Raw genomic sequence first — 57,671 nt, 5'->3', positions numbered from 1 at the left:
AAGCCATGGGATCGGGCGTCTATCACCGTGCGGCTGTTGAGTCTAAAGTATTTAAAGGCGATGTAGTGGCGAGCCAATCACAGGCTTACGAATCTGGAAAAAAAATCTGGATGGATATAAACAGTAAGCGCTCATATGAATTGAGCAAAATCTTACCGCAAGCCTCTGAAAAAGTAGATGTACGCTCGTTTGAAATCAAAAACGGTACCATCAAAGTAAAAGAAATAATGGATTCCTCTGGAGAAATTAACTTCATTCCGATGGTTAAAGTGGATTACAAATACTATTACCGTCCATCTTTTTGAACTCAGTGGTTCAGCTATACATAAGACTAGTTTTGTCGACATAAAAAAAGCCGCAGTAAATGCGGCTTAGTTATGTATATAGATTGCACTGACAATGTTAATTGACGCGATTGATAAGCTCTTCGCGACGCTGCTGCGGTATAACAGACCAATGTGTACCATTAATCGCGCCTTCTAGCGCCCAAAGTAGTTCAATACTGACAGAAGACGCATGCGATTCTTTGATGGCGTTAAATGCGTTTACAGAGCCAGATTCATATAAACGTTCTACAGAATCGATCCCTGCCTTTTTCAACATACGCTCGGTAGCGAGTCGAAGATTAGGCAGATCTTTGAGTCGGGTCGGCTTAGCAGAAGACTGCTCAGCTTTTTCTTCTTTAGCAAAACCTAGAGACGTGGTTGCAAGCTGCAAGATTTTCTCTTGGTCTTGCCAGAGGCCTTCAGGTAAAGCGAAATATTTAGTAACGACAGGGAAACCACGTTTTTTGTAGACGTACGGTTGAAACCCTTGTTGTTCGAATTGTTTCGTTGTGCCTTTGTCTGCGCGTATGTGCAACTGGTCATTTACAACCAGAGCAAACATAGTGTCATCAGCAAAAAGACCGAAGCCACCAAACATTGAGCGTGATTTTATTTTTCCTAGGGACTCAAATAACTTCATCGAGTCCTTTAGTATCGGTTTATCCATGTTATTTATCTCGGTGTATTTGAACTACGCCACCAAATAAGCAGGTCCGAGAGATTAGCAAAATGTTGCAATTAAATTGTCAATAAGCCGTAAATTACTAAATTATTAGTAGTTACTGCATTTTGCCATCGGTAACCCCGCTACCATACCAACGAGTGGTTTAGGCCGGAAGCTTTGCGTCTCACTCTTTCGAGTGGTTTGCCCTGTGCGTGACTGATTGAATAGAATAAAGTTTTTGTTGAATGAAGCTCACACTTGATATTTCAAAATGTGATACTGCTTCAATTAATGATCTTTCCGTTGTGCATCTGGGTTCATTATAGTTGCTGATAAAAAAAGCGCACCTAAAGGTGCGCTTGATGAAATTAAACTCGAATTATCAATTAATTTAACGTCTTAACTGTACTTCGTTCAACAATTTCAGGGTGCATTTCGAAGACGCGTTTTTCGTGGTCTTTGTCTTTGATGCGCTCCAATAGAATTTCGAATGCATTCTTACCAACACGACGTTTTGGTTGGTGAACTGTCGTTAACGGCGGAGAGAAGTATTCAGCGAGTTCGATGTTGTCGTAACCGATCACTGAGATATCTTCAGGAATGCGGATGCCTTTTTCTTGCAGTCGGCTCATTAAGCCGAGTGCCATTGTGTCGTTAAAGCAGAATACCGCCGTTGGACGATCTTCCATCTCAACGATTTGTTCTGCAGCAAGAACAGCCGTATCACACTCGAAGTTGCCTTCGATGATCATATTGTCATCGGCAGAAATTTTAGCTTCGTTAAGTGCGCGCTTGTAACCGGCAATACGTTCAACACATGCTGCTTTGTCTAAGTGGCCACTTAAACATGCAATCTTAGAGTGACCGCGTTCAATAAGGTATTTGGTCGCTAGGTAGCCACCTTCTTCAGAGTTATCGATGATCTTATCAGCTTGAGAACTCTCTGGGCCCCAGTCCATAATAACTTTAGGGATGTCAGCGTGACGGTCTAACATCTCTCTTAGTTCTTCAGTTAGGTCAGAACACATAACTAAGATGCCATCTACACGTTTCTCTGCAAGCATTCGAATGTAGTCACGTTGCTTCTCATAGATACCGCCCGTATTACACAGGATCAAAGTGTAACCTTGACGGTAGCAGTAGCTCTCAACACCATCGATAACTTCAGAGAAGAATAGATTAGTTGATTGAGTCACTAGCATGCCGATGGTGCGTGTTGTATTACACTTCAAGCTACGAGCAACAGCACTTGGTGCATAGTTCAGTTCATCTACGGCTTTGTTTACTTTTTCTTGCGTTGCTTCTGCAACAAAGCGAGTTTTATTGATTACGTGAGAAACGGTTGTTGTTGATACGCCGGCTAAGCGAGCGACATCTTTTATAGTGGCCATGGTTTTATCCTATTAGAAGCTACTTTCCCAAAGTACGGAATAAAGTAGCCGTTAAGCTACCTAACTAAGAGCTTAAATTTGTAGGGCTCTTTGGGTACTAAAAGTGCTAAAAAACAAAAAACCGCTATTGAGCGGCTTGTCTTAACACCGAAATGCTCAAAACTATAATAAGCATAGCATTTCGTGAATGTTTCATATTTTATCGTTTGCGGTCACAATATTAGACTGACTAGAAATTACTCGCAATAAAATTCACCCGGAAATCCGGGTGAATTGTCACATTCTTCTGAATTTATTTAACGAGTCATCCAATAAGCTATTCACCAGCTAAATATTGAGTGTCTAATTGACAGAATGCGAGTAGCAACGATGAGACGGAGGCGTAGAAACCGAATTCATCAACGTCATGACATTTCACGTTGAACTTTGGTAACCAAGTCAGCAGTTGTTGTTCGATAAACTGCTGTTGAGCGGCAAATGAATTCTCTAGTTCTTCTTCAATATTCGTTTCGTTTGAACGAATGATCAAGTTACCAAGGAAATCGAGTTCGATAGCAATGTGGTCTGCTGGCTCTTTTAGATCTTGGTTCACAACTAAGTTGTGCTTAGCCATGCTCTCTTCCATATCTTTTGCTGGCTTATCATTCAAAAGGCCAGTTTCGCCGATATACATTGAAGCGTAAGGAAGAGCGCCGTGCTTATCTGTCTTTAAGAAAAGATCGCAAAAGTCTGCAGACAGTTCTAGCTGAGCATCTTCACGAGTTTGTAGGCGGTTCAGCGCATCCACTAACTTATCAATCGCTGGCTTTAGTGTCTCATTTTCGCCTAAACCAGTTAGGAAAGAACGAATTTCAACAGAGTGGTAGTGATCGAGTTCTTCTTGAGTGAGCTCTTTGGCAAATAAGCTTGATAGCCACCAGTATATTTCTGCTCTTTGCTCGTTGAACGCTTTCGTATCTTTCATTTGTTAGATCCTGACTTAGTCTTGTGATGTTGCTTATATGCATCTTGAAGTCACTTGGGCATAAGCACACCAAGGCTGAATAACAAGGTTATTTGCGAAACGCAAAGTTACTCGTTAGTAGTAATGCCTATATTGAATTGCGATGGACGATAAATAGCAAGGTTTAAGATTGTCTTGTATCAAAAAAAATCCATGTTTCTGGCTTTTATCTTCTGTACCACTAGAATTGTTACTAGTTATGAATAGAATAGTCATTGAAACTATTAAATAAGAAAAGTGGTGTAGATGAGCTATCACGTATTAGTCGTAGAAGATGATGTGGTAACCCGCAGTAAACTGGTTGGATACTTCCAGAACGAGGGTTACACAGTGAGCGAAGCAGAAAGCGGCGCTCAAATGAGAAACGTGTTAGAAGAAAACAACGTTGACCTCATTATGCTGGACATCAACTTACCAGGCGAAGATGGATTGATGCTAACTCGCGAATTACGCAGTCAATCAGACATTGGAATTATTTTAGTTACTGGACGCACGGATAGCATCGACAAGATCGTAGGCCTTGAAATGGGCGCTGACGATTACGTTACTAAACCCTTCGAACTTCGCGAGTTATTAGTTCGAGTTAAAAACCTACTTTGGCGTATCTCTGCTGCTCGTAAAACAGCAGCGGGCGCTGTAGAAGAAACATCAGATGAGTCTGTGGTTCGTTTTGGTGAGTGGACATTTGATATCCCTCGTCGTGCGTTAAGCAAGAACGGCGAACCAGTGAAACTGACCAAAGCAGAATACGAACTGCTAGTGGCTTTGTCTTCTTACCCTAATCAAGTATTAAGCCGCGAACGTATTTTGAATATGATTAGCCACCGAGTGGACGCGCCTAATGACCGTACTATCGACGTGCTGATTCGTCGTATGCGTGCAAAAATGGAGTTCGATCCTAAGAACCCACAAATCTTTGTGACGGTTCACGGTGAAGGTTACATGTTCGCTGGTGATTGATTTCCTTCGGGAGTGATTAATCAACAACGACATTTAAACGTAAAAAGCCGAGACATCATTGATGTCTCGGCTTTTTTATTACTCAGCTTTTACTGTTAACGACCAGAGAATCTACAAATACTTGGCGACTCTGTATGCTTAAGATGAGTTTAAAGATTCAATAGGGTTACTGAGGCTGGGCCGCAGAAACGTCACCGTCATCTTCAACTAAGCTGGAAGCTTCTGGAATAACAGGCTCTTCAACAATGTCATTGCTTGTATCAAGCCAATCACGTAAATCTTGCCAAACTAATCCCATGGTTTCGTGCCAGTAACGCTCAGTCTGCTCAAGGTAGAGAGCTTTTGGCATGTACTTATTCCAAGGCTCAACAACGCCTTCTTGTGCAAGGTAGTTGGTTGGTGCAGGCAGTGGTTTCATACCAGCTGCATGGAATTCATTGAGTGCACGAGTCATATGGCTCGCTGAAGTCACCAGAACCATTTTTTTATTCTTAACGAACGCAGCGGCTTGGCGAGCTTCTTCCCAGGTGTCTTTTGCGGTTTCAAGCAGAATGATGTCGGGCTTTGCTACGCCAAGTGCTAATGCAACTTTAGCCATCATTCTTGCGTTACTGACTTCAGTGCCTGCGCCATAGCCAGACAAAATGAGTTTTGCACCAGGGTAAAGGCGTAGAATACGAATCCCTTCACTTAAACGCATCAGGCCGGTGCGGCTAAGTTCTGATGTCGGTGGAATTTGGTCGTCTACGACGTGACCACTTCCAAGAACCATCACGTAATCGACGGTTTCATCGACAGGTAAAAATGCGGTGTGTTGCCTTTCCATTGGCATTAAAAGTTGACTAGAAACTGGCTGGAAAGCGATTAGGAAAATACCACATAGGGCTGAGAGGGTGATTAGGCAACCAGTCTTCCTTTTGGTAGTAAACATCACTAGGGCTAAACCCAGAAAAGCGAGAATTAACATTGCTGGCAGTGGCATCAATAGCGAAGACACTACTTTTTTCAGCTCAAACATATCCGAATAGTCCGAAAAAACATCACTTAGTAGTAAAAAGAGACATCGCCTCTTTATTCCTGAAATTCCTGTGACAGAATAGCAGGCACGATAGGACATAATAACTCAAGTAGCCGTGACTGAAGACCGTAATTTCGACGATATTGCCCACAAATTTGCAAAAAATATTTACGGCTCTGACAAAGGAGAGATCCGTCAGATCATCGTATGGGAAGATTTAGAACAAGCTTTGAGCAAGTTTGAGCAATCAGCTTCTCCGCTGCATGTGCTTGATGCTGGAGGCGGCCTTGCACAGATGTCGCAAAAAATTGCGTCGCTTGGGCATAACGTTTCTCTGTGTGATCTCTCTTCTGAAATGCTGAAGCTCGCAGAAGAAAGTATCAGCGAAGCGGGTTTGCTAGAGCAATATCGATTTATTCATTCACCAGTACAAAAAGTCGCAGAACATCTAGATGAGAAAGTCGATTTTGTGATGTTTCATGCCGTAATGGAATGGTTAGCCGATCCTAAAGAGGCGCTTGATTTATTGCTTGAACAAGTTAAACCGGGTGGCGTTGCCTCGATAATGTTTTACAACCACCACGGATTAGTCCTGAAAAATGTGATTTGTGGCAACATTCCTCATGTATTGAATGGGATGCCACATCGAAAACGGTTTAAGCTGCAACCACAAAAAGGCTTGAAGCCGGAAGAGGTTTATCAATGGATAGAAGACGCTGGTCTAGAAATCTGTGGTAAATCAGGCATTCGCTCTTTCAGTGACTACATAGGTAATATGGAGTACATGGGCGATTACCAATTTGAAGATGTATTGGAACTGGAAAAACAGCTATGTCGCCAAGAGCCATATCTGTCACTAGGCCGTTATATTCACGTTTGGGCTCAAAAACCTGCGCAATAACAGCGGTGAATGTGGTAAAAGAAGCCACAACATGCGCTATGCAATCGTAAGAAGCCCGCGTCATAAAGAAATAGGCGTCATATCTAATACATTCGATATGACGAAGAACAGTAACAGGAACCACAATGAGTGAAATGACTCAAACTGCCGAAGAGCAGCCAATTGATGAGTTGGTGGGCTGGGTCAAGCAGCATGATTTTTCATTAAACTTGCCACCAGAGCGCTTAGCATTTTTGATTGCTATCGCAGTACTAAGCAATGAAAGGTTCGATGAAGAGTTGGGCGAGGGTGAACTGCACGATGCATTTACCATCGTCACTCGACTGTTTGAAGATACTGGCGAAGCGTCCGCGTTTCGTGCCAACAATGCCATCAACGAGTTAGTTAAACAGAAGTTGATTAGCCGCTTTACCAGCGAAATCACCGATGGTGCGAGTATTTATCGCTTATCACCATTGGCGATTGGTATTTCAGATTATTACTTACGCCACCGTCAGTTCTCTAAGTTAAAACTGTCTATCCAGCTTTCTATGGTTGCGGACGAGATGGCAAAAGCCATTGAAGCAGCACAAAAAGGCGGAACTCCAGGACATTGGAGAAAGAATGTTTACGGCGTGCTCAAGTATTCTGTTGGTGAAATTTTCGATCAGATTGATCTTAACCAACGTGTTATGGATGAGCAGCAGCAAACCGTTAAACAGCAAATTGCCGACCTTTTAAACAAGGATTGGCGAGAGGCGATTAACAACTGTGAAACCTTGCTTTCAGAAACCTCGTCCACACTAAAAGAATTGCAAGACACCTTGCAAGCGGCGGGGGATGAACTGCAAACACAGATCCTCGATATTCAAGAAATTGTTTACGGTGACGATGAACTCGAGTTCGTTGGCGAAACCCTGTTCGGCTTGCAGATGAAGCTAGACCGAATCACCAGTTGGGGCCAACAAGCCATCGATTTATGGATCGGCTACGACCGCCATGTTCACAAGTTCATCCGTACCGCGATTGATATGGATAAAAACCGCGCCTTTAGCCAGCGCTTGCGTCAGTCAGTCACTGACTACTTTGATGCGCCTTGGTTATTGACCTACGCCGATGCTGAGAAGCTGACGGATCTTCGTGATGAAGCGCTCGTGCTTCGTGATGACGAAGTGATGGGACAAGCACCAATCGACGTAGAGTACGAAGAATTTGAGCAAGTAAATGACCTGCTTTCAGATCGAATTGCAGAGATGTTAAAAGCTCACAAACAGCAAGGCGCGCCAATTGATCTTGGCCTTGTGTTACGCGATTACCTCGCTGCACACCCTCGCACACACCATTTTGATTTAGCCAGAATTGTTGTCGACCAAGCCGTACGCTTAGGTTACTCAGAGTCTGACTATCAGGCTATTCAGCCAGATTGGCAGGCAATCAACGATTTCGGTGCAAAGGTACAAGCAAATGTCATTAACAAGTACTGATGATTACATGCCAGAGAAACTGGTAAAAGCGATAGCGAACCCACTGTTCCCTGCGCTAGACAGCATGCTGCGTTCAGGTAAGCATGTTTCAACAGAAGACCTAGATAACCACGCGTTACTGTCTGATTTTGAAGTTGAGCTTCAGCATTTCTATCAACGCTACAATACGGAATTGGTAAAAGCGCCGGAAGGTTTCTATTACCTGCGTCCGCGTTCTACGTCTCTGATTGGTCGTAGTGTGTTGTCTGAGCTCGACATGTTGGTTGGCAAGGTGTTGTGTTTCTTATACCTAAGCCCAGAACGTCTTGCTCATGAAGGTATCTTCACCAACCAAGAACTGTTTGATGAGTTGATGTCGTTAGCGGATGAGAAAAAACTCATGAAGCTAGCAACCAACCGTGCGTCTGGTTCTGACCTAGATAAAGAAAAGCTGTTCGAAAAAGTACGTACTTCTCTACGTCGCTTACGCCGTATCGGTATGTTGATTGCGATTGGTGAAACCGGCAAGTTCCGTATCAGCGAAGCGGTATTCCGTTTTGGCGCTGACGTTCGTGTTGGCGATGATATGAAAGAAGCGCAGTTACGTCTTATCCGTGATGGTGAAGCTGTGGTGCATACCCAAGAGCCTAACCAAGGTAGCTTGTTGAATGAAGAACAAGCGGAAGCCACATCAGAAGTAGATGCAGACGTAGACGAAAACGGTCAACAAGACATTTTTAACGATCAAGCTGACTTTGACCTTGAGTCAAATGCTGGCGAACAAACAAAAGTAGAAGGTGAAGCATGATTGAAAGAGGTAAGTATCAATCATTAACCATGGTCAACTGGAACGGCTTCTTTGCGCGTACTTTTGATATTGATGGATTGGTTACAACGCTTTCTGGCGGTAACGGTGCGGGTAAGTCGACCACAATGGCGGCATTCATCACAGCACTGATCCCTGACCAAAGCCTTCTGCATTTCCGTAACACAACGGAAGCGGGTAGCTCACAGTCATCTCGTGATAAAGGCCTTTACGGTAAGCTTCAGCCAGGCGCATGTTATGCCGCACTAGATGTTGTGAACTCTCGTAATCAGCGTCTATTGTTTGCAGTAAAACTGCAGCAAGTCGCGGGTCGTGATAAGAAAGTCGACATTAAACCGTTCGTTATCCAAGGCCTTCCAAGCCATGTGAAACCAACGGATGTGTTGATTCAGAACGTTTCAGACAGCCACGCTCGCGTATGTCAGTTGAACGACGTGAAAGCGGCGGTTGCACAATACGAAGGCACGCATTTTAAGGCCTTCTCTTCGATTGTTGATTACCACTCGCAAATGTTTGAATACGGTGTGGTACCGAAGAAACTACGTAACAGCAGCGACCGTTCTAAGTTCTACCGCCTAATTGAAGCATCACTTTACGGTGGTATCTCAAGTGCGATTACGCGTTCTCTGCGTGATTACCTGTTACCGCAAAATGGTGGTGTGAAGAAAGCGTTCCAAGACATGGAATCAGCACTACGCGAAAACCGTATGACGCTAGAAGCGATCAAAACGACTCAGTCGGATCGTGATTTGTTTAAGCACTTGATCACTGAATCTACGAACTACGTGGCAGCAGATTACATGCGCCATGCTAACGATCGTCGCAACAAGCTTGATCAAACCATGAAGTTCCGTGGTGAGCTGTTTGGTTCTCGTGAAACCTTGCTTGATCAAAACAACTTGTTGAACCGCGTTCAAGAAGAACTAGAGTTACTTGTCGATCAAGAGTCGGCACTAGAGCAAGATTATCAAGCGGCTTCGGATCATCTTCAATTGGTTCAAACTGCACTTCGCCAGCAAGAGAAGATTGCTCGCTATAGCGAAGATCTAGAAGAGCTTAATGAGCGTCTAGAAGAGCAGATGATGGTAGTGGAAGAAGCTCAAGAGCGAGTACTTCTTGCTGAAGAGCAGGCAACCATCACTGAAGAAGAAGTGGATAGCCTGAAAACTCAGCTTGCTGATTACCAACAAGCGTTGGATGTTCAGCAGACTCGTGCACTTCAATACCAGCAAGCGGTTCAAGCATTAGAGAAAACTAAGCAGTTGCTTGGTGATGAATCTATTACGGCAGAAAGCGCACTAACTCTGGTTTCAGAGCTAAAAGCACAAGAAGAATCAAGCACTCAAACGCTACTGTCGACGAAGCATAAACTAGACATGTCTTCTGCTGCTTCTGCACAGTTCGACAAAGCGCTCGCTCTTGTTAAAAGTATTATCGGTGACGTTGAGCGCAAAGAAGCGTCTAGCAGCGCTAAGCAAGCTTTAGAAAAAGGTCGTAACGCAAAACACGTTGTTGAGAACGAACAGCAGTGGCGCGCTCAGCACCGCGACATGGCTCGTGATGTGGCTCAGCAGCGTCAAGCAAAAGAGCTTGCGACTGAATACCAAAAGCAACACAACATCTCACTGACTGACGAAGCGGTTTTCGATGAAGAACGTGAACGTCACGCTATGCAGATCGAAACGCTTGAGTACGCTCAAGAAGAACTGCGTGAAGCGAAGAGTGAGCAACGTCGTGTGCAACAAAACCACGACCAAGAGATTCAAAAGCTTGAGTCCATTGCTCCAGCGTGGATCACGGCAAACGATGCGCTTGAAGCATTAAGAGATCAAACCGACGCTGAGCTAGAAGATAGCCAAACGGTGATGACTCAAATGCAGCAAGTGCTTGAAGATGAGAAATCTCAAGCGGTAGCAAAAGATCAGTTGGCTACGCGCCGAGCTGAACTTGAGCAAGAGATTGAGCGTTTAGCTTCGCCAGGTGGCTCTAACGATCCTCGTTTGAAAGGTCTGGCGGATACGCTTGGTGGCGTGTTGCTTTCTGAGATCTACGATGACATCACGATTGGTGATGCGCCGTACTTCAGTGCGATGTACGGCCCAGCTCGTCACGCAATTGTGGTTTCTGATCTTGATGGTATTAAAGAGAAGCTGGTGGATCTTGATGATTGTCCAGAAGACCTTTACATCCTAGAAGGCGATGTCGACGCGTTTGATGACAGTTCATTTAATGCCGATGAGCTTGAAGGCGCAGTATGTGTTCAGCTGAACGATCGCCAAATGCGTTACTCACGTTTCCCTGAGATCCCACTGTTTGGCCGTGCGGCTCGTGAACAACGTCTAGAGAAATTGCGCGAAGAGCGTGACGTTGTTGTTGAGAACCACGCGAAAGCCGCGTTTGACTCTCAAAAGCTGAATCGTCTATATCAAGCATTCAACAGCTTTGTTGCGAAGCACCTGCACGTTGCGTTTAACGCAGACCCAGAACAAGCACTTGCTGCGATTCGTGATAAGCGTAATCAAATTGTTCGTTCTCTGGCTGAGCTTAACTCTAAAGAGCAGCAGCAACGTAGCCAGCTTCTACAAAGCAAGCAGGCACTCGGTGCGCTAGATAAATTAGCTCCAATGGTTCGTATTTTAGAAGACGAAACATTGGCTGAGCGCTTAGCTGAATTAGAAGCACAACTAGAACGTCTGAGTGAAGCTAAGTCTTACTTGAATACGCACGGCAAGGCGCTTGCTTCTCTAGAACAGATCGTATCTGCACTAGACGCTGACCCAGAGCAGTTCGAAGCTTTGGAAGCCGAATATCGTCAATCTGATAACGCGCTACAAACGCTAAAAGGCAAAGTGTTCGCACTGTCTGATCTGATTGAGCGTCGTCACTACTTTGCTTACGCAGATTCTGTTGATTTGCTTAACAAGAGCAGTGAACTGAGCGAGCAATTAAAAGCGAAACTGGTTCAAGCTGAACAAGCAAGAACCAAAGGCCGCGATGGTTTGAAGCAAGCTCGCGAACAGATGAACCAATACAACCAAGTATTGGCGGCACTGAAGAGCTCACATCAAGCGAAGCAAGAAACGGTTCAAGAGTTCAAACAAGAGCTACAAGAGTTTGGCGTAAACGCTGATGAAGGCGCTGAAGAGCGTGCTGTACGTCGTCGTGACGAGCTTCAAGAGCGTCTGCACACATCTCGCAGCCGTAAGAGCGAATACGAGCGTACGATTACGTCAACAGAACTTGAGATGAAAGCCCTAGCTAAGCGTCTTAAGAAAGTTCAGAAAGAGTACACAGAACTTCGTACTTTCGTTGTTGCAGCAAAAGCAGGCTGGTGTTCAGTACTTCGCTTAGCTCGTGAAAATGATGTTGAACGTCGTTTGCACAAGCGTGAACTGGCTTACCTAACGGCGGGCGAGCTTCGTTCTATGTCGGATAAATCACTGGGTGCTTTACGTCTAGCTGTAGCTGACAATGACGACCTACGTGATTCGCTGCGTCTATCTGAAGACAACGCACATCCAGAGCGTAAGGTTCTGTTCTACATTGCGGTTTATCAACACCTTCGCGAGCGTATTCGCCAAGACATCATTCATACGGATGATCCGGTTGAAGCAATCGAAGAGATGGAAGTTGAGCTCGCTCGATTAACAGAAGAACTGACGCAGCGTGAAAACCGCTTGGCGATCAGCTCTGAGTCGGTAGCAAGCATCATCAAGAAAACGATTCAGCGCGAGCAGAACCGTATTCGAATGCTGAACCAAGGGCTGTCGAACATCTACTTTGGTCAGGTTAAGGGCGTACGTCTGAACGTTAAGATTCGTGAAAGCCACGAGATCTTGCTATCAGGGCTAGCGACTCAGCAAGAGCAACACAAAGACTTGTTTGAATCAACACGCTTTACCTTCTCAGAAGCGATGGCGAAGTTGTTCCAACGTGTTAACCCACATATCGATATGGGTCAACGTTCTCCACAAGTTCTAGGTGAAGAGCTACTGGATTACCGCAACTACCTAGAATTAAGTGTTGAAGTTAACCGTGGTTCAGACGGTTGGTTACAAGCTGAATCGGGCGCACTGTCTACGGGTGAAGCGATCGGTACTGGTCAGTCTATCCTATTGATGGTTGTTCAGAGCTGGGAAGAAGAGTCTCGTCGACTTCGTAGCAAAGACATCGTTCCATGTCGTTTGTTGTTCCTTGATGAAGCAGCTCGTCTGGATGCGAAATCTATCTCTACCTTGTTCGAACTGTGTGACCGTTTAGGTATGCAACTTTTGATTGCAGCACCAGAGAACATTAGCCCTGAGAAAGGCACAACCTACAAACTGGTTCGTAAGGTCTTTAAAGATCACGAGCACGTACATGTTGTTGGCCTGCGCGGTTTTGCTCAAAACAAACCGGCATCCCCAGTTCAAGAGCTTATTGAAGAAGCTGAGCAATAACCTTGATAGCCGAGCAATAAGCTTGATAACTGAGTTATAAGCTCGAAAGCGACTCAATGATATTTATACAAAGCCCCTAATCAATAGGGGCTTTTTTGTATCTTGAATCTAATTTCCTCAACTGAACTCCTCTCGCCTAATTCTTTTATCGATACTGATAAGACCACTCATACCTTGTGGTTATTATCAATGGAACTTGTTTGAGGTCACACGCACAAAACCACAAATAATGTATGGTAATGACATAGATTTAATAATATTAATAATATTGTATTACTTAAATTTTAATTATTGATAACTCGCGTGTGCGAAAGGTAAAGGTAGGACTTAGGTATGATTCAAATCGTGATTGATGGGAAATATCGAATCGTCGAGCAAGGACAAACCGTTCTTGAAGCGGCAAAAACATGTGGTTTGGAAATCCCATCTTTATGTGGTTTGAACAAAACAGCGGATAAAGTGCCGTGTGATTTGTGTGTCGTTGAAGTTGATGGCGTTGGTGTTACTCGCTCTTGTGAGCTTGAAGTGTCTAATGGGTTGAATATTACCACTCAGTCAAAACAGTTAACGAATCATCGACAAGAAGCGTTGAATCGCATTATGACCGATCACTACGCTGACTGTGAGGCGCCATGCCAAACAGCCTGTCCTGCTGGGGTCGACATCCAATCTTACCTGCACCATATTGCTCAAAATGATCACATCAAAGCGATTGAAGTGATCAAAAAGACATTACCAATGCCGCTTTCAATTGGTCGTGTGTGTCCTGCTTTCTGTGAAACCGAATGTCGTCGTAACTTGGTTGATGAATCCATTGCGATTCGCCAACTCAAACGACACGCTGCCGATGCGGATCTAGCGGCTCAAGAGAGCTACATGCCAGCGAAGAAACCAAATAAAGGCAAGAGCATTGCTATTGTTGGTAGTGGCCCCGGTGGGCTTACGGCGGGTTATTACCTATCTAACGAAGGCTATGAAGTCAGTGTCTATGAGTCGATGCCCAAAGCGGGTGGTTGGCTGCGTTACGGTATCCCTGAATATCGCTTACCTAAGTCGATTCTAGATAAAGAAATCGAGTTGATGTGTCGCAACGGAATGGTGGTTGAGTGCGGTAAAAAACTCGGTGTTGATTTTACACTGTCTGATTTAAGTAACGATTTTGATGCGGTTTGTTTAGCCGTTGGTGCATCACAAGCGGTTGAAATGAATTACCCGGGTAGTGAACTCGGCGGTTGTTATTTGGGGGTCGATTATCTGAAAGATTACGTGACCGATCAGCAGTATGTCACAGGTAAAAAGGTCGCAGTAATTGGTGGCGGTAATACCGCGATTGACTGCGCTCGAACAGCGGTGCGTGATGGCGCGGATACTACGCTGATTTATCGTCGTACTCGAGATGAGATGCCTGCAGAAGATTACGAAATCGAAGAAGCTGAGCATGAAGGTGTGAAGTTCCATTTCTTAACCAACCCGGCAGCAAACATAGCCGATGAAAATGGTCATGTATCAGAAATACGATTAGAGCGTATGGCTTTGGGTCCGGCTGATGCTTCAGGTCGTCGCAGCCCTAAACCAACGGGCGAGTTCTTTGTTGAAGCGTTTGATACGGTTATTGCTGCCGTGTCACAAAAGCCTGATCTGAGTTTTATGGACAATGAAGCAATTGATATTCCTCTTACTCGTTGGAATACCGCAGATGCTGATCCACAAACCATGCATACCGGAACCGGAAATATTTTCAGTATTGGTGATTTCCGACGCGGCCCTGCAACTGCAGTCGAAGCGGTTGGGGATGGGCGTATTGCTGCACAAGCGATCGATCGCTTCTTCCATGGTGATATGGAAAATATTCCGGCTAAACCGTTTAACTCAAGAAAGCACAAACAGCTCAAAGCGGTGGATCCTGAGCAATACAAATCTATACAACGCATGGCGCGCAAGATCATGCCTGAGCTAACGCCCGAACAGCGTGAACAAAGCTTCGATGAAGTAGAAACAGGGTTTGATAATGCCGATGCAATCGCTGAAGCTGCAAGATGTCTAGAGTGTGGCTGCCAAGCTAATACAGATTGCGACCTACGAGACTACTCGACTGAATACAAAGCAACGCAAACCCATCCTGAATACAAAATCGATGTGGCTTCGAATGAGAGTTGGCAGGCGATTCGTGCTGAAGAAGCGAAGGTCGGGTTAACAAGACAAAAATTTTCGGTCGATGACAGTTCTGAGTTCATTATCTTTGACGCTAACCGCTGTATTAGTTGTGGCCAGTGTATCCAAGCGTGTCGAGAACAGAATGTTCATGGCGTTCTAAGCTTCATGAACCAATCGGATGGCAAACCTGCATCAAGACCAGAATGTCGTCCTAACTTTGGGGCGGACAAGACCTTAATGGGCGACTCAAACTGCGTTCAATGCGGATCGTGTATTCAGGCGTGTCCAACCGGTGCAATGGTCGATGCTCGCGACAGAAAGCAGGGAGACACAGACGTACTCAAGAAAGTCGATACCATCTGCACTTATTGCGGTGTGGGTTGTAAGTTAACCATGCATATCGATGAGCAGAAAAACAAAATTCGCTATATCGAAGGCGGAGACTCTCCGGTTAATGAAGGCATGTTGTGTGTTAAGGGACGATTTGGCTTCGATTTTGTGGGCAGCGATGCGCGTTTAACCACACCATTAATTCGTAAAGATGGCTGGTTGCAACCTGCAAGTTGGGATGAGGCAGTTAAGCTTATTGCCGAGAAGTTTACTGCGATTAAGCAAGGCTTTGGCAGTAACGCTTTAGCGGGGTTCTCGTCGGCGAAAACCACCAATGAAGATAACTATGCCTTCCAAAAATTCATACGTCGTGAACTCGGTACCAATAACGTCGATCACTGTGCGCGCCTTTGTCACGCATCTACTGTTACTGGTTTAGAGGCTTCGCTAGGTAGCGGGGCGATGACCAATGATATTCCAAGCATCAAGCACTCAGATGTGATCTTTATTATTGGCTCCGACACCACGTCAGCACACCCAATTATTGGCTCGCATATCAAGCAAGCTGTGAGACATGGTGGAGCGAGATTGATCGTTGCCGATCCAAAACGAATCGATATTGCTGACCATGCTGAACTTTATTTAGCGCACCGACCGGGTACTGATGTAATGTTGATCAATGGTGTGATGCAGCAAATCATCAAACACGGTTGGTACGACCAAGAGTATATCGAAGACCGTGTGGATGGCTTTGATACCTTGCTTCAAGAGGTAATGTCACCAAGTTATTCACTAGACAAAGTGGAGCTGGTAACTGGCGTTAAAGCGGAAGACATCTTCGCAATGGCGCGATTGATTGGTACTGCAGAGCGTACAGCGGTGTACTACTCGATGGGCATTACGCAACATACCACTGGTCACGATAACGTTCGATCAATCGCTAACCTACAGCTCTTGTGTGGCAATATTGGAATTGAAGGCGGCGGTATCAACCCATTACGTGGTCAATCCAATGTTCAGGGTGCGTGTGACATGGGCGCATTGCCAAATAACCTTCCGGGTTATCAGAAAGTGTACAACCCAATGGTTCGTCAAAAATTCGCGATGGAGTGGGGTGTTTCTGACCTACCGGCTGAAACAGGCTTAACGTTGACCGAAATTATTGATGGAGCGTGTCATCGAGATGTTCGTGGTCTGTACGTAATGGGCGAGAACCCAGTGCTGAGTGACCCGAACCAAGCGCATGTGATTGAAGGTCTTGAAGCGTTAGATTTCCTCGTGGTTCAAGATATTTTCTTAACCGAAACCGCTCAATATGCCGATGTGGTGCTACCGTCTTGCTCGTTTGCTGAGAAGTCTGGTCATTTTACTAATACCGAGCGTCGTGTTCAGCGTATTAACCCGGCGGTATTGCCTCCAGGTGAAGCGAAAGAAGATTGGGTGATTATCCAAATGTTGGCTAATGCGATGGGCGGCAATTGGGAATATGACTCGGTTGCTGATATCACCAATGAGATAGCGCGTGTCACGCCACAGTATGGTGGTTTACGTTGGGAGAACATTACGGTGAACGGCGTGCAATGGCCAAGTAATAAGAACAACCCTGATGGCACACGTATCATGCACCAGACCCAATTTACGCGTGGGCGTGGTCAAATGGAGGCGATTCCGTTTAGATACGCTGCTGAGCTACCGGATGCGGAATACCCGTTAGTATTAACGACAGGCCGTATTCTAGAACAGTTCCACACCGGAACCATGACACGTAAAACAAAAGGGTTGGATAACTTAGCAGGGCCGCGTGCCATGGTGAGTGTTCATGATGCTGAAGCGCTAGGTATCTCGAATGGTCAGATGCTTAAGGTCTCAACACGTCGTGGTGAAATCGAAATCGCGGCCTTTGTGACTAAACGAATGCAAAAGGGTGTGGTATTTATTCCATTCCATTTTGTTGAATCGCCGGTTAACCGTTTGACGACCACAGCGACCGATCCACACGCTAAGATCCCTGAGTTTAAGGTGGCGGCGGTGCGGATTGATCCAATTCGAGAGCCTGTAATTGAATCTACAGAGACTTAACCTAATCCGCTAATTTAACCGCAGATACTAAAAAGCCGCGTAACTCTCAGAGTTATGCGGCCTTTTTTATAAGCTCTATTAGGTATCAAGTGACCTAGTCAGCAAATCGCTTAGTTTGGAACAATCTCGCTACCGTGAACACCGAATTGCTTGGCAGCGTATGCAACGCGCTCTGCTGGTTTCGGGTATTCAGCCGGTGTACCAAGGTTCTCAATATGGTGCAATCGAGGCAATAAACCTGCGCCGTTCGCGATTTGGATAGCCAAACCTGGACGTGCGTTAAGCTCAAGTACCATTGGGCCTTCTTCTTGGTCTAGAACCATGTCAGTACCCATGTAACCAAGACCTGTCATTTCCCAAGCGCTTGAAGCTAGTGTTAGCAGTTTTTCCCAGTGTGGTACCTGAAGTAGCGCCAACTCTTTACCCGTATCTGGGTGGTGAGTTACTGGGTGGTCAAATTGAACCGCACGAACGGCTTTACCCGTCGCAATACAAATACCTACACCTACAGCGCCTTGGTGTAAGTTAGCCTTACCGTCGGAAGCCGAAGTAGATAAACGCATCATCGCCATCACAGGGTAGCCCTTGAATACGATGATTCGTACATCTGGCACACCTTCGTAACTGAAGCCATCAAAACACTCATCAAACTTGATGAGGTTTTCAACTACCGCAACATCGTTCTTACCACCAAGTGAGAAAAGACCGGCAAGAGCGTTACTTATGTGACGCTCTACGTCTTCTTCATTGATAGTAGAACCCGATGGCTTAGTGTAAACGCCGTCCTTGTGAGAAGTCACAACAAGGATTCCTTTACCGCCGCTGCCTTGAGCTGGCTTGATTACGAAACCCGGCCACTCTTTTACCATCTTGTGGATTGTTTTTACTTCAGCTTGATGACCAATAACGCCAATCAGTTTTGGCACAGTAGCGCCAGCCTGTTCAGCAATGATTTTAGTCTTAAGCTTGTCATCAACGAGTGGATACTTGGAACGATCATTGTAGCGACCAATATAACTATGGTTACGCTTGTTCATTCCCATTATGCCTTTGTCTTTCAACCTAAACGGTGAAGTAAACTGATCAAACATAACTTAGTCCTCCGCTAGCGGTTTAAAGCGACGAAGCTCGGTTAGACGGTATCCTGTGTAGTTACCTAGTAGCAAGATGGTCGCTAGAATAACAAGTTGTAAACCAATAAAGTTAAACGTTAAGTGCTGAATGAACGGGTTAGTCATGCCTAAGTAAACAAGAACCGCAGTAAATAGAGAACCACCACCTTGCAGCATTACTTCTTTCGCGCCTTCTTCTTCCCATAGGATAGACATACGTTCGATAGTCCAAGATAGGATAATCATTGGGAAGAACGTAATGGATAGACCTTCAGTCAGACCCACTTTAAACGCGACCACAGTGAATACAGAAATAATCATGATTACCGTGATGATTACGGCGGATATCCTGGCGACCAGTAGTAAGTTGAGTTTGGACAAGTAACTTCGAATAATCAGACCCGTACCTACGATAAGTAGGAAACCGACAATACCCGTTACCAATTGTGTTTGCACAAAGGCTACCGCAATCAGTACTGGCATGAAGGTACCGGACGTTTTCAGACCTATAATGACACGAAGGAACACAACAATCAGAGCACCGATAGGAATCAGCATGATGGTTTTAAACATCGCTTGCTCTTCTAGCGGTAGGCTGTGAATCGATAGGTTCAATAGCTGGTCTGCAGAGACCTTACTGTTGGTTGCTTCCGTTGGTGAAACCTCTTGAGCAATCATAGAGAAGTGAACTTTACTGTTCTGACCGCCAACAACATCCAGTAGAGAAACGTTAGATTCGTCCCAGATGAGTAGGTTTGGTTGAACTTGTTGTTCGCTTGATTCCGGAGAGAACAGAATCCACTGGTCGTTATCCCAGATCTGAATCATGTTTTGAATCGACTGACGACGACGGCCGTCTTCTAGCTCGATAACACCAACGACTTTGTTGTGTATTTTCGCTGCTGAAAGTAGCTTGTGTGTCGCTTCCACTTTAGTCATGTTATTCAGAATAAGCGCTGAGTTTTGGCTGTCTGGATCGTTAAGTGTTTTGATGAGCTCACGGGTAAAAGTGAGGTTGTCTGCAGAACGCTTTGTCGCTCTATCAATCAATGCAAAAGAAGCGGCTTCTTCAGGGCCGTCGAAGCTTGGCTGTGCGACTTCGCCTTCTGGCGGTATAGCATCAACTTTTGCTTGGTTGTCGACTAGGAATTGTGTTTTGTAGTAGATAGTTTGAGGGCCATCTGCGTATCGAATAGACCACTCTGCGCGGCGACCTGATTCGGTATTCAAGTAAGAGATACCATAACCTGGCGATGAAGCCGATTCGCCGATAAGTGTGTAGTTAGACTGAGTATGAGGAGCCGCTAAGGAAACTTTTGCTTCTTTGCCTACTGCGTTGAACTCGATGCGAGCTTCAACGTCCCAAACCTGTCTGGTTTCCCCTGGAGTCCAAGGTACACCGTAGGTCGTATGTCTGAACATACTCAGTGTTATACCTGCCACAATAAGCAGGAATATAGAGATATAAAATGGAATTCTTGACGTCATAGCTTACCCTACTATTGTTATTTAACTTCCGTTTGTACGTACTTTTTACTTACATCTACTAGCGCTATGTCTTTGATAAATTCGCGCCCTAGTAACACAGGGTGACTCATTTGAGAGCGATCCGCCAATGTAAATTGCGCTTTTTCATGGATTTTTCCAACTTTCACCCATAATTCGATCACAGCTCGACGTTCTGCTTGATCATTGGTTGATTGACGGATTTTTACATAACGTACAACAGGCGCTTCAATCCATTTCTGGTCTTCTTTAGCTTGGGCTTTGTCGTCTAGGTGAAATTTAACCCAGTTCTTGCCGTTACGTTCGAATTCTTTGATATCGACAGCGTTTAAAGAAGAGGTGGTTGCACCTGTATCAACACGAGCATCAAAGCTTTGCTTGATAGAGTCGATAAACACTTTTTCGATGCCGCCAAGGATAGTCGGTTGTGATATAGGAGCGATAGGAGCAACGGCAATAGCGACCGGTTCCTCTTCCTCTAGCTCTTCAATAACCTTGTGTTCCATGCTCGTTAGATGGGTATCTAATTGACTAGAAAGGGTAGTAATTTCGTCTTCTAAGCTTTCAATATAGTCACTTTGATTGCTTAGTTGCAGTTCAAGATTTTGAACCTTATTTGCGATGTTTGTCTCTGTGCGGGAAATAGCGTCGAGAGTTTCTTGGTGGTAGGTAGCACCATTTGTAAGAGTACAACCAGAGAGCAAACCAACCGCCACAATAGGCGATAATCGCTTAAACATAAAAAAACCTTTGAGAATTAGAGAATAGTTCAGACTATTTAGAAGTTTAGCCCACAAAAAAGGATGCGTGAAGCATCCTATTGTAAGAGTCTGGTCATATTGAATCGCAATGTGAGCGCTACGCCAATTATTGCTATTTGGAATAGCTCACTTATTAAACACAAGTCAATTTTTGTTCAATTCTTAAGCTAAGGAAGCAAGGTTCACCGCGAAATTAACAGTGGCTTTTTGACCATGCAAGCAATTGTTTTGCTGCCTTAATAGGCTTGTGCTTTATTTACTCAATATGCCACTGCTTTGTGGGCAGTAAATCTATGGCTTTGTTGCTACCAGAATCGCACGTCTCGGTGCAGGGTGACCTTCAACCGTTTTACTTGGATCGTTCGGATCGAGGTAATCTGGAAGAGAGTTGTGTGTCATCCATTCTGTGGTGCGTTGTTCACCAATTGTCGTGACATTTTCGTCAACGATTCGTACGTCTTCAAAACCAACTTGTTCTAGCCAGCGTTTCAGTGCGCGAGCTGAAGGGAAGAAGTAGACGTTTCTCATTTGCGCGTAACGGTCAACCGGAACTAATACTGCGTTCTCATCGCCTTCAATCACCAAGGTTTCAAGAACCAGTTCACCGCCAGACACCAATTGGTCTTTCAGTTGAATCAAGTGGTCCAGTGGTGAACGACGATGGTAAAGCACGCCCATGCTGAATACCGTGTCGTAGGCTTCTAGCTTTGGGAGCTGCTCAATACCTAGAGGTAATAGGTGAGCTCGTTGGTCATCGCCCATCAACTTACGAATTGCTTCAAACTGAACCAAGAATAGGTGGGAAGGATCGATACCAACCGTTAAGCGAGCACCTTCACCCAGCATGCGCCACATGTGGTAACCATTGCCACAACCTACATCGAGAACCGAACGGTTTTTTAATGGAGATATATGTGGAAGCACACGATCCCATTTCCAGTCACTGCGCCACTCTGTATCGATATGGATGTCGTGAACCGTATAAGGACCTTTTCTCCACGGGTGGAAAGTCTTCAATAAGCTTTCTAGCTTTTTCAGTTCGCCTGTGTGGTATGGCGTAGAACTACCAATCGTCACTGAATTTTTCAGGTCAACTTGATCTGGCACGTCTTGTGGAATCTTGTTTAGTGCACGTAGCCAGCGGTCAAAGTCACCGTGCTCTGCATTTTGCCAATCGGTCAGTTGCTGTGGCAGGACATTTAGCCACGGCTGAAGGCGAGTATCTTGGGCAATAAGTTGATAAAAATTGGCAAAATTAAACATAGGTTTTCACTGAGTTGGTGGTGTAGAAATTAAATTTGTCACTCCATTAAGAGTGTGGACAAACATGCTAGGGAATCTCGTTTATCGTGTTTGATAAGAGATCCCCAATTCGTTTGTTCCTCGCTCTTGAGGATGACATTTTAGTACGTGCTAACGGTGTCGCGACGGTTACGTAATCTAAAATGTTTACTTTATCGCGAACATTGAACCAAAGTTGAAACATTGGAACCAGACTTCGCTGCTTGAGAAGCCAATCTTATCAAATCGCTCTCTGTGAACAGGGATCGAATCCGGGCGCATCACGTTTTCAATTGCGCTACGTTTCTGACTTACTTCTAGCTCGCTGTACCCGTTAGCACGTTTGAAATCATGGTGCAGGTCGATAAGCAGTTCATTTGAGCTTTCATCTTCGAATACGTATTTTTCTGACAGGATTAAGATCCCGCCTGGGCGCAAGCCAGCATGAATTTTCTCAAGCAGAGCGTATCGATCGTCTGGAGAAAGAAATTGCAGCGTAAAGTTAAGCACCACAACAGAAGCGTCTTTGATTTCCACTTCACGGATGTCGGCTTCAATCACTTCTACCGGTGTGTCACTGCGGTAAGCATTAACGTGCAATTTGCAGCGCTCAACCATGGCTTCTGAATTATCGATCGCGAAAATCGTGCAGCCTTCTTGCTGAATGTGACGACGCATAGAAAGTGTCGCAGCACCAAGCGAGCAGCCAAGGTCGTAAATATTTGAGTGTGGCTTTACAAAGCGCTCAGCCAGCATGCCGATTGCAGAGATGATATTGCTATAGCCAGGCACCGAACGTTGAATCATATCCGGAAATACTTCAGCAACCCTTGCATCAAAGGTGAAGTCTCCAATTTTATCAATAGGAGCGGAAAAGATATTGTCTGTGTTGCTCATAGCATTTTCTCTCGACAGTCAGCGTAATTGGCACAAAATTCGTACCAAATAAAAGGGGGCGTATTTTACGTAAAAAAAACGCCACTGTCACGAAAACTGAGATTTAGCTCAAGGTTCGAAGCTACTTACAAGTGAGAGGTTAAAACATCGAGATTTGGTGATTGCCTTTTTGAGCTGGAAACTGAGCCAGTTCGGGCAGTAATAATGATGTATTTTCAGAGACTTGCTTTTGTAGCCTCTTATAAATAGCAATCGCAAGTTCAGGTGCGTGGTTATTGTCTGGGGTGTGGATCATTAAATAGGGCTGCTTGCCTTCATTAAGCCAGTTTGGGATTTTGGCAAACCAAGGCTTAAAAAACTCAATATTAGGTTCTTGGTCTGGGTGACCAATAAATCGAATCATCGGGTTATTGGCGGTAGCAATTGCATGAACAGGAACACGCGGTTTTTTCTGATGCGCATCGATCACCGCTTCTGTGGTGGGTGGCGCAGAGAAAACGGGGCGGCTGTCCATAATGATGCGATTGATGCCTTCCTCAACCAGCCATTGGTTGAAGCGTTTTTCCGCATCGCCCTTATCAAAGAAACCTAAGTGTCGAACTTCGACGCCAAGCTGCATATCTTTTGGGAATAAGGTGCAAAACTTTTGTAGGGCAGGCAGCATGCTGGGCTCAAAACTGTGCGGCAGCTGAATCGTCCATTGACCAATACGGTCATGCAGTGGCGACATCGTCATCAAGAACTCTTTGAGTTCGGCTTGGCAGTGTCTCAGTTGTTGCTGGTGGGTGATGAATTTGGGCAATTTGAAGGTGAACTTGAAATCATCGTGACTGGCGGCTTTCCAATTGTGAACGGTAGACATACTTGGCGTAGCGTAAAAGGTGGTGTTGCCCTCAACGGTATGGAAAACTTGGGTGTATTTTTCCAAGCGTTCGGCAGGCTTGGTGCCTTTACCGTAGAACTGACTTTGCCACTCAGAATGAGACCACATAGTTAATCCAAGTCTTAGAGGTAAAGTTTCTGTTGTTATTACACGATTATCCATCTATTACACCGTTATCCATCACGCCATCAGTCATTACAAAAAGTTTTTGGGTTGAAATTAGGGCGTGTTGATCTTTCGAGCTGGTTTTTGCAGCGAGTTGCTGGGTATTTATACAAGGCAGAGGCTTTGATGTGTAGCTAGCCTACATGAGAAGCCGATAACGTAGTAGAAATACCCAGCAAACGCTGCCCGAAGGGTTCGGCTAAAAGCGTTTTACTCTTTGTTGAGGGAGATTTGCTTAGAATGACTAGGCTACTTTTCCCTCGCCGCGATTAAAACGCTTTTATCTCGAACAAAATTTAACCACGAAAGGTCAACGCGCCCTAAAATCTACTTTACGAGAGTTTTGCTGATTAAGGCACTTTCGAGATATAATTATCGCAATTTTTTCGGTTTTGATGAATCTTTGCGCACTTGATGGGCTAAAAAGCAGCAAAGCCAGATAAAACACAATAAATTCGAATGTGGAAGGTCGATTTTAAGCGAGTTTCCGCGTATAAATGTTCCTTTGCTCTGTTGTGTGGAATGACCACTGACAGCTTGGAAATTAGTAAATAATTAAGAGATTGGGAAATTCATTATGCGTACCCATTACTGTGGTAACCTGAACAAGTCCCTGGCGGGACAAACTGTAGAATTGTGCGGCTGGGTAAACCGTCGCCGTGATTTAGGCGGTCTTATCTTTATTGATATGCGTGATCGTGAAGGCATCGTTCAGGTTGTTGTCGATCCAGATATGAAAGATATCTTCCCGATCGCTAACCAACTGCGTAATGAATTCTGTATCAAGTTTACTGGTGAAGTACGAGTTCGTCCGGACAGCCAAGTAAATAAAGACATGGCTACTGGTGAAGTAGAACTTTACGCGACGGGTCTAGAGATCATTAACCGTTCAGAAGCGCTTCCACTAGACTTCAACCAAACGAACTCTGAAGAGCAGCGTCTTAAGTACCGTTACATCGATCTTCGTCGTCCAGAAATGAGCGACCGTATTAAGCTTCGTGCACGTGCTTCTAGCTTCGTTCGTCGTTTCCTAGATGAGAACTTATTCCTAGACATCGAAACGCCAGTACTAACGAAAGCGACACCAGAAGGTGCTCGTGACTACCTAGTACCAAGCCGTGTTCACAAAGGTAGCTTCTACGCACTTCCTCAATCTCCTCAGCTTTTCAAGCAACTGCTGATGATGTCTGGTTTTGACCGTTACTACCAAATCGTTAAATGTTTCCGTGATGAAGATTTACGTGCTGACCGTCAGCCTGAATTTACTCAAATCGATATCGAAACATCTTTCATGACTTCTCAAGAAGTACGTAACGTGACTGAGAAGCTTGTTCACGATATGTGGAAAGAACTTCTAGATGTTGAACTAGGTCAATTCCCAGTAATGCCTTTCTCTGAAGCGATTCGTCGTTTCGGTTCTGATAAGCCAGATCTACGTAACCCACTAGAGCTAGTGGACGTTGCTGACTTGGTTAAAGATGTTGAATTCAAGGTATTCTCTGGCCCAGCTAACGACGAAAAAGGTCGCGTAGCAGTTATCCGTGTTCCAGGTGGTGCTAAGCTAACTCGTAAGCAAATCGACGGCTACGCTGAACACGTAAACATCTACGGCGCGAAAGGCCTAGCTTGGATGAAGGTTAACGACCGTGCTGCAGGCATGGAAGGTATTCAATCTCCAGTTGCTAAATTCCTAAGCGAAGACGTAATCAACGGTATTCTAGATCGTACTCAAGCTGAATCTGGCGATATCATTCTGTTCGGCGCAGACAAAGCGGGCATCGTTGCTGAAGCAATGGGCGCACTTCGTCTTAAACTAGGTACGGATCTAGAGCTAACAGACACATCTGCATGGGCTCCACTGTGGGTTGTTGACTTCCCAATGTTCGAAGAAGACGGCGAAGGTAACCTACACGCAATGCACCACCCATTCACATCACCACTAGGTGTGAACGCGGAAGAGCTAAAAGCGAACCCAGCAGCAGCAAATTCTGATGCATACGACATGGTAATCAACGGCTACGAAGTAGGCGGCGGTTCTGTACGTATCCACAACGCAGAAATGCAAACAGCGGTATTTGGTATCCTAGGTATCGAAGCACAAGAGCAACAAGAGAAGTTCGGCTTCCTACTTGAAGCGCTTAAGTACGGCACGCCACCGCACGCTGGTCTAGCATTCGGTCTTGACCGTCTAGCAATGCTGCTTTGTGGTACTGAGAACATCCGTGACGTTATCGCATTTCCGAAAACAACAGCTGCAGCATGTCTACTGACAGACGCGCCAAGCCTAGCGAACCCAGCATCACTGGAAGAGCTAGCAATCGCAGTTAAACTAGCGAAGAAAGAAGACTAATCAAGCGATTAGCCTAACTTTCTACTGAAGCTTTGAGTTTTCGATAGAGCTAAATTTTGTAGTAGAACAATAAAATGCCCGTTAATTTGACGGGCATTTTTTTTTGCGTTCGATATACTAAGCTCATAAAGCATGTGTAAATAATCAGTATTTGAAGTTATGTCTATTATCTTAGGGATTGACCCTGGCTCACGCATTACCGGTTACGGTGTTATTCGTCAAAATGGCCGCCACCTATATTACTTAGGGAGTGGTTGCATTCGCACCTCAGAAAAAGAGTTGCCGGGCCGACTCAAACAAATCTACGCCGGTGTGAGCGAAATTATTACTCAGTTCCAACCGGATGTGTTTGCGATAGAGCAGGTCTTCATGGCTAAGAATGCAGACTCAGCGCTTAAGCTTGGGCAAGCTAGGGGCAGCGCGATCGTAGCGGCTGTAAATGCGGATTTGCCTGTTCATGAATACGCGGCTCGTTTAATTAAGCAAGCGGTGACGGGTAATGGTGGTGCGGACAAGTCTATGGTTCAGAACATGGTGATGAGCATGCTTAAGTTACCCGCTAAACCACAGGCCGATGCTGCCGATGCTCTAGGCGTAGCGATCACTCACGCCAACACCAATAAAACTTTGATAGCGCTTGCGGGTAAAGCAACAGGAGCAAGAAAAGGGCGTTACCGATAACCATAGGCTATGGCGTTTCTGAAGACAGAATCATTCGGTTTCCCAAGCTAAGCAAGCTTAAATAAATCATCCTAATAAACACAAAGAACTGGATAAGCATCCAGTTCTTTTATATTCTGTCCCTCAAATTATATTCCATCAAGAGAGTGAATTGTGATCGGACGTCTACGCGGTACATTAATAGAAAAACAGCCACCAGAATTACTAATCGAAGTGAGTGGCGTTGGCTATGAAGTTCAAATGCCAATGAGCTGTTTTTACGAATTACCAAACGTGGGCGAAGAGGCAATCATCTACACGCACTTTGTTGTACGTGAAGATGCGCAGCTACTTTATGGTTTTAACACGGTTAAAGAGCGTGCGCTGTTCCGTGAAGTGATCAAAGCGAACGGTGTGGGCCCTAAGCTAGGCCTTGGCATTCTTTCAGGCATGACGGCTAGCCAGTTTGTTCAAAGTGTTGAACGTGAAGACATCTCGACGCTGGTTAAACTTCCGGGTGTGGGTAAGAAAACCGCTGAACGTCTGGTTGTTGAAATGAAAGACCGCCTGAAAGGGTGGGGCGCGGGTGACTTGTTTACTCCAGCGACAGATGCAGCTCCGATTGATTCTATGCCAACCGTTCACGACGCGGAAGAAGAAGCGGTAAGTGCGCTACTTGCATTAGGCTACAAGCCGACTCAAGCTTCCAAGGTGGTTTCTCAAGTGGCTAAAGATGGTATGACCAGCGAACAGTTGATTCGCGAAGCTCTGAAATCGATGGTTTAATACCCAATATACTTGTTCGACAAAATAGACTCATTCACTTTGCCTTTACACAGAGTCAAGAAGCGCAGAGTCAACAAGAGCATAGTTAGGAATAGCAGAATTTATGATTGAAGCCGATCGCCTTATTGCACCGGATAACCCAGTATTCAAAGATGAAGATGTCATTGATCGTGCAATACGCCCTAAAGCACTGGCTGACTATCAAGGTCAGGATCACGTTCGTGGCCAGATGGAGATTTTCATCAAAGCGGCACAACTGCGTAACGAGGCGCTCGACCATCTGTTGATATTTGGCCCTCCAGGCTTGGGTAAAACCACGTTGGCGAACATTGTTGCCAATGAGATGGATGTCAACATTCGTACGACTTCAGGCCCTGTTCTAGAAAAAGCAGGCGACCTAGCGGCGTTACTGACCAATCTCGAAGAAAATGATGTCCTGTTCATTGATGAGATTCACCGTTTAAGCCCTGTGGTTGAAGAGGTGTTGTACCCTGCAATGGAAGACTACCAATTAGATATCATGATTGGTGAAGGCCCAGCGGCACGCTCTATCAAGATTGACCTTCCTCCTTTTACTTTGATTGGCGCAACCACTCGTGCTGGCTCACTGACATCGCCGTTACGTGACCGTTTTGGTATTACTCAGCGTCTTGAGTACTACAAGGTTGAAGATCTACAAAACATCGTTCAGCGCAGTGCAGATTGCCTTGGTCTTTCTATGGAGTCCGAAGGGGCGCTAGAAGTTGCTCGCCGAGCTCGTGGTACGCCACGTATTGCTAACCGTCTACTGCGCCGTGTTCGTGATTATGCGGAAGTAAAAGGCGACGGGCATATTTGTCCGGAGGTTGCTGACAAAGCGCTAAACATGTTGGATGTCGATGCTAAAGGTTTCGACTACATGGATAGAAAGCTTCTGCTGGCGATTATGGAGAAGTTTGGTGGTGGTCCGGTAGGTATCGACAACATGGCTGCCGCGATTGGTGAAGAGAGAGACACTATTGAAGATGTGTTAGAACCTTACTTGATTCAACAAGGTTACCTACAAAGGACGCCAAGAGGTCGAATCGCGACCGACAGAGCGTATTTACACTTTGGAATAGATAAACCCTCCAATCGTTAAATTATTCATTTTTAAAGATCCCAGTTGCATAAGCGCTGGGTTTTTTTGCTTTTTACTGAATAACAACTCTTTGAGCGAGTCGATAAAAAGATCGAAAAGGGAGCTTCAAAAATGGAAACTTTGATTTCAGGTTTGATTTAGATAACAGGAAATGAAATAAGTTGTCATATTTTTTGTTAATACTTTATAGGTAGTTGTAATTCGGATGTTGAGGCGGTGCTGAGCATTTGTCACAGATATCATGCGCTGTTATTAAGACAAGCATAATTGGTGTGATTTTAATCATAATTGTACAAAAATAACTCTAATTTGCTCGAATAAATTTGATACAAATCAACGCAGGGTTCTCCCATAAACCTTTTGAAACATACTGATTTTACCAGTAATATTAGCGCCAGCTATATTAGCTCATGCTTAACAATAATCTAACTATAACGGTACGTTTTTGCTACAAATTTCAACTTGTAATAACAATTGCATAAATTGTTTTAACATGGATTTTTGCGGTGAATAATCACACAAGTGTCATTCAGCCGACACAAAGGAGTTACCATGATTGATGTTGTTGATCTGTCGCGATTGCAGTTTGCATTTACAGCGATGTATCACTTCCTATTTGTTCCACTGACTTTAGGTATGGCATTTCTACTTGCCATTATGGAGTCAGTTTATGTAATGACTGGCAAGCAAATTTACAAGGACATGACCAAGTTCTGGGGTAAATTGTTTGGTATTAACTTTGCTCTTGGTGTAGCGACAGGCTTAACCATGGAGTTCCAGTTTGGTACTAACTGGTCTTACTATTCTCACTATGTTGGCGACATTTTTGGTGCTCCGCTAGCTATCGAAGCGCTTGTTGCATTCTTCCTAGAGTCTACTTTTGTTGGCCTATTCTTCTTCGGTTGGGACAGACTGTCAAAGCGTCAGCACTTAGCGGTAACTTGGTTAGTAGCACTTGGCTCTAACTTCTCTGCGCTTTGGATCTTGGTAGCAAACGGCTGGATGCAAAACCCAGTGGGTGCGGAATTTAACTTTGAAACTATGCGTATGGAAATGGTGAGCTTCGCTGAAGTTGTCCTAAACCCAGTAGCGCAGGTTAAATTCGTACACACAGTAGCGTCTGGTTACACTACGGGTGCAATGTTCATCCTTGGTATCAGCTCATACTACATTCTTAAAGGTCGTGACCTTGCCTTTGCTCGTCGTTCTTTTGCGATTGCAGCATCTTTCGGTATGGCGGCGATCTTGTCAGTAATCGTACTAGGTGATGAATCTGGTTACGAGCTTGGTGAAGTTCAAAAAGTGAAGCTCGCTGCGGTAGAAGCCGAGTGGCACACTGAAGAAGCACCAGCCGCATTTACTGTTTTTGGTATTCCAAACCAAGAAACAATGAATACTGACTACGCAATTAAAATCCCATACGTAATGGGCATCATCGCAACGCGTTCGCTTGATACTGAAGTAACGGGCCTACGTGACTTACGTGATGATCACGTTGATCGTATCCGCACTGGTATGTACGCATACGAGCTGCTTGAAAAGCTACGTTCAGGTGATAAGTCTGAAGAAAACATCGCAGCGTTCGACGAAGTGAAAGGTGACCTAGGTTACGGTCTGCTTCTTAAGCGCTATACAGACGACGTTGTTGACGCAACAGAAGACCAAATCCAAATGGCTGCGGATGATTCTATCCCAACAGTTTGGCCTCTATTCTGGTCATTCCGTCTGATGGTTGCTTGTGGCTTCATCATGCTGTTTGTATTCGGTGCGGCGTTTGTTCAAACGTGTCGTCAGAAGATCGAACAAAAACCATGGGTACTTAAAGCAGCGCTATTCTCAATCCCACTTCCTTGGATTGCGATTGAAGCAGGTTGGTTCGTTGCTGAGTTTGGTCGTCAGCCATGGGCGGTTGGTGAAATCCTACCGGTTAACGTTGCTGCATCCGCACTGACTATTGAACAGCTTTGGACTTCTCTATTCGCGATTCTTGCACTGTACACAGTGTTCTTGATTGCTGAAGTTTACCTAATGCTGAAATTCGCACGTAAAGGTCCAAGTAGCTTAAAGACAGGCCGTTACCACTTCGAACAAAACGATAACTCTGTTGAAGACAAAGTTAGCCGTTCAGTCGAAGTATAAGTGAGGGAATATTATGTTTGATTACGAAAGCTTACGACTTATTTGGTGGGTATTGATCGGTGTTCTACTGGTTGGTTTCGCCGTAACTGATGGCTTCGATATGGGTGTTGCAGCTCTTTCACCTGTTATCGGTAAGAGCGACACTGAACGTCGTATTATGCTAAACACGATTGCCCCTCACTGGGATGGTAACCAAGTTTGGCTTATCACTGCGGGTGGTGCATTGTTTGCTGCATGGCCACTGGTTTACGCAACGTCGTTTTCTGGTTTCTATTTCGCAATGTACGCGACGTTAGCAGCGCTTTGGTTACGACCACTCGCTCTTGATTACCGCTCTAAGATTGAAGATCCAAAATGGCGTAAAACTTGGGACTACGCACTTTGCTTTAGTGGCACAGTACCACCAATCATTTTCGGTGTGGCATTTGGTAACCTACTACAAGGTGTTCCATTTGACCTGAACGAGTTTATGATGTCTAAGTACCATGGCACGTTCTTCGCTCTGCTAAACCCGTTTGCATTGCTTTGTGGTGTATTAGCTCTGATGTTGTTCGTGATGCAAGGTGCAACATGGCTTCAAATGAAGACTACAGAAGAGCTGCACAGCCGCGCTCGTAATGTTGCTCAGATCACTGGCCTAATTGCTATTGCTCTGTTCATTATTGGTGGCTTCTGGGTTCAGTCTATTGAAGGCTACGTAATCACTAGCACGATGGACACGTTTGCTGATTCAAACCCACTAAACAAAGAAGTATCACTTCAAGTTGGTGCTTGGATGACAAACTTCGAAACGTATCCAGCAATGTGGGCTGCGCCGATTCTTGGTGTAGCAATGCCACTGCTTGCTGTGATTGCATCTCGCTTTGAGCGTGGTGGTTTCGCATTCTTGTTCTCAAGCCTATCTAACGCTGGTGTTATTTTAACGGCTGGTTTTGCAATGTTCCCATTCGTAATGCCATCAAGTCTGAACCCTAGCCATAGTTTGACTATGTGGGATTCAACAGCGAGTGAGCTAACGCTTGGTCTTATGACCGGAGTTGCGGCGGTAATGGTTCCTGTGATTCTTGGCTACACAACTTGGACATACTACAAAATGTTCGGTCGTCTAGATAAGAAACACATCGAAGATAACGACGTTTCAGCTTACTAAGCTAGAAGTTAAATAACTTAGGAGAAATTTTATGTGGTATTTCGCATGGATTTTGGGTGTACTTCTAGCATGTGCATTCGGCATCATCAATGCTCTATGGTTAGAGCATTCAGAAATGATGGATAAAGACAGTGAGTAATCTCGCGGAGCAAATCGCTAAACTGCATCAACCAATGGATAAGACTCTGTTAAGAGCTTTATCCCTCGTATTGGGTTTCATGCATGTTGGTTTAGTGATGTGGGATCCTGAAGCGTATGCGACAAGCATCGGTGGCTTTAACGCGATCATCGGGCCAATGTTTATTTGGGCAGTGTGCTCAAGCATGGTTTACGGTATCGGGTTTAAGCCTAGAGCTTGGATGTGGCAGCTACTGTTTAGCCCATACGTTTCACTCACAATTTTGCTCTACCTAACGGTGTTGCGCCTTTTATAAAAGGCAGAAGATTTAGGTTCATAACGACGTGAACCTTTATACTTGTTGGGTTTTTAGCCAAAAAGAGGTCATCTTATACAGATGGCCTTTTTTTTCGTCTATTAAATCAAAAAATTCACAGCGATATACTATTAATGATAAGGAGTTAGGTTATAGTGAGATCTTTATCGTTTTGGATTGTGGTATCAAATTGCAGGGAATATCTAAGCCATTTACGTGGCCAGTGACAGTGTATTACGAAGACACCGATGCAGGTGGTGTTGTATACCATTCAAACTATCTTAAGTTTTTCGAACGCGCTCGAACTGAGATGTTGCGCTCAATTGGCGTCTCTCAGCAAGTCTTGTTAGAACAAAATATCGGTTTCGTAGTCCGACATATGGACATTGATTTTATTCAAGGTGCGCGACTTGATGATTCTTTACAAGTCATTACAAATATTTACGAGTTGAAGCGAGCTACCTTGGTCTTCTGTCAAGAGATCGTAAATCCTGATGGCAAGGCATTGTGTAAAGCAATGGTTAAGGTAGCATGTATCGATAATCAAAAAATGAAACCCAAAGCAATGCCAACATTTATTCTCACGGAGCTAACGAATAGTGACTGCTGAAATCTCAATCTTAGGCCTAATTTTAGAAGCTAGCTTACTAGTTAAGATGGTCATGCTGATTCTTATGGGCATGTCTGTTGTTTCTTGGGCAATGATCATAAAAAGAAGTAAAGTATTATCTCAAGCTTCTAAACAAACTGACGTATTTGAAGATAAGTTCTGGTCAGGCGTTGATCTTGCAAAACTGTACCAAGAGAGCAACAAACGCAAAGACGAGCTTTCTGGTACTGAAGAAATTTTCTACGCAGGCTTTACTGAGTTCGCTCGCCTTCGTAAATCGAATGCAACATCACCTGACTTCATTATGGAAGGCACTGGCCGTGCGATGCGCGTTGCCGTTGCTCGTGAGGTTGATGAACTAGAAACTAACTTACCTTTCTTGGCGACCGTTGGCTCTATCAGCCCATACATCGGCCTATTTGGTACGGTTTGGGGCATCATGCACTCATTCATCGCATTAGGTGAAGTGAAGCAAGCGACGCTCGCAATGGTTGCTCCTGGTATTGCAGAAGCACTGATCGCAACAGCAATGGGTCTATTCGCTGCGATTCCAGCGGTAATGGCGTACAACCGCTTCAGCAGCCGAGTAGGCAAGCTAGAACACAACTACGCGACTTTCTCTGAAGAGTTTCACAGTATTCTTCACCGTCAAGCGATGGCTGGCAGGGAATAATAGATGGCTGGATACCAACCTAAAAAACGCAAAATGACAGCAGAGATTAACGTTGTACCTTACATCGACGTTATGCTTGTTTTGCTGATCATTTTTATGGTGACTTCGCCGTTTGTTACTCAAGGCGTTGACGTTGAATTGCCTCAGGCTTCAACGGCTAAATCGGCACAAGACCTACTGGGTGACGACAATGCAAGTTTCATCATCGTTGAAGTGAACAAAGACGGTGAACTTGGCTTGAGCGTTAATGACGAAGAAGTACAGCGTGGCTTATCAATGGAAGATATTATCGTCCGTGTGAAAGCCGAGTTGTCTCTGAAGCCAAACTCTCCAGTGGCGGTTGGTGGTGATGCCGCAACGCCATACGCTGAAGTGGTTTTATTACTTGATGAATTAAGCCGTGCAGGTGTGCCAAAGGTTGGCCTTTTAACGGATATAAGGGAATAGCTCCGTAGCATTCATGAAAGCGAATAATAAAAAATCCAATAATTTCAGATCACCGCTTCTTATTTCTCTTGGGCTGCACGTCATTTTATTCGTTGCGCTCATTTGGGGGGCGGATTTCACGATGTCAGAGCCAAAGCCTACAGGGCAGATGGTTCAAGCAGTGGTGATTGATCCTCAGTTGGTTCGCCAGCAAGCTCAACAGATTCGTCAACAAAGAGAAGCGGCAAGCAAGAAAGAGCAAGAGCGTCTTGACAAACTAAGACGTGAAAGCGAACGACTTGAAAAGAATCGTAAAGCTGAAGAAGAAAATATTCGCAAGCTAAAAGAACAGCAAGCGAAAGAAGCTAAAGCAACTCGTGAAGCTGAAAAGCGTCGAGTTGAGAAAGAGAAACAACGCAAAGCTGAAGAAGCGCGTTTACAGCAAGAGCAAAAGAAAGCCGCTAAAGCCGAAGCTGACCGTAAGCTAAAAGAAGCTGCGTTAGTGAAAGCCGAGAACGAGCGTAAAGCCAAAGAAGCGGCAATCGCAAAAGCTGAACAAGAACGCGTGGCAAAAGAAAAAGCAGCGAAAGAGGCAGCAGACAAAGCTCGTAAAGAGAAAGAAGCCGCTGAACTCGCGGAAAAGCAACGCATAGCGAAAGAGAAAGAAGCGGCAGCCGCAGCAGAGAAAGCCCGTAAGGCAAAAGAAGCTGCAGCAAAAGCAGAAAAAGAGCTTAAACAACAAGAAGCCGCATTGAACGATATCTTTGCTGGGCTTGAAACGGAAGCGACTCAAAACTCTTCAGCAAGACAACAATTTATCACTGATGAAGCGCAACGTTACGGGGCTATCTATACCCAACTGATTCAACAGAACCTGTTGTTAGAAGACAGCTATCGAGGACGCTCATGTCGAGTGAACCTTAAGCTGATTCCAACGGGCTCTAACGCGATATTGGGTAGTTTGAGTATCTTAGATGGCGATAGCCGTTTATGTGCAGCAACCAAGCGTGCGGTGGCACAAGTACAATCTTACCCGTTGCCTAAAGACCCAGACATTGTGAACTCACTGAAAGACATTAACTTAACTGTATCACCAGAGTAAAAGGACGAACTTGTGTTAAAGAAACTATTACTGAGTTTTGTTTTCTTAATAGCTACAAGCAGCCAGTTTGCACATGCAGCGCTGGAGCTGGTTATTACAGACGGTATTAACTCTGCAAGACCTATCGCTATTGTACCTTTCCGTTGGGAAGGCTCAGAGCCATTGCCACACGATGTATCAGCGGTTATCGCTTCTGACTTACAGCGCAGTGGTAAATTCAGCCCAGTTGCGACAAGCAAAATGCCTCAAACGCCTTACAGCGAAACTGAGGTTAACTTTGATGCTTGGACTAACCTAGGTGTTGACTCATTGCTTACCGGTAGTATCACTAAAAATGCCGAAGGGCAGTATGTGGTGAATTACCAATTGATCGACATTGTTCGTGGTCAACTGACCAAAGGACAAAGTCGTGCGCTGAGTGATGAAGGCCAATTAGTGCTTTCTAAAGATCACGTTCTATTCAATAAGAAGGCTACGGTTCCTGGTAATCGCTTGAGAGAGTACGCACACCGTATCTCAGACCTAGTGTATGAAGAGCTAACTGGTGAGAAAGGCGCGTTCTTAACTCGTATCTCTTACGTGGTAGTGAACGATAAAGACAAGTACCCGTATCAACTTCGTGTTGCTGACTACGATGGCTTTAACGAGCGTTTAGTACTTCGTTCTAAGCAGCCTCTCATGTCTCCAGCATGGTCACCAGACGGCAAAAAGCTAGCTTATGTGAGCTTCCAGAATGGCCAAGCTGAAATATTCATCATGAATATTTACACGGGTGAACGTGAGAAAGTGACGTCATACCCTCGTCACAATGGTGCGCCAAGATTCTCGCCAGATGGTAAAACATTGGCATTGGTATTGTCGAAAACGGGCAGCCTTCAGGTGTACACACTTGACCTTGCTAGCCGTAAGCTGACTCAAATTACCCGCGGCCGTTCGAATAATACTGAACCATTCTGGCACCCAGATGGCAAGTCTCTTATTTTCACATCGGATCGTGGTGGTAAACCACAGATTTATAATGTAAATTTGTCCAATAATTCGACTTCTCGTATTACTTGGCAAGGTAGCCAAAACTTAGGTGGCCAGATCACTCCTGATGGTCGATTCATGATCATGGTGAATCGCAGCAACTCAGGTTTTAACTTGGCTAAGCAAGATTTGGAAACCGGTGCGGTTCAGGTACTAACAAAAACATTGTTAGATGAGTCTCCAAGTATTGCACCGAATGGAGGTATGGTTATCTATAGCTCTATTTACAACAAAACAAATGTACTATCGATGGTTTCTATCGATGGACGTTTTAAAGCTAGATTACCGGCAACTAACGGACGCGTAAGAGCGCCTGCATGGTCACCGTTCCTCTAGGGAAAATTACATATTCTTTTAGCTATTGATAGTGTTAACTATTGTGGCATTTAACTATCTATAGCACTCTTAGTCGCTGTAGAAACTAAGTTTGATAACGTAAGGAAAAAAAGATGCAACTTAACAAAGTTCTTAAAGGCTTGATGATTGCACTACCAGTGATGGCAGTAACGGCATGTAGCTCAACTGATGAAGCAACATCTGCAACATCTGGTACTGAAAGCAACCAAACAACTTCAGGTTCAGAAGGCAATGTAGACACAACTGTTGTAACGCCAATTGACGCTAACGGTCAACTGTCTGAGCAAGAGCTTAAAGAGCAAGCGCTACGTGAAACTCAAACAATCTACTTCGCATTCGATAACTCTACTATCGCTGGCGATTACGAAGAAATGCTAGCAGCTCACGCAGCATACCTAGTTAAGAACGTTGACATGAACGTTACTATCGAAGGTCACGCTGATGAGCGCGGTACTCCTGAGTACAACATCGCACTTGGCGAGCGTCGTGCACAAGCTGTAGCGAAATACCTACAAGCTCTAGGTGTTCAAGCTGACCAAATCTCTATCGTAAGCTACGGTGAAGAGAAGCCACTTCTTCTAGGTCAATCTGAAGATGTGTACGCTAAAAACCGTCGCGCAGTACTAGTTTACTAATTTTAGTAGACTATATAATTGAGGAATTGCCTCATGTTCAGTAACACAAAGCGAGTCATTTTGCTTTCGTTACTGGCAAGTGCAGCGAACACCGCGTTCGCTGCACCAGCTCCAGTATCCGATCTCAATAGCACCGCAACCAATTCATCATCTTCCTCTCGATCAGCATCTAACGAATCAGATATTGAGCGTTTAGAGCGCCTGCTTCAAAATCGCAATCTCGTTCAGCTTCAAATGCAACAGCAAATCGACGACATGGCACTGGAGATCAGTGAACTTCGTGGTGAGCTGGAACGAAACAGCTACGATATGAAGCAAATGCTAGAGCGTCAGCGTGAACTGTTCATTGAACTGGATCGCGTAAGAGGCGAGGTGAAAGCAGCAGGAACAGCAACGGTAGCAGTGGCGGCGAGCGAAGGCTCTAAAGACGCTTCTGGTACGTTCAGTACTGATGTGGATGAGCAAACTGCTTATCAAAATGCTGTAGATATGATTCTAAAGCAACGAGACTACACGGGTGCTATCGCTGCATTCCAAAAGTTTCAAAAAGACTTCCCAGATTCTACCTTCACACCTAACTCACATTACTGGTTAGGTCAGCTTTATTTCGCTAAGAAGCAAGATAAAGAAGCCGTGAAGAGCTTCGCTGCTGTTGTGTCGTACAAAGACTCAAACAAGCGAGCAGATGCACTGGTTAAGCTTGGTGACATAGCAGCGCGCAACAACAACGCGACGCAAGCTAAGAAATATTACCAACAAGTCGTAACCGAGTACCCAAACAGTGCTTCGGCTAAAGTGGCCAAAACCCACTTGTAAAACAAAATAGGGGTGCTTAGGCGCCTCTTTTTTATACCTGATTACTTCCGTTTGATGTTTACTTATCTTCTTTGTGGTGCCAACACGTCGCCTTGTTTATGCGTTTTAAGCATTAGCTAGCCACCGCTTGCAACCAATCCTTTTTGATCCCAATCGCTGTCCTGTGTAGAATACTCTAATTCTCGGAAGAAGTTGCGTAGAGCAAGAGCAATGAGTCATATACTAGATAAAATCGATACAGTTTACCCGTTTCCGCCTAAGCCAGTTCCATTGAGCGATGCTCAGAAACAGGCCCACATCGCAAACATCAAAAAACTACTTCAAGAAAAAGATGCAGTTCTAATTGCACACTACTACACCGATCCTGAAATTCAGGCTCTGGCAGAAGAAACTGGCGGTTTCGTTGGCGATTCATTAGAAATGGCTAAATTCGGTAACCGTCATTCAGCAAGCACTTTGATCATCGCTGGTGTTCGTTTCATGGGTGAGTCTGCAAAGATTCTTACTCCTGAAAAACGCATTCTAATGCCAACACTCGAAGCTGAATGTTCGCTTGATCTTGGTTGTCCGGCTGACAAATTTACAGAATTTTGTGATGCTCACCCTGACCACACCGTGGTTGTATACGCGAACACTTCAGCGGCTGTCAAAGCTCGTGCAGACTGGGTGGTTACGTCGAGCATCGCTTTAGAAATCGTTGAAAGCCTAGACGCTGAAGGCAAGCCTATTATTTGGGGCCCAGACCGTCACCTAGGTTCTTACATCGCGAATCAAACCGGCGCTGACATGTTGCTTTGGCAAGGTGAGTGTATCGTTCATGATGAGTTCTCAGCTGATGCTTTGAAAAAAATGAAATCGGTATACCCAGAAGCGGCTATTTTGGTACACCCAGAATCACCAGCAAGCGTGGTTGAACTGGCTGATGCTGTAGGCTCAACAAGCCAGCTGATCAAGAAAGCAAAAGAGCTGCCTCATCCACAGATGATTGTGGCGACAGACAAAGGTATCTTCTTCAAGATGCAGCAATTGGTTCCTGAAAAAGAGCTGATTGAAGCGCCGACAGCGGGTGCTGGTGCAACGTGTCGTAGCTGTGCACACTGTCCTTGGATGGCAATGAACGGCCTTGAAGCGATTGAAAACGCACTTGAGAATGGTGGTGAGCAACACGAAATCTTCGTTTCTGACGAGCTACGTGTAAAGTCTCTTATCCCTTTGAACCGCATGCTAGATTTCGCAGAGCAGTTAAATGTGCAGGTAAAAGGTAACGCGTAAGTCGTTCTTTTATCTAATCAACAAAAAAACCAGCCAATAGTGCTGGTTTTTTTGTGCCTGAGTATAGGCCGCTAATATCAATTTTGTGGTCATGTATCTTTTTCTTATGATACATCTTGTTGATATCGAGTATTTTTTCTAGCATGTAACTAAGAGAAATGGATTAGAGGCTCGAATGATAATCTGGTTACAACTCAAACGCTGGATCAAAGCAAACATCTTTGTTTTGAATGGCAAAAACTTACTGTTCACTTTTCTTGGCTACATCGCTTTATCGTGGTCGATGCTGTATTTGGCGGGTGAAACAGATTTAACCAGTTCGGTTACCGTATTCGCTTACTACTTGGTGGTGACGGCTTCTACGGTTGGTTATGGTGATTTATCACCGACCACGGTAGCGGGGCAGTGGATCGTTATTCTATTTGTGATTCCAGGCGGGTTGAGCCTTTTTGCCGCGTTGCTCGGTAAAGTGGCGACAGAAGGTGTTGAATATTGGCGAGCGGGCTTGCTAGGAAAAAGGAGAGTTAGAGTGGACAACCACATTTTGATGTTGGGGTGGAATGAGCAAAGAACCATTCATCTCATCCGCATGCTACAACACGAAGAAACGGGTAAACGACCAATCGTGCTATGTACGCGTTCAGATATCGAGAACCCGTTACCCGGTGAAATCAATTTCGTCAAAGTAAACAGCTACACCGATGGCAAAGAGATGGAGAAAACGGGCATTGAGTCTGCAAGTTGCATCCTGATTGATAACCCAGAAGACGACATTACGTTATCTGCGGCGCTTTACTGTGCCAACCGAAACCCTAAAGCGCACCTTCTTGTTTACTTTAAAGATGAAGCGCTGAGCGATTTGTTACACAAGCATTGCCCTAACTCAGAATGTATTCCAGCGGTGGGTGCTGAGATGCTAGCAAAGGCTGCGGTAGACCCAGGTTCCAGTGCGCTTCACCAAGAATTATTGAGCTCAACAAGAGGCATGACACAGTATTCAACGTATTTCCCTGAAGACGCTGAGTCTGTCACCGTCGCGCCTATTTTCTCAGTGTTTAAAGAGAAGTATCAAGCAACTCTGATCGCCATTGATACGGGGAGCGGTATTGAACTCAACCCAGAGTTAGATCAAGTGGTCAGCAGTGGCACTAAGCTGTTTTATATTGCTGATGAGCGAATTGATGACTTCGATTGGAAAGGCTTCTAAAGCGACTATTTTATTTCGTCTGAAAACTAAAAAAGGCCTCATAATGAGGCCTTTTGGCTTGTATAAAGCTAACTGTTATTGAGCTTCAGCCAGTGCAATGCCACGCTGCGTTAGTCCGCAAAGCATCACAGGAACAGCGTTAAAGATCTCTTCGAACTGCTCTAGGCCTTCGATGCCTTGCTCTGCAAGCGTAGCAATTGACGTTTCTGGATCGTAAAGCATGCTCAGTGACAGCAGGACACCGCCAACGAGTGCGTTATCTTCGCTCTCTTCAGGCATTAGTGTTTCCCAATCGTCGCGAGCAATCTGCCAGCCTTGAAGCAAGCCTTCACAAAAATCACGAGCGGCAGTGTTCACCACTTCTTCGTCGTCTAATTGACAAGCTTCAGGCCAAACCCAAGTCCCTTCAATCAGTTCTGGGCGGGTTTTATTCCAAAGCTCGATGATAACTTCAATGTAGCTTTCTAGCTGTTCACCATCCGTAAAAGGTGCGACTTCTTCGCCACCCCATAAGAACGGTAGCCACTCATGCGGGGTTAACACATTCGGTGCCGCTGCCATTGCAGTGACAAAGCCCATTGTTTTGTGTTCTGTGATTAGCTTTCCTTCCAACTCTGGAAGCGCAAGAATATCTTGTAAAGTCAAAGTGAGGTACCGTAAAAGGGAACATATTTGCGCTTATAGTACCAATGAACTTGTGCCAATCAAGCTTCAATCTAAAAAGGCTTGATGTCATGGATGATAAACACTAGGTTTAACAGAAAAGAAAACAATAAAAGAATTATGCAGATACGGTCGTCTTTAAAGAAAAAAAGCATGGTAGCGCTTGGATTATACCTTGCGATGTTTATTGCCATTGTCGGTAGTGTGACGTATTACGTCGTAGAATCCCCTGTGCGCGCCAAATTACAACAAAATCTCGACTTGCGTACGCAATTGTTATCCGCATTTATTACAGAGCCACTCAGCAGCTCTCAAGGCTTTGTAGACAGTCTCGTTGGGTTTGCTCAAGCACATCGCAATGGTGATGATGTTATTCCGCTATTTAAGTCCATGTTGGCGGCGAGCGACGATACAATTGTCAGTGCCGGTATTTGGCCTGAACCTTATGCGCTCGATTCTAAAAAGCTTCTCAACAGTTACTTTTTTAATAAAGCCGACGATGGAAGAATCGATCAGATATATTCTTACAACAACCCCAAAAATGCCCCTTATCAAGAAGAGTATTGGTACACCTCTGTCGTCAACAAAAAACAAGGAACGATCTCTTGGAGCGATGTGTATATCGACCCATACACACACGTTCGAATGATTACGGCGTCTTCCCCTTATTATTACGACGGTACTTTTGCCGGTGTTGCCACGGTGGATCTCTCGCTCGAAGAGCTGCTTGGTTTTATCAAGAACCACGCCGAAGAATACAACCTTGGCATTACGCTCAGAGATAAGCTTAACCAAGTGTTGGTTTCGCATAACTTTAATCTCGTTGAAGGCATTTACATCAGTAGCAATCAATTTGGTGATTTCGGCTGGCAAGTGGATGTGGTGAACTCCAAATCACGAGTAGAAGACGAAGTGTTTCGTCAGGTGATGAGCATTGAAGGCGGTATTGTTCCGCTATTGCTACTTTGTGTCATGGCGGGGTATTACTTATTGAACCGTTATTTGATTAGTCCAATCACAAGGATTGCAGCACAGGTTGATAGTTCGAAAGCCGGCGAAATCATTGATGTGGATTACTCGAGTGATGACGAAATCGGCCATTTGATTAAAACCTTCAACGAAAAGACCATTTATCTCGAAGCGGAAAAGGTTAAAGCTCAGGCATCCACCAATGCAAAAACCGCTTTCCTTGCGACCTTGTCACATGAAATTCGCACTCCGATGAATGGGGTATTGGGTACCGCTCAAATCCTATTAAAAACGCCTCTAAATTCTGAACAAGAGAAGCATCTTAAGAGCTTGTATGAGTCCGGCGATCATATGATGACTCTACTCAACGAGATCTTAGACTTCTCGAAGATCGAGCAGGGCAGGTTGGATCTTGATGAAACGCGTTTCCCGCTTGATTCGATCATCGGCAGTATTAACAGTGTTTACTACACATTGTCTTCCGAGAAAGGGCTTCAATTCAAAGTGTACTCTGAGGTGACTTCGGGTCGTTGGTACTTCTCAGATAAAGCTCGCCTTCGCCAAATTTTGTTTAATCTATTGAACAACGCGGTGAAGTTCACCTCCAGAGGCTTTGTTGAGGTGTACCTGAAAGAAGTTGTAGAGGGGAGTGACACCTATCTGAGCATTCGAGTTCGTGATACCGGAATTGGTATTTCTAAAGAAGCTCAGAAGCGTATTTTTAAACCGTTTGAACAAGCGGAGTCTTCGACCACAAGGCGTTTTGGCGGTACTGGCCTTGGCCTCGCGATTGTGAAGAAAATTGCCCAGTTGATGGATGGCAGTATTACCGTCACCAGTGAAGAAGGGATAGGCACGAGTTTTGATGTTCGCTTGAAGATTCAGCCATGTCAGCCAGGAGAAATCGAGAGTTTGCCACATAAGAAGTTGGACTACTCTGGCTTAAAGGTACTGATCGTCGAGGACAACCGAACTAACACGGTGATCATTGAAGCCTTCATGAGCAGTAAAGGCTTTACCTGTAAGAGCGTCGAAAACGGTGAACTTGCGATACAAGCCGTGGTTGCTGAGCGCTTTGATTTGGTGCTCATGGATAACCATATGCCTGTGATGGATGGCGTTGAATCAACCACTGCTATTCGTGCTTTGATAGGCGATGTGTCATCGGTATTGGTGTTTGGTTGTACGGCTGATGTCTTTAAAGAGACTCGTGAGCGTATGTTGGGGGCAGGTGTGGATTATATTATTGCTAAGCCGATTGACGAGCGTGAACTGGATGATGCCTTGTTCCGCTATTCAAATAAGCTTTATCAATACCATGAAGTAAAAGCGGATGAGCTCGAAAGCCAAGACGTAAAACCACACGATTCGAAAAGTAAAAGCGAGTCACTGCCTAAACCTGATCTTCGCAACAAAGATAACACTGAAGAGCTGTTAGTGACGTTGTATGTGGCGCTAGAAGACAACAACCTAGAACTGATTCAATTTGCACTAGAGAGCCTACGTGTTCACGTTGAAGCTATGAACAACGCGGAACTTACTGAACAAGTCGATAAAGCGTTAGAGCAGGTTGCTTTAGGATCACCACCTACACAAGATGTCATTAATATCATTACTGTAAATCTACCTATGGCTTAAATGTTGTTTAATTACGGTAAGTAAATGACGAACTGTCCAATATTTGACCTTGGTTGGATTTTTTGGTGAAAGTGACTGCTTTTAAAGTGGTTTTTGGTTGTTAATTTACAACTTGATTTTTAATTTGGAGTGTATGACTACTAATCTTGTGATTTAATAGCGACATTATCTGGTGAGGTGTAAATGTGCCTTGTTTATATGTTACTAAATCACTAATTAAGCAGTGATATATTTTAGGTTTTTCGTCAATGAAGTCTCGTGGTCCATTTTGTATTCGAAACGCAGCTGCGGATACATTTGCTATGGTCGTTTTCTGTTTTATTTCTGGCATGATCGTAGAAGTGTTTATTTCTGGTATGACGTTTGAGCAATCTCTTGCTTCTCGAACGTTATCTATTCCTGTAAACATTGCTATCGCTTGGCCTTATGGCGTTTTTCGTGATTGGTTCTTACGCAATGGTGCAAAACTTTCAGAAAGCTCATTGATGAAAAACTTGTCTGATTTGATGGCATACGTGTTATTCCAGTCTCCAGTGTATGCGGGTATTTTGTTGGCAGTGGGTGCTTCAGGCGACCAGATCGTTACGGCTGTCACCAGTAATGCAGTTATCTCGTGCGGTATGGGCGTACTTTACGGCTACTTCCTCGATATGTGTCGTAAATGGTTTCGAGTTCCTGGCTACTATCAACAAGCTTAAGAAAAGCAACAAGCGTAAGTGCAGCGAAAGAATGAAATTTGGTTTGTTTTTGATCTAATGAGTTAATTTGTAATCGAACAAACCGAAAAAGGCACTTTTTTTGAGAATGCCCCTTGACCAAAGCAAGCAGAATCAATAAAGTAGCGCCTCGTTGAGTGACATGCTCAACACACAATTTGTGGAAGGATGGCTGAGTGGCTTAAGGCGCTCGCCTGGAAAGCGAGTATACGTTTATAGCGTATCTGGGGTTCAAATCCCCATCCTTCCACCACTATTCAAAACCCTAGCAGAAATGCTGGGGTTTTCTCGTTTTAGAGCCTCTATATCCCACCTCATCTGTATACCTCCCTAATATCCGTTCCTTTAATCATTGCTTTATAGTTATAATCTCTATTAATACCGTCGCAGAATTAACCATATTAGGTGTTTTTATCATAGATAATCGCTTGATTTTTTGGCGTGAACCTAGATTATTAATAGTACGCAATATTATGAATAATCTAACTATTAGGAATCCATAACCTCATGACAGAAACCCTAGTTTCTCCAATGCTCTCTTTTACGATCGCGATTTCATTACTGTTTATCGGTAAAGGTTTGATCGAGCGATCTGAAGTATTAAGAAAGTATTCACTGCCAGAGCCTGTGATTGGTGGCTTTGTCTGCGCAGCGACCGTAGCGGCGCTTTACTATATTTTTGAAATCCAAATCACTTTTAGCCTAGATGTCAGAGACTTTTTGCTTCTCTACTTTTTTGCTGGCATCGGGCTCCAAGCGGATATTAAAACACTGATTAAAGGCGGGCGACCGTTGTTCATCCTACTGTGTCTTGCTGCCATTTTTATCGTGTTGCAAAACGTAGTCGGAATGGCAGTCGCTTCTGGCTTTGGAATGGATGCGAAAGCAGGCTTGCTATCTGGGTCTGTTAGCTTGATAGGCGGCGTAGGCACAACGTTAGCTTGGGCGCCAATGTTTGTGGAAGAGTTTGGTATTGCTAACGCGCTCGAACTTGGTGTCGCTTCAAACACGGTTGGTTTAATTGCAGCGTGTGTGATTGGTGGTCCGATTGCGAACTACCTGCTCAATAAACACAAAGTAAGCCCTTCTAATGAAGAAGAGGTTACGGTTGGTGCATTCCAAGAGAGTGAAACAAAAACAGAGCTTAGCCACTACGGCGTTCTGTGGGCGTGGTTGATTCTTAACTTAACACTAATGCTGGGTTACAGCTTGAGTGAAGTTATCGACTCGATGGGCCTAAAACTGCCGTTATTCGTTAGCTGTTTGATCGCAGGTATCCTAATCGGAAACGTTGGTCGCGCACTGTTTAAGAAACGTCGTACACAAGAGAAAATCGCTCAAGGCCGCAAAGGCTTAGCGATGATCTCTGATATTTGTTTAGGCATGTTCTTGACCATGGCATTGATGGGGTTGCGTATCTGGGATCTCGATGGACTGTTTGGCTATATCTCTGTTGTCATGAGTATCCAGATCTTGCTTTCCCTGTTGTTTACTGTGTTTGTCGTTTATTACTTGATGGGAAGAAACTACGATTCTGTGGTGATATGTTCAGGCTTCGGTGGTATCACTCTAGGCTCGACCGCAACAGCAATTGTGAACATGACCGCAGTAACTCATCGATATGGCGCAAGCCCACAAGCATTCATTGTGGTGCCATTAGTATGTGGTTTCTTTGTTGATTTGATCAACGCATTGGTGATCAGTTTCTTTGTTGGTCTGTAGTGAAGTGACCGGTTATTGACTGCTTGAGGTTTACATCGGGATAATGACCACAAAGGCGATGACGAAAGTTGTCGCCTTTGTTTTATCGACAGCAAGCTAAAACACGTATATCAGCCTTTGATGTGATGTCTTGAAGTGACTCGGTGCACAAGTTAGTAAGAGCAATTACGATCTTGATAAATTGGGATATATGTTCGCAGCAAATTTGTGAGACGCTTGATTAAGTGTCAGTTGAATTACAAGGAAGTTGAATGCACCACTTTAATATCCGTGCTCTCGAGTACTTAAACGCGTTATCAAAATACAGGTCGTTACGTAAGGCATCTAAGATGATGAACGTTGACCCTGCCGCGATGAGTCGGATGTTGACACAGTTAGAAGCGCAAGCGGAAATGAAAGTATGGGAGCGCAACAACCGCCAATCACTGTTAACTGAAGCGGGTAATGAACTGCTGAATTACTACCGTTCCATTGTTCGTGGAGAGGCCGCTGTACTTGCTCGACTAACTAAGCTTAAAAACCTCAAAGGAGGCAATGTCAGCATTGCTATCGGTGAAGGATTTATTACCAACTTGGTGTCAAAACCGATGCAAACCTTCATGACTCGTTATCCTGATATCAATCTTTCTATTGAGATCGCTGGGGCATTGGATGCAGTCAAGATGTTGGAAGATCAACAGATAGACTTTGCGATAACCTATGCGTCTGCACCGCACCCTAAACTGCACTCCCACGTTGAACGCAGCCATCCGCTCGAATTGATTGCTCCGAAGGGGCACTTCCTTACGATGAAAGAAGCACCAGTGGTAATGCAAGATATTCAAGACGCTTCTCTCGCCTTGATCGATAACTCGACCGGTATGGGGAGGCTAGTAAAGCAGGCTGAACAAATTTCCCATCTTACCTTGCAGCCAAAACTTCAAACTAACTCAGTCACGGCACTGACTAACTTCGTTTCAGCAGGGTTGGGCGTCACCTTTATGCCTAAGCTCACTGTGATCGATGAAATAAAGTCAGGGCAGATTGAAGTGGTTGCGACCGAGTTGGAGATGCTATCGAAGGCGACGGTTAAGGTTCAATCTTTGAAAGGCCGTGCACTTACGCTACAAGCCGAAACCTTGTTGGATTTCTTACTCGAGAACGCCACTTTCTTAAGCCATGACGCTTACAATATCTAGGCTTAGTTGATTTACTTAGCGACTCCTACCTAAGCTTTCAAATACCGCCAATATCACACTTCCAAACTGACGAATTCGTTTTTAAGTCGAATTGATGTTTTGTCAATGCTACCTCTATTGTTAAGTCAACACATGCGGAATAAGTTACAAATTATTAACGAAACGAGTTTTAGACTGACAGCTGTGTTCGACAGGTTTTGGCTTTGTCGGGCATTAGGGGAAGAGAATGGAAGTTATTGTAATTGGCAGCGGTGTTATTGGGTTGACCAGCGCTTGGTACCTTGCGAAGGAAGGACACTCGGTCACAGTGATTGATCGTCAAGATAGCAGTGGTAAAGAAACCAGCTTTGCGAATGCTGGGCAAATTTCTTACGGTTATTCATCACCATGGGCGGCACCGGGCATCCCTTTGAAAGCGATGAAATGGCTTACCCAAGAACATGCGCCACTTAAAGTGAAGCCTTCTCTTTCTCCAGAGTTAATGTCTTGGGCGACTAAGATGCTCGCCAACTGTAATGAAGCCAAGTACGCACAGAATAAATCGCGGATGTTACGAGTCGCTAACTACAGCCGAGATTGCCTGACTCATATAAGAATCAGTGAAGATTTGGCTTATGAGGGCCGGCAGAAAGGCACCTTGCAAGTATTCAGAAGCGAAAAACAATTGGACGCTATTCAGCAGGATATGAAGCTATTAACAGAGAGTGGAATCGAACACTCGCTGTTTGATGTTGAACAGTGTCTGTCAGTGGAGTCTGGTTTAGCAGACGTTAAAGACAAGCTGGTGGGCGGCCTGTATTTACCACACGATGAAACCGGTGATTGTCATCAGTTCTGTTTAGCGCTGACTGAGAAGGCCAAGCAACTTGGTGTTAGGTTCGTGTTTGATACTGAAGTGGTAAGTTTGAATCATCAGAACCAAACCATAAAGAGCATTACGACAACTCAAGGTGAATTCAAAGCGGACGCTTATGTGGTAGCTTCGGGAAGCTACTCTCGTGAGCTGCTCAAGCAAGTGGATTTATCAATCCCGGTTTATCCAGTCAAAGGGTATTCGTTAACACTTCCGATCGTGAGTGCAGATAAGTCGCCGACCTCTACAGTAATGGATGAAACCTACAAGGTAGCGATGACTCGTTTCGATGACCGAATTCGTATTGCAGGGACGGCAGAGCTTGCTGGCTTCAATTATCTTATTCCTGAAAAACGTAAAGCCACGATTGATATGGTGATAAAAGATCTTTTCCCACAGGCGGGGGATTTCTCTAAGGCAGAATACTGGACAGGGTTAAGACCGATGACTCCGGATGGTACGCCTATAATCGGCGCGACGCCTATCAAGAACCTATTTACAAATACTGGACATGGGACATTAGGTTGGACAATGGCATGTGGCTCAGGAAAGATCTTGGCAAGCGTGGTCAGTGGCTCTGCTAGTGATATAAAAACTGATGACTTGAGTATCCACCGCTATATGTAAAAGCAAGCCGTTAGTTATCTTGCCTATGGTTTGATGATATCGACATTAGGAGCATGAAGCGGATGCACCTAATGTTGTAAATCTAGGTGCATGGTTTTAAGTCTCCTCTATTTATAATCACGAGATGACTTGAGACTTAAATGATCTTAGCTCTGGCGGTAGCTCCTTATTTACGAGGTTAATAGCTTTGCGATGTTCTAATCCAATGGATCTCACTACGTCCCCGAAATGTTGGTTAAACAATAGCTCGAAATCACCACTGAGTTTGTAGTCTTGCAGTTTGTCCTCAAGTAATTGAGCCAGTTGAGCCTTGTCTGGGTGGACATAGAAGACCAGAGGAAGAGGGTAATAAAGCATAATACTTTTTTCTATGACTAACCCATCCAGGGAATAGGTATGTTCTTGGTATATGCTTTCAACTTCATTGGCTCCGAGTGACACATAATCACATTTTTTATCTGAGAGAAGTTTCAGAATCTCTGGTAACGTTCCTTGCTCTAGTACTCGATATCCATTTGCTCTAAACAGCTCAGCATCAGCCCATGTCGCAGGAATTCCAGCGATAAGTGATTTCAGTTTATTGCTGTTGATATTATGGAATGTGGGTTGATCTTGTTCCCTAATTATCAGGATACGGTGTCCTAATAAGCCTTTACAAATTGGAGAGTTGAGTTTGATTGCAGGCTTATCAGCAAATTTACGGTTTCCCGCCACCGTGACGAGTACATCATAATTCTTGCGGAATATATTTCCTTCATCCTCAGCTCTTGGAAAGTCTGTATTATCGCTGTGAACGACAATAGGTTCGTTCGGATCCCAATTCAACAAGCTATGAATTAGCTCCAACTCATAGTGCTGTCTTTTACCTGATTTATTGCCATTCCAAAAGTTAAACATAGTTGTCCTAAGGGGGAACTTACATTTTATGACTGGTATGCTGACATAGGTTTAGCGTCCAAGAAAGCGCTTTCTTTTGTTTTTGAGAGAATCATACATAGATACAGTCTATGTATGTTGAGAATCGCGACGGAAAGGCTATTTTAAAGAAAGCACATAAGTTCATTGATGGGTTAGAGGTTCGACGATTAGGAAAGACCATGGGGGTACCATTAGTGAATTTTAACTTATTGTTTTTAAATTGTTTTTCGTGTTAGTGAACAATTAATGTGACGAATGGCACTGTTGTGTATTTCTATTCTCAATCTATTCTAAATTTGTGATCTATGGTTCGTTTCACCGAAATGTAAGTTGAAGAATCATTCTATCGGCTTATTATCCACCTAAAGAAAGCGGTTTCTTGATGCGAGTTGCCGATAGTGAATACGAAAACACCCCCTTTTTTAAAGTTAAAAGAAAGCGCTTTCTTTCTGGTTATTATCATTAAAAGGACAACGTGATGCACAAAAAGACATTGATTGCTTCGCTCGCCATTGGAGCTTTATTCGGAGCCTCTGTACAAGCAGATGAAGTTAAGCAGGGTGGCACACTAACGGTGCCAATTATCAATACTGGCTTTGTTGAAAACTTTAACCCTTATACAACTAAAGACTTGCTGCATGGGGTAATGTTTGAGCCATTGGTCGTATTCAACAACATGACAGGTGATGTTGATTATCGCCTGGCTGAGTCGGTTGAGTATTCAACTGACCTGAAAACATTGACGCTTAAGTTACGAGAGAATTTGAAGTGGTCTGATGGTTCAAAGTTAACTGCAGACGACGTTGTTTTTAGCTTTATGTTGACTAAAGAGGCACCAGCTTTTGACCAGAAAGGTATTTGGTCTTCAGGTAATTTAAAAGAAATCAAATCTATTGACGCGCGAACCGTCGTGTTTGAGCTGACGGAAGCGGATTCTACATTTGCTTGGAACTTAGAGCGTTACCATATTGTACCAAAGCATATTTGGTCGAAAGTTGAAGAGCTGACAACGTTTACCAACCTTAACCCGGTAGGTAGTGGCCCAATGACGACGGTTAAATACATTAAACCGCAACAGATGGAGCTGTGCCGAAACCCAAATTACTATTTAGAAAATAGACCTTATTTAGATTGCATCAACTTCCGTTCTTACAATGACAACTCTCAGATCCAACCTGCCTTAATCAAAGGTGAGATTGATTGGGGTTCAAATTTTATTGCTGACGTTGAGTCAACATTTGTCGATATGGATAAAGAAAATAACCATTTTTGGTATCCAGCGAATGATGCTATCCACCTTTACGTAAATACCAAAGAAGCGCCATTTGATGACCTAAGAGTACGACAAGCACTTTCTATGGCTCTTGATCGTGAAACCATCGTTGATATTGCTGCTTACGGTTATCCGACCGCAAACTTCAATGCTGGTGGCATCGGTGAGCTATACGAAACGCACATTGATAAAAATGTATCTAAGAAATATGGTTATCTAACTAAGTACGATGTTGAAAGAGCAAACGCTTTACTTGATGAAGCGGGCTTAGTTGACAAAAACGGTGATGGATTCCGCGACAAAGCAAACGGGGAAACGGTTGAGTTTGATATCGAGGTTGTAAACGGTTGGACCGACTGGATCCAAGTGGTTCAGATGGTATCTGAATACTTTGAAGAAGTGGGTGTGAAAGCAAACGTTAAGACTGTAGATTGGGCGGTATATGACAGCAATTTGAAAGAAAGCAAATATACCATGTCAATTAACTGGTCAATGGTCGCGACAAATCCAATCTTGGCGTACCAAGAGTACTTCTCAACGTCTCGAATCGGAAAAACTTGGCATGCTGGTCACGGTGTTAATTCACCAGAAATCGACGCATTGATCGACAGCTTCGGCAAAATTGGTGATGCAGAGCAGCAAGAGAAAGTGTTGAGTGAACTTCAGGAATTTACGGCTGAAAACCTTCCCTTTATCCCTCTATTTTCTAACCCAACTTGGTTCCAATACAGTACTAAACATATTGTTGGTTGGCCAAGTGAAAAAGACCCATACGTACAGCCAGTATGGTACGACGGTGGTAAGAGAGTAATAATTCTCAACAATCTACACCTTAAGTAAGTTATTTTTGAGAGGGCTGCAGCTTAGGTTGTAGCCCCTAGGTTAAAAGATTTTTATGTCGTTTTTAATTCGCCGATTTGGCTTCTATTTTACCGCTTTCTTAATCGCTATCTCGTTTAATTTCATGTTGCCTCGCCTAATGCCAGGAGATCCTGTTGATGCTCTTTTCGCTGCAGCTCAAGGTCGAATGGATCCTGCTCAAATGGATGCTGTTCGTGAAATGTACGGTTTTGTTGATGGCAATGTTTTCGAACAATACTTCGCGTATATGAAAAGCGTATTCACTCTTGATCTGGGACCTTCAGTGCTTATGTTTCCTGTAAGTGTTTCAGATGTCCTTGCTATGGCACTGCCGTGGACTATGTTCCTAGCGCTTGGTTCGCTGATTGTTGCTCTTATCATTGGTGTCAGTATTGGTACGTATGCATCGTATCGACGTGAAGGGCTATTTGGACAAATTGTTCCGCCAGTTTTGGCATTTATTAGTAACTTCCCGTACATCGTGACCGCGTTACTGTTGTTCTATTTCTTCGGTTTAAAACTCGAACTATTACCTTTGGCATACACTTATGACCCATCGCTAGAGCCAGGTTTTACATGGGAGTTTATTTCTAGTGTGGCTAAACACGCTGTGTTGCCTATGGGCTCTATGGTCCTGGTTGGGATCGCAACATGGGTCTTCAATATGCGTAATGCGATGATCAATGTGTTGGGTGAAGATTACGTAACGATGGCTGAGGCCAAAGGCTTGAGTAGTTATCGTGTTATGTCTCGCTATGCTGGTCGAAATGCCATCCTTCCTGTTGCGACCGCTATTGCAATGGCAATCGGATTCTCATTCGCAGGCTCAATCATGACCGAAGTGGTTTTTAACTACCAAGGCTTGGGGAACATCCTTCTTAAAGGCATAGTTGCTCGTGATTACCCACTTATCCAAGCCATTCTTCTTATCTTGGTGACAGCGGTACTGACCGCTAACTTTATTGCCGACCTTCTATATGTCTGGCTTGACCCTAGAATCTCGAACTGAGGCGCATGATGGATAATTTAATGGATACTCAAAAAACCGCTAACCAGCCGAATATGCCAGTACGTGAGCCAAAATGGTCGTGGAAAAACGTAAAGAAAACTCTCGGTAAAGCTTACGCATTTTTCTACGGTAACCCTCCAGCCATTGTAGGTACTTTTTTACTTACGATTGTCTTAGCTGGGGCGTTATTTGCGCCTGTATTATCGACTCATAATCCAGAAAAGCGCGTAGCACGTCCACATATTGCACCAAGTTCTGAGCATATTATGGGCACTACTCGTAGCGGGCGTGATGTATATAGCCAGGTTCTATTTGGAGCAAGAAAGTCGCTTACTGTTGCGATCTCTGCGGGCGTAATCGCGATGACAATAGCAGTGCTCGTCGGGGTTTCATCTGGTTACTTTGGTGGAAAAGTCGATGAACGCTTGAACTTCGTGACTAACGTATTTCTTGTGTTTCCACAGTTGCCCTTGCTGATTGTTCTCGCCGCATTCTTAGGGCAGGTCGGTTCGCTGGTTATTACCGTGTTGTTAGGAATAACCTCCTGGCCTTGGGGAGCTAGGGTGATTCGTGCACAGACCATGGCAATTAGAAGCAAAGAATTCATCATTTCTGCAGAAGTTATGGGTGAATCAAAAATCCGCATTATTTTAGTAGAGATCTTACCAAACTTAGTTTCGATTGTTTTTGGCGGGTTCCTAGGCACGGTTATCTACGCAATGGGCTCTGAAGCTGGTCTAGGTATTTTAGGTTTAGGTGATGCAACAGAAGTGAGTTGGGGCTCTATGCTGTATTGGGCACAGACCTCTTCATCGTTATATACCGGAGCGTGGTGGGAAATGCTGGTTCCTGCATTGGCGTTAGCGATTACTGGTGGTGGACTCGCATTGATTAACATGTCAATTGACCAAGTGAGCAACCCTAAATTACGTACGGGCCCACACATCAAACTGTGGCACAAACTTAAAAAAGAAGCAGATAAACGCCGAGGCCTATAATGAGCAATCTATTAGAAATTAATAACCTGTGTGTTGATTACGTTTCTCCTAATGGCGTAGCAAGAGCCGTTAATGACGTTAGTATTTCCATTGCGCCCGGTGAAACGCTCGGTATTGCCGGTGAGTCTGGTTGCGGTAAAAGTACATTGGCTTTTGCTATATCACGCCTACACAAAGCACCAGCGCTTATCTCTGAGGGTGAAATACTCTACAAAGGGCAGGATGTTTTAAAGATGAATAACAAGCAGTTACGTGACTTCCGTTGGAATGACGTTTCTATTGTTTTTCAAAGCGCAATGAACTCACTTAACCCTGTCATTACCATCGGTGAGCAGCTAACGGACGTTATTCTAGCGCACAGAAAAATACCTTATAAACAGGCTCACGATCGTGCGGTCGAGCTGTTAGGAACGGTTGGGATTCATGGCGACAGAATGTCGAGCTTTCCCCATCAACTGAGTGGAGGTATGCGTCAGCGAGTTGTTATTGCGATTGCTTTGGCGCTGGAACCTAAACTGATCATCATGGACGAGCCAACAACGGCACTTGATGTAGTGGTTGAACGTGAAATCTTGAATGAACTGTATGAGCTTAAGAGTAAGTTTGGCTTCTCTATTCTGTTTATTAGTCACGACTTAAGCCTCATGGGTGAAATTGCTGATCGAATTGGCGTGATGTATGCGGGTAACCTTATTGAATTAGGTGATGCGAAAACGGTATTTAGTGAACCTAAGCATCCTTATACAAAAGGGCTTATCTCTTCATTCCCGACTATTCATGGGCCAAAAGAACGTCTCTACGGGATCCCTGGGAATCCTGTCAACCTTTTGGATACACCTCAAGGATGTAACTTCCAAGAGCGATGTGGCGAATGCATTTCAATGTGCATTAAAAGTGAGCCTCGTTTGGGCGCTATTGCGACTGGGCATCACGTATCTTGTCACCTAGTTTGAGCGAAAGATTATGAATACTTTAAAGAACGTTGATAAAAGCGAAGTTATCTTATCAGTTAAGAATTTGGTAAAAGATTTCCCACTTGGCCAGTCAGTCAAAAGCAATATGATGCGAGCCGTAAATGATGTTTCATTTGATCTTCGTAAAGGAGAAGCATTAGCGATTGTTGGCGAATCTGGCTCAGGGAAAAGCACAGGAGCTCGAATTCTTACCCGAATTTACGATAAGACGGCTGGAGATATCGAATTCAAAGGTGAGCCTCTGTCTGATTATATTGAAAAATATGGTGAGCTTGAATATGCACGCCAAGTGCAAATGATTTTTCAAGACCCGTTTGGCTCGTTGAATCCTGTACATACGATTTACCACCATATTGCGCGACCATTACTTATCCATAAACGAGCAGAAAAAGAAGCGATTCCGAACCTCGTTTATGAATTGCTTGAAATGGTTGGGCTTACACCAGTTAAAGAGACCGCAGAGAAGTACCCCCATGAACTAAGTGGTGGACAACGACAGCGTGTCGCAATTGCACGCGCAATTGCTGTTAGCCCTGAAGTTATCCTAGCTGATGAACCTATCTCTATGCTTGATGTGTCTGTGCGGTTAGGAATCTTAAACCTAATGGCTGACTTGAAGGATAAGCATGGTATTTCGTTCATGTACATCACTCATGACATTGCGACAGCGCGTTATTTTGCTGAGAAAACGGCGGTGATGTATGTAGGACATATGGTCGAATGGGGCAATAGCGACAACGTCACTCAGAACCCACAACATCCGTATTCTCAGTTGTTGTTGTCAGCAGTGCCAGAAGTCGGTAAATCGGGCAAGCGTGACATGAACGTGAAAAAAGGCGATATCCCTTCTTGGAAGCCAAGTAGCGTAGGTTGCCCGTTCGCAAGCCGTTGTATGAAAGCCGATAAACTTTGCACGCAATCAATACCAGAACCGACTCAAATTGCAGAAGAGCATTTTGCTCGTTGTCATCATTTGTAAACTTTAAATCCTTTTTGAAACGCAAAAGAAAGCGCTTTCAAAGTTTAAGTGTAAGAATTTTTTGGAATTTTGATATGAAACAAGACTACAACTCAACACCAGAGGTCGATGGCAAGTTCGTTGATTTAGATGGTGAGCGTTACTACCAAATCTCTAATGTTGACCAAATGACGCCATTCTTTATTAGCGTTGTATCGTCGAGCGATCACTGGTTATTTATTTCATCAACAGGCAGCCTTTCAGCTGGACGCATTCGTCCGGAAAATGCGCTTTTTCCTTACAAGTCTGTTGACCATATTCATGAAAATGCGGAAAACACCGGCTCAAAATCCATCTTCCGTATTGAACATGGCGACAAGGTTGTACTTTGGGAACCGTTTAATACATTCCATGATGGTATTTTTGATGTTGAACGCAATCTTTATAAAAATACGATTGGAGACAAGATTGTATTTGAAGAGATAAACCATACTTTGCAATTACAGTTCCAATACAGCTGGAATACGAGTGAAAAATACGGCTTTATTCGTCGTTCAAAACTGACCAACCTCGCGAGCTTTGAGCGTAAAGTCGAAGCACTAGATGGCTTACAAAATATACTTCCTTCAGGCGCTCCGTTATCAGCTCTTCAAACAAGAAGTGCATTAGTTGATGCGTACAAGTGGAATGAACAAGTTGATGGTAGTTCATTAGCTCTGTTCAGCATGTACGCGAAATTGAGCGATAGAGCCGACCCTGCTGAATCTTTGCTAGCGACGACAGTCTTCAGCTTAGAAACGGAAAGCAGCCAAATTTTATTGACGAGTGCTCAAGTTAATGCGTTCAGAAAAGGTCGAGCGGTTAAAAGTGAACCTTTAACGAAAGGGGTTAGAGGGAGCTATTTAGTTCATAAGTCTCTGACGCTGCGAGCACATCAAACCAAAGTTTGGTCGATTGTCGCTGATATAGACAAGACTCATTCCGATATCTGTCAGCTTCAATCTGAGCTCTCTGTTCCTGCTAACCTAGCACTAGCTTTAGAAAAGAGCGTTGCAGATAATCAAGATGAATTGATCACATTAATGTCTGGCGCGGATGCGTGGCAAATAACAGCTGAAGAAAATACCAGCGTTCACCATTATGCCAATGTGTTGTTCAATAACATGCGTGGTGGCGTGTTTGAAAACGGCTATATGTTAGAAAAGGTTGACGTAGTTAAAACTATGGAAAAGGCCAACTCTCAGGTAGCTGGCCGCCATCAAGACTTTTTTGATCAGTTAGGGGATGTTTTCAGCCATTCTGAATTAGTTTCGCGCGCTAAAGCGACAGGGGATTTTCAATTAGTTCGATTGAGCTACGAGTATCTACCGCTTACTTTTGGACGTCGTCATGGTGACCCTAGTCGCCCTT

47 protein-coding genes, 1 tRNA gene and 1 riboswitch (2 of these 49 cut by a window edge) are annotated in these 57,671 nt (G+C 44.4%); of the genes, 36 read left to right on the top strand and 12 right to left on the bottom strand.

Annotated elements, in window-relative coordinates; genetic code table 11:
- Positions 1 to 305, top strand: partial view of a DUF3316 domain-containing protein gene (locus AB4154_RS07475; RefSeq protein ID WP_017067843.1) — the 3' portion only. 55 nt of this gene lie to the left of the window's left edge; the window shows 305 of its 360 coding nt (coding positions 56-360); the start codon falls outside the window, past its left edge; its stop codon occupies positions 303 to 305.
- Between the two features lie 97 nt (positions 306 to 402).
- On the opposite strand, the gene AB4154_RS07470 is transcribed toward AB4154_RS07475, so the two are convergent.
- The 3 genes from AB4154_RS07470 to torD all read right to left on the bottom strand — a co-directional run bounded on the left by AB4154_RS07470 (position 403) and on the right by torD (position 3,345).
- On the bottom strand, positions 403 to 993 hold the full coding sequence (locus tag AB4154_RS07470) for a TfoX/Sxy family DNA transformation protein (protein WP_019820997.1): 591 nt from the start codon (positions 991 to 993) through the stop codon (positions 403 to 405).
- Positions 994 to 1,120: 127 nt separating this feature from the next.
- A riboswitch (cyclic di-GMP riboswitch) is annotated at positions 1,121 to 1,206 on the bottom strand.
- Between the two features lie 170 nt (positions 1,207 to 1,376).
- The gene (gene purR / locus AB4154_RS07465) at positions 1,377 to 2,381 is read right to left on the bottom strand and encodes an HTH-type transcriptional repressor PurR (protein ID WP_017063507.1); all 1,005 of its coding nucleotides are present in this window, start codon (positions 2,379 to 2,381) and stop codon (positions 1,377 to 1,379) included.
- A 316-nt stretch (positions 2,382 to 2,697) separates the two neighbouring features.
- Positions 2,698 to 3,345, bottom strand: a complete 648-nt coding sequence (gene torD / locus AB4154_RS07460) for a molecular chaperone TorD (RefSeq protein WP_372122633.1) — start codon at positions 3,343 to 3,345, stop codon at positions 2,698 to 2,700.
- Positions 3,346 to 3,630: 285 nt separating this feature from the next.
- Here torD and torR point away from each other — a divergent pair, with 285 nt between their 5' ends.
- Positions 3,631 to 4,344, top strand: coding sequence for a two-component system response regulator TorR (gene torR / locus AB4154_RS07455; RefSeq protein ID WP_017067841.1), 714 nt, complete (start codon positions 3,631 to 3,633; stop codon positions 4,342 to 4,344).
- Positions 4,345 to 4,510: 166 nt separating this feature from the next.
- Here the strand turns inward: torR and elyC are convergent, their stop codons facing one another.
- The gene (gene elyC / locus AB4154_RS07450; RefSeq protein ID WP_372122631.1) at positions 4,511 to 5,362 is read right to left on the bottom strand and encodes an envelope biogenesis factor ElyC; all 852 of its coding nucleotides are present in this window, start codon (positions 5,360 to 5,362) and stop codon (positions 4,511 to 4,513) included.
- 115 nt (positions 5,363 to 5,477) lie between these two features.
- Here elyC and cmoM point away from each other — a divergent pair, with 115 nt between their 5' ends.
- The 5 genes from cmoM to fdhF all read left to right on the top strand — a co-directional run bounded on the left by cmoM (position 5,478) and on the right by fdhF (position 17,533).
- On the top strand, positions 5,478 to 6,263 hold the full coding sequence (gene cmoM, locus AB4154_RS07445) for a tRNA uridine 5-oxyacetic acid(34) methyltransferase CmoM (protein ID WP_017063509.1): 786 nt from the start codon (positions 5,478 to 5,480) through the stop codon (positions 6,261 to 6,263).
- A gap of 125 nt (positions 6,264 to 6,388) precedes the next feature.
- The gene (gene mukF / locus AB4154_RS07440; protein WP_017055049.1) at positions 6,389 to 7,726 is read left to right on the top strand and encodes a chromosome partition protein MukF; all 1,338 of its coding nucleotides are present in this window, start codon (positions 6,389 to 6,391) and stop codon (positions 7,724 to 7,726) included.
- Positions 7,707 to 8,513 (top strand): chromosome partition protein MukE, encoded by an 807-nt coding sequence (gene mukE / locus AB4154_RS07435; protein WP_017067527.1) that lies wholly within the window; start codon positions 7,707 to 7,709, stop codon positions 8,511 to 8,513. Before mukF ends, mukE begins: the two co-directional genes overlap by 20 nt.
- A complete protein-coding gene (gene mukB, locus AB4154_RS07430; RefSeq protein ID WP_372122629.1) occupies positions 8,510 to 12,970 on the top strand; it encodes a chromosome partition protein MukB in 4,461 nt (1,486 codons plus the stop codon). Before mukE ends, mukB begins: the two co-directional genes overlap by 4 nt.
- A gap of 333 nt (positions 12,971 to 13,303) precedes the next feature.
- Positions 13,304 to 17,533 (top strand): formate dehydrogenase subunit alpha, encoded by a 4,230-nt coding sequence (fdhF, locus tag AB4154_RS07425; protein WP_372122628.1) that lies wholly within the window; start codon positions 13,304 to 13,306, stop codon positions 17,531 to 17,533.
- Positions 17,534 to 17,643: 110 nt separating this feature from the next.
- On the opposite strand, the gene AB4154_RS07420 is transcribed toward fdhF, so the two are convergent.
- From AB4154_RS07420 to AB4154_RS07395, 6 genes are all read right to left on the bottom strand, one after another.
- On the bottom strand, positions 17,644 to 18,624 hold the full coding sequence (locus AB4154_RS07420) for an alpha-L-glutamate ligase-like protein (protein ID WP_029235462.1): 981 nt from the start codon (positions 18,622 to 18,624) through the stop codon (positions 17,644 to 17,646).
- A gap of 3 nt (positions 18,625 to 18,627) precedes the next feature.
- Positions 18,628 to 20,133, bottom strand: coding sequence for an inactive transglutaminase family protein (locus tag AB4154_RS07415; protein WP_048659662.1), 1,506 nt, complete (start codon positions 20,131 to 20,133; stop codon positions 18,628 to 18,630).
- Positions 20,134 to 20,150: 17 nt separating this feature from the next.
- Entirely contained in the window at positions 20,151 to 20,891 is a 741-nt protein-coding gene (locus tag AB4154_RS07410) for an ATP-dependent zinc protease (protein ID WP_372122626.1), read from the bottom strand.
- Positions 20,892 to 21,203: 312 nt separating this feature from the next.
- Positions 21,204 to 22,175: a tRNA 5-methoxyuridine(34)/uridine 5-oxyacetic acid(34) synthase CmoB gene (gene cmoB, locus AB4154_RS07405; protein ID WP_017062084.1), complete on the bottom strand. Its 972-nt coding sequence runs from the start codon at positions 22,173 to 22,175 to the stop codon at positions 21,204 to 21,206.
- A 186-nt stretch (positions 22,176 to 22,361) separates the two neighbouring features.
- Positions 22,362 to 23,090 (bottom strand): carboxy-S-adenosyl-L-methionine synthase CmoA, encoded by a 729-nt coding sequence (cmoA, locus tag AB4154_RS07400; protein ID WP_017062083.1) that lies wholly within the window; start codon positions 23,088 to 23,090, stop codon positions 22,362 to 22,364.
- Between the two features lie 139 nt (positions 23,091 to 23,229).
- Positions 23,230 to 24,135 carry a DUF72 domain-containing protein gene (locus AB4154_RS07395; RefSeq protein ID WP_029235140.1) on the bottom strand — a complete coding sequence of 302 codons (906 nt, stop codon included), beginning with the start codon at positions 24,133 to 24,135 and terminating at the stop codon, positions 23,230 to 23,232.
- Positions 24,136 to 24,715: 580 nt separating this feature from the next.
- On the opposite strand from AB4154_RS07395, the gene aspS reads away from it, so the two are divergent.
- The 17 genes from aspS (at position 24,716) to AB4154_RS07310 (ending at position 40,904) form a co-directional block, all read left to right on the top strand.
- Entirely contained in the window at positions 24,716 to 26,488 is a 1,773-nt protein-coding gene (aspS, locus tag AB4154_RS07390; RefSeq protein ID WP_065585130.1) for an aspartate--tRNA ligase, read from the top strand.
- A 159-nt stretch (positions 26,489 to 26,647) separates the two neighbouring features.
- Positions 26,648 to 27,169, top strand: coding sequence for a crossover junction endodeoxyribonuclease RuvC (gene ruvC / locus AB4154_RS07385; RefSeq protein WP_008219936.1), 522 nt, complete (start codon positions 26,648 to 26,650; stop codon positions 27,167 to 27,169).
- 153 nt (positions 27,170 to 27,322) lie between these two features.
- Positions 27,323 to 27,934 carry a Holliday junction branch migration protein RuvA gene (gene ruvA / locus AB4154_RS07380; RefSeq protein ID WP_017062079.1) on the top strand — a complete coding sequence of 204 codons (612 nt, stop codon included), beginning with the start codon at positions 27,323 to 27,325 and terminating at the stop codon, positions 27,932 to 27,934.
- A 103-nt stretch (positions 27,935 to 28,037) separates the two neighbouring features.
- The gene (gene ruvB / locus AB4154_RS07375) at positions 28,038 to 29,054 is read left to right on the top strand and encodes a Holliday junction branch migration DNA helicase RuvB (protein WP_017062078.1); all 1,017 of its coding nucleotides are present in this window, start codon (positions 28,038 to 28,040) and stop codon (positions 29,052 to 29,054) included.
- A gap of 552 nt (positions 29,055 to 29,606) precedes the next feature.
- The gene (gene cydA, locus AB4154_RS07370) at positions 29,607 to 31,193 is read left to right on the top strand and encodes a cytochrome ubiquinol oxidase subunit I (protein WP_004736475.1); all 1,587 of its coding nucleotides are present in this window, start codon (positions 29,607 to 29,609) and stop codon (positions 31,191 to 31,193) included.
- 13 nt (positions 31,194 to 31,206) lie between these two features.
- Positions 31,207 to 32,343 (top strand): cytochrome d ubiquinol oxidase subunit II, encoded by a 1,137-nt coding sequence (gene cydB / locus AB4154_RS07365; protein ID WP_114633768.1) that lies wholly within the window; start codon positions 31,207 to 31,209, stop codon positions 32,341 to 32,343.
- A 31-nt stretch (positions 32,344 to 32,374) separates the two neighbouring features.
- Positions 32,375 to 32,482: a cytochrome bd-I oxidase subunit CydX gene (cydX, locus tag AB4154_RS07360; RefSeq protein WP_000270284.1), complete on the top strand. Its 108-nt coding sequence runs from the start codon at positions 32,375 to 32,377 to the stop codon at positions 32,480 to 32,482.
- Positions 32,475 to 32,777: a cyd operon protein YbgE gene (gene ybgE / locus AB4154_RS07355; RefSeq protein WP_017055065.1), complete on the top strand. Its 303-nt coding sequence runs from the start codon at positions 32,475 to 32,477 to the stop codon at positions 32,775 to 32,777. Before cydX ends, ybgE begins: the two co-directional genes overlap by 8 nt.
- Before the next feature lie 172 nt (positions 32,778 to 32,949).
- Positions 32,950 to 33,387 (top strand): tol-pal system-associated acyl-CoA thioesterase, encoded by a 438-nt coding sequence (gene ybgC, locus AB4154_RS07350; RefSeq protein ID WP_017078182.1) that lies wholly within the window; start codon positions 32,950 to 32,952, stop codon positions 33,385 to 33,387.
- Positions 33,377 to 34,060, top strand: a complete 684-nt coding sequence (tolQ, locus tag AB4154_RS07345) for a protein TolQ (protein WP_004736480.1) — start codon at positions 33,377 to 33,379, stop codon at positions 34,058 to 34,060. The genes ybgC and tolQ overlap by 11 nt, the downstream gene beginning before the upstream one ends.
- A gap of 3 nt (positions 34,061 to 34,063) precedes the next feature.
- The gene (gene tolR / locus AB4154_RS07340; protein WP_017062072.1) at positions 34,064 to 34,507 is read left to right on the top strand and encodes a protein TolR; all 444 of its coding nucleotides are present in this window, start codon (positions 34,064 to 34,066) and stop codon (positions 34,505 to 34,507) included.
- Between the two features lie 13 nt (positions 34,508 to 34,520).
- Positions 34,521 to 35,588 (top strand): cell envelope integrity protein TolA, encoded by a 1,068-nt coding sequence (tolA, locus tag AB4154_RS07335; RefSeq protein WP_372122623.1) that lies wholly within the window; start codon positions 34,521 to 34,523, stop codon positions 35,586 to 35,588.
- A gap of 12 nt (positions 35,589 to 35,600) precedes the next feature.
- Entirely contained in the window at positions 35,601 to 36,953 is a 1,353-nt protein-coding gene (gene tolB / locus AB4154_RS07330) for a Tol-Pal system beta propeller repeat protein TolB (protein WP_017062070.1), read from the top strand.
- A 113-nt stretch (positions 36,954 to 37,066) separates the two neighbouring features.
- Positions 37,067 to 37,609, top strand: a complete 543-nt coding sequence (pal, locus tag AB4154_RS07325) for a peptidoglycan-associated lipoprotein Pal (protein ID WP_017062069.1) — start codon at positions 37,067 to 37,069, stop codon at positions 37,607 to 37,609.
- A 33-nt stretch (positions 37,610 to 37,642) separates the two neighbouring features.
- Entirely contained in the window at positions 37,643 to 38,425 is a 783-nt protein-coding gene (gene ybgF, locus AB4154_RS07320) for a tol-pal system protein YbgF (RefSeq protein ID WP_048612755.1), read from the top strand.
- A gap of 210 nt (positions 38,426 to 38,635) precedes the next feature.
- Positions 38,636 to 39,697, top strand: coding sequence for a quinolinate synthase NadA (gene nadA, locus AB4154_RS07315; protein ID WP_017062067.1), 1,062 nt, complete (start codon positions 38,636 to 38,638; stop codon positions 39,695 to 39,697).
- Between the two features lie 175 nt (positions 39,698 to 39,872).
- Positions 39,873 to 40,904, top strand: a complete 1,032-nt coding sequence (locus AB4154_RS07310; protein WP_017063519.1) for a potassium channel family protein — start codon at positions 39,873 to 39,875, stop codon at positions 40,902 to 40,904.
- A 75-nt stretch (positions 40,905 to 40,979) separates the two neighbouring features.
- Here the strand turns inward: AB4154_RS07310 and AB4154_RS07305 are convergent, their stop codons facing one another.
- Entirely contained in the window at positions 40,980 to 41,549 is a 570-nt protein-coding gene (locus AB4154_RS07305; RefSeq protein ID WP_017062064.1) for a UPF0149 family protein, read from the bottom strand.
- Positions 41,550 to 41,720: 171 nt separating this feature from the next.
- Between AB4154_RS07305 and AB4154_RS07300 the strand changes: the two genes are divergently transcribed.
- The 6 genes from AB4154_RS07300 to AB4154_RS07275 all read left to right on the top strand — a co-directional run bounded on the left by AB4154_RS07300 (position 41,721) and on the right by AB4154_RS07275 (position 49,270).
- The gene (locus AB4154_RS07300; RefSeq protein ID WP_372122620.1) at positions 41,721 to 44,174 is read left to right on the top strand and encodes an ATP-binding protein; all 2,454 of its coding nucleotides are present in this window, start codon (positions 41,721 to 41,723) and stop codon (positions 44,172 to 44,174) included.
- 248 nt (positions 44,175 to 44,422) lie between these two features.
- Positions 44,423 to 44,872 (top strand): L-alanine exporter AlaE, encoded by a 450-nt coding sequence (locus AB4154_RS07295; RefSeq protein ID WP_017062062.1) that lies wholly within the window; start codon positions 44,423 to 44,425, stop codon positions 44,870 to 44,872.
- Between the two features lie 180 nt (positions 44,873 to 45,052).
- A tRNA-Ser gene (locus AB4154_RS07290) sits at positions 45,053 to 45,143 on the top strand.
- 254 nt (positions 45,144 to 45,397) lie between these two features.
- Positions 45,398 to 46,612: a sodium/glutamate symporter gene (gene gltS, locus AB4154_RS07285; protein ID WP_017062061.1), complete on the top strand. Its 1,215-nt coding sequence runs from the start codon at positions 45,398 to 45,400 to the stop codon at positions 46,610 to 46,612.
- 251 nt (positions 46,613 to 46,863) lie between these two features.
- Positions 46,864 to 47,790 (top strand): LysR family transcriptional regulator, encoded by a 927-nt coding sequence (locus tag AB4154_RS07280; protein WP_017063521.1) that lies wholly within the window; start codon positions 46,864 to 46,866, stop codon positions 47,788 to 47,790.
- 226 nt (positions 47,791 to 48,016) lie between these two features.
- The gene (locus tag AB4154_RS07275; protein ID WP_372122618.1) at positions 48,017 to 49,270 is read left to right on the top strand and encodes a D-amino acid dehydrogenase; all 1,254 of its coding nucleotides are present in this window, start codon (positions 48,017 to 48,019) and stop codon (positions 49,268 to 49,270) included.
- A 117-nt stretch (positions 49,271 to 49,387) separates the two neighbouring features.
- Here AB4154_RS07275 and AB4154_RS07270 read toward each other — a convergent pair whose 3' ends face one another.
- Positions 49,388 to 50,167: a hypothetical protein gene (locus tag AB4154_RS07270; RefSeq protein ID WP_017071751.1), complete on the bottom strand. Its 780-nt coding sequence runs from the start codon at positions 50,165 to 50,167 to the stop codon at positions 49,388 to 49,390.
- 499 nt (positions 50,168 to 50,666) lie between these two features.
- Between AB4154_RS07270 and AB4154_RS07265 the strand changes: the two genes are divergently transcribed.
- The 6 genes from AB4154_RS07265 to AB4154_RS07240 all read left to right on the top strand — a co-directional run.
- Positions 50,667 to 52,301 (top strand): ABC transporter substrate-binding protein, encoded by a 1,635-nt coding sequence (locus AB4154_RS07265; RefSeq protein WP_017071752.1) that lies wholly within the window; start codon positions 50,667 to 50,669, stop codon positions 52,299 to 52,301.
- A gap of 55 nt (positions 52,302 to 52,356) precedes the next feature.
- Positions 52,357 to 53,331: an ABC transporter permease gene (locus tag AB4154_RS07260; RefSeq protein WP_017071753.1), complete on the top strand. Its 975-nt coding sequence runs from the start codon at positions 52,357 to 52,359 to the stop codon at positions 53,329 to 53,331.
- Positions 53,332 to 53,351: 20 nt separating this feature from the next.
- A complete protein-coding gene (locus AB4154_RS07255) occupies positions 53,352 to 54,329 on the top strand; it encodes an ABC transporter permease (protein ID WP_371957688.1) in 978 nt (325 codons plus the stop codon).
- Complete coding sequence (locus AB4154_RS07250; protein WP_048659634.1) at positions 54,329 to 55,282, top strand: ABC transporter ATP-binding protein; 954 nt, start codon at positions 54,329 to 54,331, stop codon at positions 55,280 to 55,282. The genes AB4154_RS07255 and AB4154_RS07250 overlap by 1 nt, the downstream gene beginning before the upstream one ends.
- 10 nt (positions 55,283 to 55,292) lie before the next feature.
- Positions 55,293 to 56,282: an ABC transporter ATP-binding protein gene (locus AB4154_RS07245; RefSeq protein WP_017071889.1), complete on the top strand. Its 990-nt coding sequence runs from the start codon at positions 55,293 to 55,295 to the stop codon at positions 56,280 to 56,282.
- A 74-nt stretch (positions 56,283 to 56,356) separates the two neighbouring features.
- Positions 56,357 to 57,671, top strand: partial view of a hypothetical protein gene (locus AB4154_RS07240; protein WP_372122616.1) — the 5' end (the start) only. Its footprint extends 2,129 nt past the window's final position; only the first 1,315 of its 3,444 coding nucleotides appear in the window; its start codon is at positions 56,357 to 56,359; its stop codon lies off the right edge, out of view.

Origin of the sequence: Vibrio sp. 10N.286.51.B11, assembly GCF_041469245.1 — a bacterium.
In the GTDB taxonomy this organism is placed as follows: Bacteria; Pseudomonadota; Gammaproteobacteria; order Enterobacterales; family Vibrionaceae; genus Vibrio; species Vibrio crassostreae_C.
The sequence above is the reverse complement of the archived record's forward strand: the minus strand, read 5'-3'. Positions and strand labels throughout refer to the sequence as shown.

What these genes read in the sequence shown, in the direction of transcription:
- cmoB (WP_017062084.1), bottom strand. Translation starts at nt 22,175, where the DNA reads ATGTTTAATTTTGCCAATTTTTATCAACTTATTGCCCAAGATACTCGC.
- AB4154_RS07260 (WP_017071753.1), top strand. Translation starts at nt 52,357, where the DNA reads ATGTCGTTTTTAATTCGCCGATTTGGCTTCTATTTTACCGCTTTCTTA.
- AB4154_RS07280 (WP_017063521.1), top strand. Translation starts at nt 46,864, where the DNA reads ATGCACCACTTTAATATCCGTGCTCTCGAGTACTTAAACGCGTTATCA.
- nadA (WP_017062067.1), top strand. Translation starts at nt 38,636, where the DNA reads ATGAGTCATATACTAGATAAAATCGATACAGTTTACCCGTTTCCGCCT.
- torR (WP_017067841.1), top strand. Translation starts at nt 3,631, where the DNA reads ATGAGCTATCACGTATTAGTCGTAGAAGATGATGTGGTAACCCGCAGT.
- tolA (WP_372122623.1), top strand. Translation starts at nt 34,521, where the DNA reads ATGAAAGCGAATAATAAAAAATCCAATAATTTCAGATCACCGCTTCTT.
- AB4154_RS07410 (WP_372122626.1), bottom strand. Translation starts at nt 20,891, where the DNA reads ATGTTTAAGCGATTATCGCCTATTGTGGCGGTTGGTTTGCTCTCTGGT.
- pal (WP_017062069.1), top strand. Translation starts at nt 37,067, where the DNA reads ATGCAACTTAACAAAGTTCTTAAAGGCTTGATGATTGCACTACCAGTG.
- AB4154_RS07275 (WP_372122618.1), top strand. Translation starts at nt 48,017, where the DNA reads ATGGAAGTTATTGTAATTGGCAGCGGTGTTATTGGGTTGACCAGCGCT.
- aspS (WP_065585130.1), top strand. Translation starts at nt 24,716, where the DNA reads ATGCGTACCCATTACTGTGGTAACCTGAACAAGTCCCTGGCGGGACAA.
- tolR (WP_017062072.1), top strand. Translation starts at nt 34,064, where the DNA reads ATGGCTGGATACCAACCTAAAAAACGCAAAATGACAGCAGAGATTAAC.
- elyC (WP_372122631.1), bottom strand. Translation starts at nt 5,362, where the DNA reads ATGTTTGAGCTGAAAAAAGTAGTGTCTTCGCTATTGATGCCACTGCCA.
- cydA (WP_004736475.1), top strand. Translation starts at nt 29,607, where the DNA reads ATGATTGATGTTGTTGATCTGTCGCGATTGCAGTTTGCATTTACAGCG.
- AB4154_RS07265 (WP_017071752.1), top strand. Translation starts at nt 50,667, where the DNA reads ATGCACAAAAAGACATTGATTGCTTCGCTCGCCATTGGAGCTTTATTC.
- ybgF (WP_048612755.1), top strand. Translation starts at nt 37,643, where the DNA reads ATGTTCAGTAACACAAAGCGAGTCATTTTGCTTTCGTTACTGGCAAGT.
- AB4154_RS07470 (WP_019820997.1), bottom strand. Translation starts at nt 993, where the DNA reads ATGGATAAACCGATACTAAAGGACTCGATGAAGTTATTTGAGTCCCTA.
- mukB (WP_372122629.1), top strand. Translation starts at nt 8,510, where the DNA reads ATGATTGAAAGAGGTAAGTATCAATCATTAACCATGGTCAACTGGAAC.
- fdhF (WP_372122628.1), top strand. Translation starts at nt 13,304, where the DNA reads ATGATTCAAATCGTGATTGATGGGAAATATCGAATCGTCGAGCAAGGA.
- AB4154_RS07395 (WP_029235140.1), bottom strand. Translation starts at nt 24,135, where the DNA reads ATGGATAATCGTGTAATAACAACAGAAACTTTACCTCTAAGACTTGGA.
- AB4154_RS07310 (WP_017063519.1), top strand. Translation starts at nt 39,873, where the DNA reads ATGATAATCTGGTTACAACTCAAACGCTGGATCAAAGCAAACATCTTT.
- purR (WP_017063507.1), bottom strand. Translation starts at nt 2,381, where the DNA reads ATGGCCACTATAAAAGATGTCGCTCGCTTAGCCGGCGTATCAACAACA.
- ruvB (WP_017062078.1), top strand. Translation starts at nt 28,038, where the DNA reads ATGATTGAAGCCGATCGCCTTATTGCACCGGATAACCCAGTATTCAAA.
- cydB (WP_114633768.1), top strand. Translation starts at nt 31,207, where the DNA reads ATGTTTGATTACGAAAGCTTACGACTTATTTGGTGGGTATTGATCGGT.
- gltS (WP_017062061.1), top strand. Translation starts at nt 45,398, where the DNA reads ATGACAGAAACCCTAGTTTCTCCAATGCTCTCTTTTACGATCGCGATT.
- cydX (WP_000270284.1), top strand. Translation starts at nt 32,375, where the DNA reads ATGTGGTATTTCGCATGGATTTTGGGTGTACTTCTAGCATGTGCATTC.
- mukF (WP_017055049.1), top strand. Translation starts at nt 6,389, where the DNA reads ATGAGTGAAATGACTCAAACTGCCGAAGAGCAGCCAATTGATGAGTTG.
- ruvC (WP_008219936.1), top strand. Translation starts at nt 26,648, where the DNA reads ATGTCTATTATCTTAGGGATTGACCCTGGCTCACGCATTACCGGTTAC.
- AB4154_RS07270 (WP_017071751.1), bottom strand. Translation starts at nt 50,167, where the DNA reads ATGTTTAACTTTTGGAATGGCAATAAATCAGGTAAAAGACAGCACTAT.
- AB4154_RS07420 (WP_029235462.1), bottom strand. Translation starts at nt 18,624, where the DNA reads ATGTTTGATCAGTTTACTTCACCGTTTAGGTTGAAAGACAAAGGCATA.
- AB4154_RS07300 (WP_372122620.1), top strand. Translation starts at nt 41,721, where the DNA reads ATGGTAGCGCTTGGATTATACCTTGCGATGTTTATTGCCATTGTCGGT.
- cmoA (WP_017062083.1), bottom strand. Translation starts at nt 23,090, where the DNA reads ATGAGCAACACAGACAATATCTTTTCCGCTCCTATTGATAAAATTGGA.
- AB4154_RS07245 (WP_017071889.1), top strand. Translation starts at nt 55,293, where the DNA reads ATGAATACTTTAAAGAACGTTGATAAAAGCGAAGTTATCTTATCAGTT.
- AB4154_RS07295 (WP_017062062.1), top strand. Translation starts at nt 44,423, where the DNA reads ATGAAGTCTCGTGGTCCATTTTGTATTCGAAACGCAGCTGCGGATACA.
- AB4154_RS07415 (WP_048659662.1), bottom strand. Translation starts at nt 20,133, where the DNA reads ATGACGTCAAGAATTCCATTTTATATCTCTATATTCCTGCTTATTGTG.
- AB4154_RS07250 (WP_048659634.1), top strand. Translation starts at nt 54,329, where the DNA reads ATGAGCAATCTATTAGAAATTAATAACCTGTGTGTTGATTACGTTTCT.
- AB4154_RS07255 (WP_371957688.1), top strand. Translation starts at nt 53,352, where the DNA reads ATGGATACTCAAAAAACCGCTAACCAGCCGAATATGCCAGTACGTGAG.
- torD (WP_372122633.1), bottom strand. Translation starts at nt 3,345, where the DNA reads ATGAAAGATACGAAAGCGTTCAACGAGCAAAGAGCAGAAATATACTGG.
- mukE (WP_017067527.1), top strand. Translation starts at nt 7,707, where the DNA reads ATGTCATTAACAAGTACTGATGATTACATGCCAGAGAAACTGGTAAAA.